Here is a 57,671-nt window from a genome sequence, read left to right as displayed (position 1 = left end):
GTTCTGCGAGGCCCAGTCTTCATCGGTGCGCAGTTCAAAGGCGAAACGCCCGTCTGTATCGGATGTTTCGGGTTTCTCGATCTTGATGTCCTCGTGGCGCCCGTTCATGTACCAGAGGGTGGCTTGCAAGGTTTTCACCGACGGATCGGCGAAGCGGATATCGACCTGATGGTTGGCGTTGCGCAGGTCTTTGTTCGCGCTGTTGACCATCAGTTCGTTTTTGCCCGGTTTGAGCGTGGTACTGGCCGACATCTGCGCGGTCTTGCCTTCGCAACCGTTGTCCAGCAGCGCCATCATCTGGCGGTAGATGGTTTCCTGGTCGAGGCGGTACAGCGGCGAGAATTCCCAGATCAGGATCTTCGGCGGGCTCTTCTGAAATTCATCGCTGCCCAGGTACTGCAGCATCGAACCTTCCAGGCCACCGCCGGGGAAGGCGACGTTGAGGATGTCGGCACCGATTTCCTCTTCCAGAAAACCTGCGAAGTTGTAGTTCTTGCCACTGTGGCTGGTGCCCACCAGGGTGATCTGCGGGTTGCCCGAATCGCCGAACAGGTCGCCGTCACCGGCTTCGCCCTTGGGCTCGGTGGTGAACTGGTCCATGTACTGGATCGCATAGCTGGTGCCACACAGTTGCCCGGCCATGTTGTGCAGGGTGCCGGTCTTGCCCATGCGGCCCGAGCGCTTGGTCTCGAACTCACGCTTGGGAATCTCGGCATATTCCGGCATCTGCTTGACCTTGGCCGCGACGATTTTCGCGGTGCGCTGGGCGCCGTAAGGGGTCCAGTGCTGGTCGCCACGGAAGTAAAAGTCGTGGGCCGGCAATTCATCCGGCAGTTGTTCGTTGGTCAGCGGCGACAGGTCTGGTACCACGTAGCCCATCTTGGCGAAGCGGCCGAGCATGGTTTTGTAGTTGCCCAGGGCTTTGTCGAAGTCGAACGAGGCTTTCTCCGCCGGGTTGAGCTTGTTGCGGTTCACCAGGCCACGGGTCGGCTGGTAGACCACCACCAGTTCCACGCCCTTGCTCTTGAACGCATCGTGCAACTGCTGCATGCGCTTGTAGCCGGCCGGGGTGGTGTCGAACTCGGTGCGCAGGTCTTCCTGGGTACGGAACAGCCAGTCGCCCTGGGCTTGCACCAGGGTGGTGAAGTTCTGCTGGTAGCGCGTGGTGTAGTTCTTCGCGTCATGGGCGGCGGGGCATAGGCTGCAGCAGGGTTCAGCGGTGAAGGTAGGAGCTTTGACTTCATCGGCGCGTACGCCCTGGCTGGCCGCCAGCAGGCCGAGGGTCAGACCCGAGAGGCTCAGCAGTTTGATCATGTGTGGGTGCATAAGGGTCATCCTCAGTCCTGCAATTCGGTCTGGCGTTCGACGGGGTCGATCAGCACGGCTTTCTGCTGGCGTACCAGCAGGTCGAGAATTTCTTCCTGGCGGTCACCCAGGATGCCGGAGAAGCTGATGCCGCTGGATTTGGTCGGCGCCAGCATCGACACGCGATACAGCTCGATACTCAACGGCGAGTCGATGGACAGCGGCCCGCTGCCGTTACCCGCCAGTTCACCGCCGACCACGATCAGCGAGACCTTGGCGTCGAACGGGTCGAGGGCGATGTCGCGGTCGGTGTCGGTCAAGTCCTTGATGTGGCCGTACACGCCGGTCAGCCCGTTGGCCATCGAGGTGTTTTCGTAGAGCTTGATGTTCACGCTGTTACGCACGCGGATCCCGTGGCGACGGTTGCTGATCACCTTGTTGCCCCACAGCAGGTTGTCGCCGCTCTCATAGAGGGTGATGCCGTCGGTGTGGTTGCGGTAGATCTCGTTGTCGGCGATCAGGTTGTTGACGCTGTTACGGTCGATCACCAGGCCCGACAGCTTGTTGTCATAGCTGCGGTTGTTGAAGATGAAGCTGTCGTTCACCTCCCGGGAAATGATGATGCCGTGCTTCTTCTTGGTGCCGTAGACGGTGTTGTCCGCGATGATCAGGCCGTGGGAACGGTCATGGGGGTCAATGCCGTAGACGATGTTGTCTTTGTAGGTATTGCCCTTGATCACAAAGCCTGTGGTCTCGTAGCAGTAGAAGCCGTACCACATGTCCGAGAACTCGGAATCGATGATCCAACCGGTCGGCTCGGGGCGCTTGAGCACCTTGGCCATGTTCGGCGTGTACTGGGAAATACTCACCCCGTACGACTTACTGTTGGCGTAACCGAAGCTGGCCATCTTCGTTTTGGAGATATAGGTCTCGGTGCCGCCCCAGGCCAGCAGGAACGGGCGGAACTCCTTGGCCGACTTGAACAGCGCCGGGCCGTTGGCTTTTTCATCCCAGCCGGTGACCTTGGTATCGCGCACGAACAGCTGGCCGTCGTTGATCAAAAACGAACCGGCTTGCTGGGACAGGCGCAGCTCCTGGGTGTTTTTGTCGATATCGAGGATACCTTTACGGCCCACCACGATCGGCAACTTGGCCAGGAACACCCCCTGCGAGGTTTCGCTGAAGTACTGCTTGGGCACTTTGCCCAGCAGGTCCTTGAGGTTCATGTAGCCGTCGTCGACGAAGATCGCCTGGGGAATGCCATGCTGGCGCACCACCCATTCGGCCATCTTGTTATCGCCGCCGATAAAGTCCTTGAGCGCGTCTTCCTGCATCATGCGGCGGATGCTGATTTTGCCCGCCTTGGTCTTGACGATTTTCTTTTCCATCGCCTGCGCGGTGTAGCCCGACAGGTCGGGCAGCGCCGGCTTGGCCATTTCCAGCGGCGCGGTGGGCGGGCTGGAAATGGTATAGGTCTTGGCCTGTTGCAGTTCCTTGGCGATGGTCGGCGCCTTGGCCGCCGTATCGGCGAACGCTGTGGCGCTGGCCATCAGCATTGCCGCGACGAGTAGGCTTTGAGCATTCATGGCGCAGGCTCCCATCAGAATTTCCAGACCACGTCGACAAACGCGCGGTGCATGTAGGAGTCGACCTGGCTGCCATAGGCATCGCCGGGCTTGAACACGCCGGCACGCAAACGCACCAGCGCCGATGGCTCGTCGATCGACTGGCTCAGCGCCGCAGGCAGCAAGCCTTTCTTGAAGTACTTGGTGACCACCAGGTCCATCTCTTGCCCGAGGTCTTTCTTGCCGTCTTCAAGAGGCAGGGAGGTGCTGGAGAGGATCGCGCCGGTGACGTCATCGGTGTTGTTCTGCACCGCGTCGATGCCGTTGCTGCCCACCGGCTTGTTGCCGTCCACGCGCCAGAACTTGTGGTACACCAGGCTGGCGTCGTAGTCCTCGCGCAGTTGCCAGGAGCCGAACAGGCTCATGGACTGCATGTTGTTCATCTCGCCGCGAAAGGCTTCACCGAAGCGATGCACACGCGACTGGGTGCCGGTCCAGTTCGAGCGGTTGCTTTGCAGGCCGTTCTGTTCGTACTCGGCACTGGCGCGCGAGTACGCGGCACCCACTTGCCACTGCGGATCCAGGCGCAGGCGCACGCCGATGTCGGTGGCCCAGCCGCTCAGGTCATCGCTGCGCTTGGCGCTGGTGGGGCGTGTGCCGTCGGCGTTCAAGGCGTTGACCTTGTCGCGGTCGCCGCGCATGCCGGTGATGCTTGCCCAGTAGTTGACGGTGTTGGTGTTGCGCCAGTTGTAGGCGTCGCTGTTGGCTTCGATGCCCAGCCAGGTCAGGTCGCCGTTTTCGCGCTTGTCCAGCGGGTCGCTGGCGACACCCGGTTCGGCGTAGTCGAGCTTGCCGTCGTCGTGGGTGTGGTGGCCGCGCACGCCGATCCACTGGCCCGGTGTCCACTGGTAGGCGGCGTCGGCGTAGAAGTGCTGGCGGTCTTTGTCGACCGGTGACAGTTCCTTGAGGTCGGTGCGGTATTCGCTGAAGCGTTCGGCGGCGCCGACATTGGCCTTGAGCAAGGTGGTGTCGAAGGTCCAGTTCAGCGCTTCGATGTTGGTGTCGCGCCATTGGCCGTCGTCATTGCGCAGGCGCTGGCGGCCGAACTTGAGGATCTCGCCGGGGTAGGGCGTGAAGCCGCTGTAGCCGACCCAGAACTCACGCAGGGCCAGGTAGTTTTTCTTGGCCTTGCGGTCGTCGTTGCTCGACTGCTGCTCGGTGGTGTCATCGGCCGACTGTTGCAGGGTGTCGGTCTCGATGATGTCGCTGGACACCACGGCCTGGCCCATGGCGTAGGCGCTCCACGCGCCGCTTTCGCCGTAGATCCAGGGGCGCAGGTCGAGGCCGATGCCGTTGACGTCGCCGCCTTTCTGGGTGCCGAGGTCGCGGTCATCTTCAGACTGCGCGGTGGCTTTGACTTCCAGGCCGAAGTTCTTGGCTTCGGTGAGCGCGGCCAGGGTCGGGCACGACCACAGCAGGGCGAAGGTCAGGCCGATGCCGGCCTTCACGAATGGGTTGAGCTTCATAGGGATTCCTCGCCGTCTTCTTCTTGCAGGGCGTGCAGTTGCAGCGTGCTTTGGGCCAGGGTGCCGCGGGCGGCCAGTTCTTGTTGCACCAGGCGTTGGCCTTCGGCGCGTTGCGCAGGCGTCAGCGGCGCTTCGAGCTGGGTGGCCAGGTCATTGGCTTCTGGCGTGTCCTGGGCCTTGGCCAACTGGCTGAAGACATAGGCGTTCAATGGGTCGGGCTTGGTGCCCTTGCCTTGGGAAAACAGTTGGGCAATGGCGAAGTCGGCGCTGTTCTGGCCGTTGCGCGCTGCGGTCAGCAGGTGGTCCAGGGCTTTTTGCGGGTAAACCTTGCCCAGGTAGCCACGGCGGTAGATCTGGCCGAGGTAGTAATCGGCGGCCACTTCACGGCCCACGGCTTTCTCGAAATGCGCCTCGGCGGCCTTGGCATCGGCGGGCACCCACTTGCCTTCGTAGTAGAGCTTGCCCAGCAACAATTCGGCGCGTGGCTGGTCGGCGGCGCGGCCGTTGTCGAGGTACTTCATCATCTGGTCGACATCGCCCAGTTCAGGGAAGTCGTAGAGCAGTTGCGCCAGGCTGACCCAGGACGCCGGGTAGCCGGGAGCGATTTTTTCCAGCAAAGCCTGGGCGGTTTTTTCGTCCGGGGTGCCGAGGGTGGCATCGCCGAGTACGCGGGCGACGCTGTCGACGCGCTGGGCGGTGACGGTGCCACGGCTCACGCCTGCTTCCATTTGCTTGAGCAGTTCGGCCTGTTGTTCCGGCTGCTGTTTTTTCTGATAGACCGTGGCCAGCTCGACGTAGCAGATATCGGTGGTGTTCAGCGCGGCTTTGCAGATGCGCTCCACATCATCCAGATGCTGGTCGTAGGTACCTTGGGTGCGATACAGCAGCACCTGGGCCAGGCCGGCCTCCGGGTAACCCGCCGCCTGCCATTGGCTGATCTGCTGTTGGGCATTCACATTGGGGAAGCTGTGCGGGTATTGCAGGTACAGCATCGCGAGCGGGATCAAGGTATTGCCTTCGCCATTGGCAAAGGCCTTTTTCAGCAGGCTTTCGGCTTCATGGTGCTCGGCCTCAGTGGCGCCCGGCTTGGCCGCCAACAGGCGACCCAGGCGTGCCTGGGCGCGGGGCGAGGTGTCTGCCGCCGCACGGTAGGTGGCTTCGGCCTGCTTGATTTGCGCCGGGTCGCGTGTGCCGACCTGGATATCGGCCAGGCCCACCTGGGCCTCGCTGTAGCCCAGTTCCGCCAGTTGCTGGTAATTCTGCTGTGCGGTGACGGTGTCGCCGCGCTTGAGGGCTTCGTTGGCCAGGCGCTGGTCGGGCAGGCCGGCGCAACCGGCCAGGCTCACGGCCAGTGCCAGCGCGCAGTACGCAGAGGCCAAGTGAAATCTGCTCTGTGTGGGAGCTGGCTTGCCTGCGATGGCATCGCTGCGGTGCAACTGATGCACCGAGTCGCCTGCATCGCGGGCAAGCCCGGCTCCCACATGGGTCAACGGTGTATTTGGAAGAGTCACAGGCATGTCCTCGCTTACAGACCGTGGGCCATGGCTTTGTCGATCAGCCAGTTCAGCGATGGGCCACGGTCGCTGGTGACTTCCACCGGGCGACCGGCGTAGGTGCTGTCCAGCGGTGCGTCAGGCTTGATCTGCACGCGGATGTCAGAAGACAGGTCGGCGCTGTTCAGGCTGGTGCTGCTGACGATGGTGCCGGTGCGCATCTGTTCTTCGTCGGCGACCTGGAAGTTCACCTGCGTACCTGGGCGCACGTCACCGAACTGGCGATAGCTGAAGCGCGCTTCTACATTGGCTTCGCTGCCGCGTGGTACCAGTTGGAAGATCACATCGCCTTTGCTGGCGTACTGGCCGTCGGCAACCAATTGCTGGGCTACCACGCAATCGCAGGGCGAGGTCAGGGTGCCGGTCATTTGCTTGCCGAACAGCTCTTCAACCTTGGCCGGTTGCAACTGGTCTTCGTCCAAGTGGCCCTTGAGCACATCGAGCATGCTGGTGCTGAAGGTCGCCAGTGGCGCGCCTTTGGCCGCTACCGAATCACCTTTGAGCAAGCTTTGCACGGTGCCGTCACGGGGCATGGTCACGTTCATGCCCGGTACGCTGACGAGGCCGGCCTGGGCGTGGCTGACGAAGTACATGCCGTAGAGCGACTTGACCACAAAGCCGAAGGCCGCCAGGCCGACCAAAAAGATCGCCAGGCTGAAGGTCACGGCGCGCAGGCGACCGAACGCGGTCATGCCGCTGCCGCCGTCCTTGACCTTGCGTGCCTTGGTGAAGTTGTCGCGTTGCAGGGTCGCGAGCACGTCGCCCATGGTCACGATGTCGCCGGACAGGTGCGAGGTGATCAGGTGGCGCAGGGTGGAAATATCCTGGGCATCGAGGTTCTGGAACTGGCAACCGGTGCGGCCGGTCTGGCGGTCGTAGGAGCGAATCTGCAGCTCCACGTCCATGGCCAGGCCGAGGTTATCGATCACGAATTGCAGGCGGCCTTTGTGCACTTGGCCGATGGTGAGCGGCTGGGTGGCGGTGAAGGCCAGGCCGCCGGCGGACAGGTCGATAACCTTCGCCTCAGTCGGCGTGCGGTCGCTGTTGAAGAAGCGCAGCTTGGCCGGGATTTTCACCCGGGCGTGTTGGCGCTGAGCTTCGGATTCGTGGACAACGTTGGCGTTTACTTGGCTATTCATCGGGTGTAATTCCTAGGTTAATTCAGGCTTGGCAGGGTCAGACCATCATCAGCAACACGGCAACGAAGATGCTGCCGGCGGAGAAGGTCATGGTCCGAGACGACCAGGTGTTGAACCAACGTTGAAAGCTGGCCAAATCGCGGGTCAGTTTGGTGTCCTGGCGGGTCCAGGACTGTTGATCAAGGCGGAAGAACACGTAGATCTTCACCAACGCGCCCATGATCTGGTTGTAATAGAGAATCAGCGGGTAGGCCGGGCCAATCTTGTGGCCGGAGCACGACAGCAGCAGGGTGAGGATCAGGCGGGTAATGCCGATCCATAGCAGGTAGGCGAGGATGAACGCGCCGCCGTACTTGAACGTGGCGATCATCGCGACGGTCAGGCCGAGCAGGGAGGTCCACATCGACACGCGCTGGTCGAACAGCACCACGCTGGTGAACAAGCCGAGGCGACGCACGCCCAGGCCCAGGGCACGGGAGTTCTGGCGCAGGTTGTTGCCGTACCAGCGGAACATTAGCTTGCGGCTGGCTTTGATAAAGCTCTTTTCCGGCGGGTGTTCCACGGTGTTGATCGCCGCATCCGGCACGTAAAAGGTGTCGTAGCCCAGGCGCATCAGGCTGAACCAGCTGGACTTGTCATCACCAGTGAGGAACTTGAAGCGGCCCAGGCGCCAGTGTTGCAGCGAGTCGCTTTCCACGTCGGCGATAAAGCCCGGGTCAGTCACTACGCTGGCACGGAACACCGACATGCGCCCGGTCATGGTCAATACGCGCTTGGACAGGGCCATGGAGCACATGTTGATGTGGCGTTGGGCGAAGCGCAGTTTGTGCCATTCGCTCATGATGTAGCCGCCGCGCACTTCGCAGAATTCGTTGGTGGTCAGGCCACCGACATTGCCGAACAGCTGGAACCACGGCACGGTCTTGCGCACCACGCCTTCGGCCAGCACGGTGTCGCCATCGATCACGGCAACCACGGCGCGGTCGTCCGGCAAGTGGCGGGAGATGGCACGGAAACCGAACGCCAGGCCGTCGCGCTTGCCGGTACCGGCGATGCGCACGAAGTCGAGCTTGACGTGAGCCGGCGGGTTGAGCTTTTCCCAGAGGCTCTTGACCAGCAGCTCATCGGACATTTCCACCAGCGAGCACACCACGGTGGTGGGAAAGCCGCAGTCGATGGCTTCGCGAATCACCGAGCTGTAGACCTGGGCGGTGGTCAGCGCGTCGATACGAAAACTGGTGACCATCAGGAACACATGGGACGGGTCGGCGGCTTTGCCCAGCTTGCGCACTTTGCGGCGTAGGTGCGGGTACACCACGTACAGGAACAGCATGCCGCGAAAGAAATGCGTCGCGCCCATCGAGTAGCGCCAGATACCCACGGCACCAATCAGGAAAATAAAATTCTTCGATTGCGAATCGAAGGTGCTCGCCGGCAACAGCAGGGCGAGGCCCATCAGCAGGCTGAGAAAGAACAGCCAGCCGGCCGATTGCAGAAATACATGTTTTAACTTGGACATAAGCGTCATCCGCAAGGTGAGGAGGCTTCAGGCTGCAAGCGCTGGGGATAAAGCCACTTGCAGCCTGAAACTTGCCGTTGCTGTTACCAGCAAATACCTTCGGTACGGCCGCTCACGCTGGTGGCCTTGGACATGAAGCCCACCAGGTCGACCACTTGTTTGCCTTCCGGAGCGTTATGCGCCAGGGCACGGAACTTCTCGTCACGGTTACCGAGGATGATCACGTCGGAGTTGTTGATCACATCATCGAAATCCGAGTTGAGCAGGGACGACACGTGGGGGATCTTGCCCTCGATGTAGTCCTTGTTCGCGCCGTGTACACGGGCGTACTCGACGTTGCTGTCGTAGATGCTCAGGTCGTAGCCCTTGCCGATCAGCATTTCTGCCAGCTCTACCAACGGGCTTTCGCGCAGGTCGTCGGTGCCGGCCTTGAAGCTCAGGCCCAGCAGCGCAACTTTGCGTTTGTCGTGGCTGGAGACGATGTCGAAGGCGTTCTGTACCTGGGACTCGTTGCTGCGCATCAGCGAGTTGAGCAGCGGTGCTTCCACGTCCAGGGAGCCGGCGCGGTAGGTGAGGGCGCGCACGTCTTTTGGCAGGCACGAGCCACCAAAAGCAAAACCTGGGCGCATGTAGTACTGGGACAGGTTGAGGGTCTTGTCCTGGCAGACCACTTCCATCACTTCACGACCGTCGACGCCGACAGCCTTGGCGATGTTGCCGATCTCGTTGGCGAAAGTGACTTTGGTGGCGTGCCACACGTTGCAGGTGTACTTGATCATTTCGGCGACGGCGATGTCCTTGCGGATGATCGGCGCATCGAGTTCTTCGTACAGCGACTGCAGGACGTCGCCGGAAGCGGTGTCGAACTCACCGATGACGGTCATCGGCGGCAGGTCGTAGTCAGCGATGGCGGTGGATTCACGCAGGAACTCCGGGTTGACCGCAACGCCGAAATCCACGCCGGCTTTCTTGCCGGAGCAGTCTTCGAGGATCGGGATCACCACGTTGGCCACGGTGCCTGGCAGTACGGTGCTGCGCACCACGATGGTGTGGCGAGTGGTCTTGTCGCGCAGCACAAAACCGATCTCACGGCATACCGATTCGATGTAGTTGAGCTCCAGGTCGCCGTTTTTCTTGCTCGGCGTACCGACGCAGATCATCGACAGGTCGGTGTCGCGGATGGCTTCGGCGAAGTTGGTGGTACCGCGCAGTCGACCGGTTGCGATGCCTTGGCTCAACAGTTCGCCCAGACCCGGTTCAACGATAGGGGATTTACCCGCATTGATCAGGTCGATCTTTTCCTTGGAGATGTCTACGCCGACCACTTCATGGCCACGGGCAGACAGGCAACCGGCACACACGGCGCCAACGTAACCCAAACCAAATATGCTGATGCGCATCGCAATTACCTCTATGTTTAAATCATGCCATTAGATGGCCGGAGTTCATGTTTGCAAGCGTCACTGATGCCGCGAAAGTTAGGCGAATAGACGCCGACTTACCGCGTGCAGGCATGTTAAATAGCGAGTGACTAACTATTGCACTCAAGTTGTGCGCAACGTGGCCTTGTTATTGGGGCTTGCCCTGAAATGCAGCCGGTTTTCCGTGGCGGAAGGGTCCGGCGCCAGTGCCGCTGGGCTTTGATACAGGCAAGAAGCCTTTTGATATCAATGCCTTGGGTGTTAACACTGGCTCATTTAGGTCAGCGCTGCCTTGGCCTTTAGGGGGTTGGCAATGAGTCCTTATCGCCGCCCTCAACTCAATCAGTTGATGATATGACCCTCGAGCCAAAGTGCTTTATGACAACTTGGCTACTTCCATTGGTCGGTATGTAAGTCATCTCTTACGTAAGCAGAGAATTTCGTTACCGGTGGTATGAGCGGTGCTTCAGGACGAAGTTCCGGGCCACTCATCCCCTTTCCGGAAATTTTTTGAAATATTAGAAAAGATGGCACTGGTACTATATTGATAGCACTTGCTATTTAGGCCAGTAGTTATGGGGAGTTGGTGCGAGAGGATAGTTTTGTGCCACTACCGTTAAAAAAAAGTGGTGCCACTACGAAAAAAACCGACGAGTGTCGAGTGAAGAAAATGTTAGGGATGTGTCAGGATGTTTTTTGACGCCAAATAAATGACGATTCCGAGGCTGAAACGCAGACAAAAATGTGGGAGCTGGCTTGCCTGCGATAGCGCTCTAGCAGAAACACATGAGTCGGCTGACCCACCGCTATTGCAGGCAAGCCAGCTCCCACAGTTGATGTTGGTGGCTGGCAGGCCTTATTCCGGTGCGTGATCGCGCAAAAACACCAGGTTGTCCGGCTTGGACTGCTCCGCATTGAAGCGGTAACCCTGCACATCGAACTGCTTGAGCTTCGCCGGATCGTTGATGCGTTCTTCAATCACAAACCGGCTCATCATGCCCCGGGCTTTTTTGGCGTAGAAGCTGATGATCTTGTACTGGCCGTTCTTCAGGTCCTTGAACTCGGTATTGATGATCCGCGCCTTCAACGCCGTGCGCTTGATCGCCGAAAAATACTCATTGGACGCCAGGTTGAGCAGCACATCGTCGCCTTGCTCGGCCAGTGCTTCATTCAACCACTCGCTGATGCGCGTACCCCAGAAAGCATAGAGGTCCTTGCCACGGGCATTGGCCAGCTTGGTGCCCATCTCCAGGCGGTACGGCATCATCAAATCCAACGGGCGCAGCAGGCCGTAGAGCCCCGAGAGCATGCGCAGGTGATCCTGGGCGTAGCTGAAATCGGCATCGCTGAACGTCTCGGCATTCAGGCCGGTATACACGTCGCCCTTGAACGCCAGCAGTGCCTGCTTGGCGTTGTCCGGAGTGAAGGCCGGCGTCCAGCTGCCGAAGCGCGCGGCGTTGAGGCCACCGATCTTGTCGGAGACGTGCATCAGCTCACTGATTTGCGCCGGGCTCAGTTCGCGCAGTTGCTCGATCAGTTCCTGAGAGTGGTCCAGGTACTGCGGCTGGGTGAAGCGCGCAGTGACCGGCTTGGACTCGAAGTCGAGGGTTTTGGCGGGGGAAATCACCATCAGCATGAAGTTGGCTCCTGGAATCGTGGCGTGTAGCGTGGGCGCGATTCTAGGGGGTTGGGCGTTTTGACTCCACCTATGATGGTGATAGGCACATGTTGGCGCTGATACGACAATTGGACGAGTGCTCTGGAAAACGGCTAGAGGCTGAGGATCCTCTCCAGAGACGCCAATACTTGCTGGGTGATGGTGTTCAAGCGAATTGAGTAGACTGTGTAGGCGACCGTCAGTACTACGGCAGCCATGGCCCACGGCGTCCACAATGGCCAGGCGCGTTTGATCCGGTAGTTGCGCGGCGCGACGTTGGTCAGTGGGTCGGTCAGGCGCTTGGGTGTTTCGCCGCGAAGAGGGCGCAGCAGACCATGCAACTGGTCGATGATTTTGTGTATTTCGTCATCGCCCTTGCTATGGGCGCCATATTTGCCTTTGAGGCCGGAGATCAGGCACTGGTACATGAACTCCAGCACATGCTGGTACTTGGCGGCTTCGGGAATCATGTTGTTCATGATGGTGAAAAATTTTTCGCCGCCTTGGGTCTCGCTGTGGAATTGGCTGAGCAATGAGCGGGCGCTCCAGGTAGAGAGCCTGCCCCAGGTGGTGCGCATGACCACTTCGTCCACCAACAGGCACAGGCTGTAGGAGTAGGCCTTGAGCATGCTGGCGTCGTAGTCGAGCTGGCGGACTTCTTCCATGATCGCGATGATCTGGTTGCTGACGCTTTGGTACAGCGCCGGTACGTCATCGTGGTGGTCCAGACGGCGCAGGCGGATGACCAGGCCGATCAGCGGCGTGGCGGCGTCGCACAGCGGGTTCCAGGCCACGCCGCGTATATCGTATTCAGGGTCTGCCAGCAGTACGGGCGGCTTCGGCTTGGCTTGCTCCACGGCGAGGGCGGCCGCTTCGTTACTGGCGTCCTGTGGCAAGTAGTTGAAGAGCTGATTGTTATGTCCTGTTGTAGGTATGTTTTTGCTGGGTGTGGGCTCACTCATTTTTTTCTCCAGTCGTGCACAACTGCTCCAATTCCGGCAACTAATACTGAGGTTGACGTCGACACCGTTGCCGATGATCAGGCTTTGCCAGTGAAGGCGATAGAGCCGGAAATAGCTGAAGCCAGAAGGGGTTGATTACAATTTGAATTTATCGTCAGGGGCTGGGCTGAAAAGGTCATCAAGCATCTGCCTGCTAGCGTTCAACTGCTGTTGCTCCGCTGCTGATATACGGCGATAAAGCGGTGAAGGCGGGGGCCTCGGGGAGTCGTTGGGAAGGTCAAAACGGCGCATCCATTGGTTGCTGGTGCGCTCGTTGAGGCGCACTTCACCGGCAATCGAGCCGTAGTGCAGCGAGCCAATATTGCTGACTCGCAAGGGTTTGAGCACTTCATTGACCATCACATATAGCTCGGGCCGAGGGTCGACATCCGCTTTGCCCAAGGCAGGCCAGTCTCCCGCACGAAAAATGGTGCCCCATTCGTAAGGCAAAATGCCTATGCGTATGTCGTTGAGTTGTTCGAGCAAATCCGCGGTTGTCCCTAATTTGCTTACCCAATGGTGGGCAAGGTAGGAATACCAGTTGAGGTTGCTGTAGCCGGTGCGCCATTTCTTATTGCCGCTGGGAATGCACAGGTCTGCACCTCGGTACTCTTGTACCAGTTCATATTCAACATGCTGATAATTTTCCCATTCATAACTGTGTTGAATACCTAATCCTGCGGCCCCGTGCAATGGGCGTAAAATGTTGCACATTTCGACTATCAGTTCGTCAAAATTCTTTTTACCTGAACCTTTGAGTTCTTCAATAGGAAGGTACAGTCTTACGGTTGTTATTGAGCTATGCACTTTTTCGTACCATCCGGCAGGCGAGTACGCGTCAAACATGTAGGTGCCAACGTTTTGAAAGCTTTTGTTAGAGGACCACATAAGTGCAGCTGACTCTGCGAAGCCATCCGATTGTATATATGAAATACAGTCTTGCATGGTTTGGGGGGTGAAATTTTGCTTAATCATATTTTCGCCTCCTGTGTAGCCCCATACCAACTTTTTACCAAAGTGCTTACAGAAGAGTTCAAAGGCTTCAGCAATATGCTTTCTGCGAACGGGGAGGTAAGCATCTATCAGGTAAAAAGTCGCTACCAGTCCCACTTGCAGAACCGGCTGCTCTTCATCTGTTTCATCGACAATGGTGAAGTCCCAGCGATGGGCATCGAAGTCTTTGAAAAACTGCTCTTCATTCATGGTTTGCCTGCGGTATATCTTCCAAAAAAATACATAGTTTTGAAGGGGGCATTAAATTTATAGACGTTGTTGGTTGTCTATGTGGACGAACTCGTCCCAGCGAACCCCATCAAAACGCAGTAATTTTTCAGATGAAAGTGCCCACATGACGCCGTCTTTTGATTCGATGGAGCTGACCTCTTTGGCTGTAACGTCGACCTTTTTGATTGTGTTGTCGATGACTTTGTAAATGCCGTTATTGGCTCCGATATAGATATTGTTTTGGAATTCAGTTACTGAATAAAAGTCAGCATCTGTTTTCTTTCGGGCGAGCACTTTAAAGCCTAATCGTGCGCTCCCATTAATTATTGTCCCCTGTGAACCAACGACCCAGACAATTCCAGAGGATGAAATATAGATACAGTGAAGGTCAGCGGCTGTTAGGCGAGGTAATTTGTGCCATTGGGCTCCATCGTGATTTGCTACAAAGCCATCAGTTCCGACAACGTAGATATCGCCCGTTGAACCGTCTATATCAAACAAGTCAAGGGTTTCGTCTATGGAAAGCTTTACGCTCTCCATAAAGCTCATGTCAGTGTTTGCTATGATTAACTTATTTTTTTGAAGTATGCCATCATCAAAATGCTCCCAGGTGGACTCGTTTCTTCTATAAATCTGTCCTCTGTGGCCGCAGCTATACAACTGACCATCTATATGCTTTATCTTGTTGACGTATCCATACATTTTACTGGATGGATCGAGGCCAGCATCTTGTATCTTCTCAACGCTGATTGCATCTCTGCTAAAGCACTCAACGTAGCCTTCTTCGCTGAGTGCGTAGATTTTACGTGTTGCTCCTGAGGTTGGCGGAGGGAAGCAGGTTGAGACCACATGTAAGTCTGGCAGGTCATGATAGAACCACTTGTCCTTATTTTTGTCTTGGTAGAAAAAAAGTCGGGAATAAGGTTCATCAAAAGTGCGGTCTGTGAATGAGCATGACATGTAGTACATGTCCCTGTTGATCGCTGATCCAGTATTCATAATCAGCGAAATGGATTGTTTTGAGGGCATTTTTCAACTTCCTTTAGAAATCACCAGCGCCGAATGTGCCAAGGGATCCTGGTGGGGTAGATCTTATAAGTTTTCCTGATTTATCAGCCCTGACTCTAAATTGTGAAGGTAAACCTTTGGTTTCATGGTATGTACGTAATTGAGCGGCCAACACGCCAGAGTTGCATCCGGTGACGCGTGCCGTTGCAAGTGCACCCATTATTTCAAGTTTTAGCAGGGTAGTGGTTCCGGGTGGGGTCTCAGATAATCCAAGTGCTGTTTCAAGAGGGTCATAAAACTTGTGTATTTTTCCATGTTGGTCCGTAAGTCCTTTTCCTCTTACACAGATCACTAATCCCTCTGACTCGGAAAGACCTCCAGGGATTTGTTTTCTGTTGGGGCCTTGGCGTGGACCTTGTCTGAACGCACGATCTGGTACGACATGGTGGCCTGTCAAACCTTGTGCTTTGCATGTGTCTGGTTTGTAAGGGCGCAATAAACACTTTTCATTACCTAAAAATTTTCCGCCATTTTTTCCTTTAGGCAAAGCCGGATCTACTGCCTTTGTTTCAACGGCACGTGCAGCTCTTTCGGATACCTCCCTGCCACCCTGAACTCCGGCTTTGTTGATGCCTTTTCCAATCAGTACACCGCCTTTTAGTGCATCGCCTGCAAAGGGAATCGCGGCAACTGCTGAGAGGCTAGCATTCACCGCATCGCCTTCAGCAGCATGGATGCCAGCGTTGATCAAGTCTGGGATTGCACCCAGTCCAGGTACGAAGCCTAGGACATCCAGGCCGCCGTGAACCCACGGGCTTGCACTAGTCCACCACCCTTTTTCTGCCTCTGTTTGCGTTTCTATGATTGGGTTTGCCTGCGAAGCCGAAACTGCCGCAGGCGCCGTCTCACCCACCACCCGCCCGATGGTATTGCCACTCTTGAACGAACTGAACGGCGGCATCGTCGCCAATTCGGCGCGCAAGTAGCGTTTGCGCATTTCCTCGTATTCATACTCCTGCATTTCCCGGCTTTCGTGCAGTTCATTACCTTGTGCATCCCGCCCAAACAGGTCGACTTGCACGCCGCCGTTCTCGCCGAGCTGTAGCATCATTTCGTCCGGGCCGGCGATGCTGTCGGCAGGACGTCGGACGGGTACACTGACCGCATGCACCCGCACCGGTGCCAAGTTGATTGGTTCGGCCATGCGCTAAGCCCCATTCATCCAGAACTTGTCGTCATGGCGCACTACCAACTTGCCTTCGGCGCGTACGCTGCTGCTCTTCTCCAACGGGTAGCATTTGCCGCCGACTGTGTTGCTCTTGATACCTTTGCCGGCGCCAGCTCCATCCCCCTTGGTGGTCGGTACCAGGCTCTTGTCGAACACCACCACTGGCCTGCCGTTGGCACGTACCGATTTGGCCACGCCGGTAGCGGTTTTCAGCTCGGCGGTGACCGGGTAGGGCACCGGCGGGACGGCACTGCCCATCGGCGTCTTGCACACGTCGGGGACGATGCTGACCACCTTCCATTTGCCTTGTTTGCGAGCGATGACGTTATCGGCCATGTCAGAGCGCCTCCTTTGCTGCGCGTTTGATCAGCGGTGCATTCGGATCCGTCTCGAAGCGCGCTTCCAATACGCGAATGCCCAGGTGATTGGGCAGGCTGATGCGGTGGGTCAGCGCCAAGGTCATGGCTTCGGTGTCTATGCGCAGGGTGTCGGTGAGCATGGGCAATGGCAGCATGGCGCCTTTGTGCAGGCGCATTAGGACAAACGGGCGATGGCCGGGCAGTTCGACGCACAATGTGCCGTCGGGCGTAAGGCCCGGGGCGGTCAGGTTGAACAGTTCAAGACGAAACGCGGGCGGCGGAAATTCGATCTGTTGATCAACCGGCGCACCGTTCCAGTAGGCAAAGTCGAAATCCCGTGGCAAGCCCGGCCAGCGTTCCCGCTGCCAAACCTCGTCATAGCTCCCGGCCAAGGGCAGGCGAGGCGCCCAGGCACGCCCAACCACGCCGAATCCAACCGGTTGGTTTTTGTAGCTGGCCGCGAGCTGTGCCATGCCACGGGCGTCCGGTTCATCCTCGGGGTGTTTGACCCGATCCAGACGCCACACCGGTTTGTCGATGGGCTCGATCTGTGGCGCGGGCAGTTCGCGCAGCGGCTTGTCCAGTTGATAGCCAAGGTCTTCTTGACGCTTGTCGATCCAGCCGCAGCCCAGTGGGTTGCTGTAGCAAACTTCGTTGAGCAGATAGGGCGGGGTGTTTTCATCAACCGCGTGCTCGGGATTAGGCACTACGCTGCTGCCACCGAAGGCATATTCCCAGCGCAGCGGAACACACGTTGCGGGCTGAGGCTCGGACAATTGCCAGCCGCCGAACAAGCTGTGACGGAATTGGCGAGGGCCGGTGAATTTGAGTTGCTTGTCCAGCAAGTAATGGCGCCTCGGCGCATCGGCCCGACGCTTAAAAGCTTCTTGCCGGGCGGCTTGCCATTCCATTAGCTGGTACTCGGTCAGTCGTTCGCCGGGACTCAGTGGCGTCGGCAGGTGCACCTCGATGCTGGGCGGCGGCGCCAGCGGCGCACTGATGCGCAGCCCGGCGGTCCACTGCGTTGCTGGTTGGCCTTGTGGCGTATGAGCATTGCCCACCACGATCACATCACAGCGCGGTTTGAATGGCGCCAGGTCACTTTCCTCGAAGACGCTGCTTGCCCCTTCCTCGCCGTAGTAGCGATCAGCGGTGCATAGGGCCAACGGATCCTCGTCCATCACTTCGGCGCGAAACTGCCCCGGTTGTTCGTCAATGGGTAACAACCGATAGCCCACCTTCAAAACCAGCACCGGGTACTCTTGGTCGTCCATGCCCAGCGCACTGAAACACAGCGCATCAAAAGGCGTCAGATTGCGAAATTCCATGACGCCCCCTAGTTGATATCCACGTCTTTGCCGTTGATCTGCACCGCGCCGCTGGCGCTGAAATCGAAGGTGCGGCCATTGATCAGTACGGTGCCGTCGGACTTCATCACCAAGGTGGATTTGCCCACCGTGACCTTGAATTCATCCCCCGCGTCGATGGTGAATTTCTTGCCCACCGCCACCGATTTGTGGATGCCGACCTGCTCGCTTTGGCTCAGGCCCACGGTAGTGTTCATGGCCGCGCCAACGCTGGTTTGGTAGGCCGCGCCAATGGTCAGCGCCTTGGCCAAACCGATGGTTTCGGCTTTGGCCAGCTTGATGGTCTCTGCCTTGTTGCCACCGATGGTTACGCTGCGGTTGGCACCGATGCTGATGGTTTCGTTCTGGCCGACGTCCTCGGTGCGGTGGTCGCCGATGGAGATGGTTTCGTTGTGCTCGACTCGCTCCTTGCGGTCGTTGCCGACGAAAATACCGTTGTTGTTTTTGATGTGGACGTTCTTGTCCTTTTCGGCATGGATAAACACTTCCTGATGCCCGAGTTCATCCTCAAAACGCAGCTCATTGAAGCCTTCGCCTTTATGAGTTCGGCTTTTGATGGTCATCCGTGTCTTGTGCTTGGGCAGCTCATACGGTGGCAGGTTGGTTTGCCGGTATGCCCGACCGATAGCGATAGGCTGATCGGCATCGCCATCAAGGTAGCCGATGATCAGTTCCTGACCCACACGTGGGATGGCCATAGCGCCCCAAAGCTCTCCCGCCCAGCCTTGAGCCACACGAATCCAGCATGAGCTGTGATCGTTGTTTTTGTCAGCGCGATCCCACGGAAACTGCACTTTCACCCGGCCCCATTCATCGCAGTAAATCTCTTCCCCTGGCGGCCCGACCACCGTGGCGATCTGCGGGCCGTCGATGCAGGGTTTGGCACGCAGCGGCGCCTTCCAATCTGAGGTCCAGCGGATGGCGCTGGCGGTCATTTCATAAGACGTGCCGCGGTCGCTGCCGAACGCCTCTTCCTGCAAGCTGGTGTGCTGTTTGCCTTCGTGGGTGATGGCGATGGTGCGCCAACGGTCGTTGAAGTCTTCGCGGGGATGCTCGTTGAGGTCGAACGCCAGCCCCGGTTGCAGGCGTGCGTCGTCACCGGCCAGGTGCGCCAGTTTGGCGTCATTGCGCAGGGCGGTCAGCCGGGTCTTGGTGAAGGGTTTGCCGGCGATGTCGCGTTTGTAGCGGCCAGGGTAGTCGTAGCGCTCGTAGTCCTTGTGCTGGTTCTTCAGGTCCTGGTCGCCGGTGGCGGTGTGCTGTTGGTCGTAGCGCGGGTGGGTGAAGGTGTAGTCGCGTTGTACCTGGCGGGCGGTGCGTACTTGTTCGGTGTAGTGAAAACGGGTCAAGGCCGGTTCCGTGGCATCGCCGCCGGCCATGGGTTGGTAGATCACGGGGCAATGTTTGTGCGTGCCGATGGTGCCCAGGCCGCCGACGCGGTCGGTGAGGACGAGGGTGTGGCCGTCGTCGCGGTGTTCGAAGGTGTAGAGAAGGCCTTCCTCGGCCGCGAGGCGGGCGATGAAATCGAGGTCGGTTTCGCCGGCCTGTACGCAGTATTCGCGGCGTTGGTGGTCGAAGCAGATTTCGCGGCGGATGTCGGTCAGTCGGTGCTCGGCGAGCACACTGGTGATGATGTCGGGCACGGTTTGGCCTTGGAAAATTCGCCAGTTGGAACGCAGGTCGAAACGTGCCAGGGTCGGTTCGATGACGGCGGTGTAGCGGGTGCGGTGAAAGCCGGTGTCGCCTTGGGTGAACAGGCTGACCAGGCCGTGTACGTAGCGCACCGGCATTTCGCCGCGCCAGATCGTGAACAGCCCCGCCAGGTCGAGCACGTTATTGAAGTCGATGGCGGCGTTGTGGCTGGCCAGTTCCAAATGCAGTTTGAACGGCTGGGACAGGCCTTCTTCAAGCGTGAAGGACACCACATCGAAGGCATCGCCTTTCAAGGGCTCGAACGTGAATCGCAGGTCGCTTTGGCGGGGCATGGAGCTTCCTTTTTTCCTGTTGCCCCGCCAATTGCAATTGCCGTCAGCCGGGACACGATGGGGAACATGCAGCTCGCAGAACCGCAGGTTGGGGCCGATCTTAGGAAGCCGTAAGCGAGCCCTTCAATAGGGTGGAGGGAATCAAGAGGTCTCTTACTTATTGGAGGGGCAATAGCTGTAGGATTTATCCGTGATGGCCAGCCAGAGGCCCGTCGAACCTGGCCAATGCGATCTGGGCGGACGTGATCAGCTATAGTGGCCGACGACTCTGCAGAGGGAGACCCCGCGTGCGATTAGCGCTTTTATTGTCCGCTTGCCTGCTGTGCCTGAATGCCCAGGCCGCGCCGGTGGATGTCGCCAGCCTGGACCGTGGTACCTGGCCGGAAAAACTCGTCAGCCCGGCGCTGTTCGATGTGGCTTCGCGTGCGGAGATCCTGATGTTTGCCCACGGCCTGCTCGCCAGCGAAGCCTTGGACGACGCCGCGCTCAAGCAACGCCTGGGGCTGAAGATCATCAACCTGGCTGCCATCGACGACCTGCGTCGCCAGCTCTGGCAACGGCTGTTGGAGAACTACATGTTCGCCCAGCAGAGCTGCGAAGAAGACGCCTCGTTCTGCTACCTGGTGGAGAACATGGACGACCTGCGTGAGCAGGCCGGCAAGTTCGAGGTCAGTGACAACTCGTTCTATATAGGCTGGGCCGCCCCCAGCCGGCACTTTCACGCACGCTATCTGGACGAGTTGTTGCGCAAGGCTGCACTGTTTCCGCAGATCAGCAGTGAAGTGGCGCGCTTTGGCGATCATGAGCGCAACGGTGATGAACTCAATGACCGGATGTTTTTACTGACCTTCGACGGTGGCCCTGCACCTGTCAGCGGCAATACCGACTGGCTCACCGATTACCTGCGCAAGCAAAAGATGAACGCGACGTTCTTTGTCCTTGGCAGCAGCTTGCAAACCCGCGTGGAGCGCAGTTCCGCCGCCGATGTGCAGGCGCTGTACCAAGGGCAGTGCGTGGGTGTGCAGGGCTGGCAGTACCGCTCCCATAGCCATTGGGTCGACTGGCAAAGCTCCATCACCCGCAGTGCCGGGCTGGTACAGAACCTGATGCCGGAAAACTATGTGCCCTTGTTCCGCCCACCGTATGGGCAGCGCCGTGCGGACAGCCAGGGCTTCTTCCAGCAACAGGGCCTGCAAGTGGCGTTATGGGACATCGATTCCCAGGACGAGCCGAGCAAGCTCAAGGCCGATGAGTCGGCGCAACGGGTGCTGACGTTGATGCTGCTGTGGCGCAAAGGCGTGATCGTGTTTCACGACACTCAGGACAAGGCGCGGGTGGCATTACCAATGGTATTGCAGGCGACGGCGCAGAGTGGCTTGGGTTGGCAGGAGTGTCGCGAGGCATTTCGATGAAGTGCCCGACTTTGCTGGGGATGGGGTGTTTTCGGGGCGATTTGCTGCGACATTTCGATGCAGGCGGACTTCCGACTTTAACGGGGTACATGGCACTCGGCTAGTGCTATTCGTCATCCTGAAAAATAAACTTCAAAAAAGCGTCAAAGTGCTTTTTCCTGTCATGGGTTTTGCGGTATTACGAAGTCAGATCGCCGAAACCTGCAGCACAGGTGGCGTCTTCCAAGACTCCTCCTGTGGGCACTGCACTTGACCTTGTTCAAGGTGCAATCGGTGGTCGAATCGAGGCGCAGCACCGCCCAGGTATTGCGTCGAATGGCTCCCACAAAGGTGACCGAGTATGGATGATCATGGACGTAACCCTTCTTCCGACCAGCCAATCCTTTATGTGCTTGATACCAACGTATTGATCCACGATCCAAACGCACTGCTGAACTTCGAAGAACACCACGTCGCCATCCCGATGATCGTGCTTGAGGAGCTCGACAAACTCAAAAGCGGCCACCACAGCGTTGCCGCCGAATGCCGCCAGGCCATCCGCCTGATCGACAAGACCCTGGGTGAAGCCTCGCCCGAGGACGTTGAAGTCGGCGTACCGATCCAGCGTGGCAAGGGCGGGCCCAAGGGCTTGCTGTCGATCCTGATGAGCAAGCGCAGCGAGCCCAACAGCCTGCTGCCGGAAAACCTGAACGACAACAAAATCATCAACCAATTGATCGACCTGCATGCGCGCGACAAGGACCTGCGCGTGGTGCTGGTGACCAAAGACATCAATATGCGCCTCAAGGCTCGAGCGTGTGGGATCGCTGCCGAGGACTACAGCACCGACCAACTGGTCGACGACGTGTCGATGCTGTCCCGTGGTTATCACATGATGACCGGCTCGTTCTGGGACCGTGTGAGCAAGGTCGAAACCCGTCAGGACCACGGCCGCACCTGGCACCAGGTACAACTGATCGACAACCTGCCGGCCGTGCATATCAATGAGTTCATCGTCGATGAACAGGGCTTCGTGGGCTGGATCAAAGAGATCCAGGTCGACAAGCTGCTGATTCTCGACCTGCATCAGGAACCCCTGTTGCACCAGGAAGCCTGGGGCCTGAAACCGCGTGATATCTACCAGAGCCTGGCGCTCTACGCGCTGCTCGACCCGGACATCCACCTGGTCAACCTGACCGGCGCCGCAGGTTCGGGCAAAACCATCCTGGCCCTGGCCGCCGCCATCGAACAGACCATGGTCACCAAACGCTATCGCCGTATCATCGCCACCCGCAGCGTGCAGGGCCTGGACCAGGAAATCGGCTTTCTGCCCGGTACCGAGGCGGAAAAAATGGAGCCGTGGCTGGGGGCGATTACCGACAACCTCGAAGCCTTGCACATGGATGACGAAAACACCCATGGCAGCGTCGACTACATCCTCAGCAAAGTGCCGTTGCAGTTCAAATCCCTCAACTACATTCGAGGTCGCAGCTTCCAGCAAAGCCTGATTCTGATCGATGAATGCCAGAACCTTACGCCGCACCAGATGAAAACCATCATCACCCGTGCGGGCGCCGGTTCCAAAGTGGTGTGCCTGGGCAACCTGGCGCAGATCGACACCCCTTACCTGTCCGCGACCAGCTCCGGGCTGACTTACCTGACGGAACGCTTCAAAGACTTCCCGAACGGCGTGCACATTGCGCTGCAAGGGGTACCGCGTTCGATTCTGGCTGAATACGCCGAGTCCCATCTGTAACTACAGCGAACCTGCGACGAAAAGCCCCGGCTTTTTCACGAAGTCCGGGGTTTTTGTTTTGTGCGACATTTGCCTGCGTTAACGCGTCCTGGGTGCTTGTGATCTCTGTAATTATTTTGTTACATTTTTTCTCGCGGTAAAAACTATAAGAACACTGCAAGACCCCGTCGGAACACCACCTCCTTGATTCGACGAACGCTTGGAAAACCTGTCCAGGGTTTTCACCGTGACCCTGCCTATTACAAAAGCCCGAAACACCGCTCATTGATGACGCACATATCCAAAGGGAAAGGAAAATGGACGTAGCAGGTAATGGCTTCACTGTGTCGCAACGCAATCGCACCCCCCGTTTCAAGACCACACCCCTTTCACCCATAGCACTCGGCCTGGCCTTATGGCTGGGCCACGGTTCCATGGCCAGGGCAGACGACAACCCTTACACCCCGCAGGTACTGGAATCGGCGTTCAGGGCAGCCGTCGCCTCATTCGGCCCTGAGACTGCCGTGTATAAAAACCTCAGGTTTGCCTACGCGGATATTGTCGATCTTGCGGCCAAGGACTTCGCGGCCCAGTCCGGCAAGTTCGATTCGGCCCTCAAGCAAAACTATGAGCTGCAACCCGAGAACCTGACCATCGGCGCCATGCTCGGCGACACCCGTCGGCCACTGGACTACGCCTCGCGCCTGGATTACTACCGCAGCCGGCTGTTCAGCAACAGCGGCCGCTACACCACCAATATCCTGGACTTTTCCAAGGCCATTATCGCCAACTTGCCGGCCGCCAAGCCTTACACCTACGTCGAGCCAGGCGTTAGCAGCAACCTCAATGGGCAGTTGAACGCCGGCCAGTCCTGGGCTGGCGCAACCCGTGACTGGAGCGCCAACGCGCAAACCTGGAAGACCCCGGAAGCTCAGGTCAACTCTGGCCTGGACCGCACCAACGCGTACTACGCCTATGCCTTGGGCATCACCGGTAAGGGGGTGAATGTCGGCGTGCTGGACTCGGGCATCCTCACCGAACACTCCGAGTTCCAGGGCAAGAATGCCCAGGGCCAAGACCGGGTGCAGGCGGTGACCTCCACGGGCGAGTACTACGCCACCCATCCGCGCTACCGCCTTGAAGTGCCCAGTGGTGAGTTCAAGCAGGGTGAGCATTTCAGTATCCCAGGGGAATACGACCCGGCGTTCAACGACGGGCATGGCACGGAGATGTCCGGGGTGCTGGCCGCCAACCGCAACGGCACGGGTATGCACGGCATTGCCTTCGACGCCAACCTGTTTGTCGCCAACACTGGCGGCAGCGACAACGACCGCTACCAAGGCTCCAACGACCTCGACTACAACGCATTCATGGCCAGCTACAACGCCCTGGCGGCGAAGAACGTGGCGATCGTCAACCAGAGTTGGGGGCAGAGTTCGCGCGATGACGTGGAGAACCACTTCGGCAACGTCGGCGACAGCGCCGCGCAAAACCTGCGCGACATGACCGCCGCCTATCGCCCGTTCTGGGACAAGGCCCATGCCGGGCACAAAACCTGGATGGACGCCATGGCCGATGCGGCCCGGCAAAACACGTTCATCCAGATCATCTCGGCGGGCAACGACAGCCACGGTGCCAACCCGGACACCAATGCGAACCTGCCGTTCTTCAAACCGGATATCGAAGCTAAGTTCCTCTCCATCACTGGCTACGACGAAACTAGCGCCCAGGTCTACAACCGCTGCGGTACGTCCAAGTGGTGGTGCGTGATGGGCGTATCGGGCATTCCATCTGCCGGCCCCGAGGGCGAAATCATCCCGAATGCCAACGGCACCTCGGCCGCCGCGCCGAGCGTTTCCGGGGCCTTGGCGCTAGTGATGCAACGCTTCCCCTACATGACCGCCAGCCAGGCGCGGGACGTGTTGCTGACCACCTCCAGCCTGCAAGCGCCGGATGGCCCGGACACGCCGGTTGGCACGCTGACCGGTGGCCGCACCTACGACAACCTGCAACCGGTGCATGATGCCGCGCCGGGTTTGCCGCAAGTGCCGGGTGTGGTCAGTGGCTGGGGCTTGCCCAACCTGCAAAAAGCCATGCAAGGGCCGGGGCAGTTCCTCGGTGCGGTGGCAGTGGCTTTGCCCACCGGTACCCGCGATATCTGGGCCAACCCGATTTCCGATGAAGCCATTCGCGCCCGTCGCGTAGAGGACGCTGCCGAACAGGCGAGCTGGGCCGCCACTAAAGCGCAGAAAGGCTGGCTCAATGGTCTGCCCGCCAATGCCTCGGCCGATGATCAGTTCGAATACGACATCGGTCATGCCCGCGAGCAGGCAACACTCACCCGCGGCCAGGACGCGCTCACTGGCAGCACCTACGTGGGTAGCCTGGTCAAGTCGGGGGATGGCGAGTTGGTGCTGGAAGGCCAGAACAGCTATTCGGGCAGCACTTGGGTACGCGGTGGCAAATTGTCGGTGGACGGCGCGTTGATCTCTGCCGTGACGGTAGATGGCAGCGCCGTGGGCACGCGCAATGCCGATAACGGCGTGATGACCACATTGGGCGGCACCCTGGCTGGCAACGGCACGGTGGGCGCCTTGACCGTCAACAACGGTGGGCGAGTGGCCCCTGGGCATTCGATAGGCACACTGCGCACCGGCGATGTCACGTTCAACCCGGGTTCGGTGTATGCCGTCGAAGTCGGGGCCGATGGCCGCAGCGACCAGTTGCAGAGCAGCGGGGTGGCGACCCTCAATGGCGGTGTGGTGAGCGTGTCCCTAGAGAACAGCCCCAACCTGTTGACCGCCACCGAGGCGCGCAGCTTGCTGGGCCAGCAGTTCAATATCCTCAGCGCCAGCCAAGGTATCCAGGGGCAGTTTGCAGCGTTCGCCCCCAACTACCTGTTCATTGGCACTGCGCTGAACTATCAACCGAACCAGTTGACCCTGGCGATAGCCCGCAACCAGACCACCTTCGCCAGCGTCGCGCAAACCCGCAATGAGCGGTCGGTGGCGACGGTAGCCGAGACATTGGGCGCTGGCAGCCCGGTCTACGAAAGCCTGCTGGCGTCGGATTCCGCTGCCCAGGCGCGGGAGGGCTTCAAACAACTTTCAGGGCAACTGCATTCGGACGTGGCTGCAGCGCAAATGGCTGACAGCCGCTACCTGCGTGAAGCGGTCAACGCTCGCCTGCAACAGGCGCAGGCACTGGACTCCAGCGCGCAGATCGACAGCCGTGACAACGGCGGCTGGGTACAGCTGCTTGGTGGACGCAACAACGTCAGTGGTGACAACAACGCCAGCGGCTACTCCTCGTCCACCAGCGGCGTACTGCTGGGCCTGGACACCGAGGTGAACGACGGCTGGCGCGTGGGCGCGGCGACCGGTTATACCCAAAGCCACCTCAACGGCCAGTCGGCGTCGGCGGACAGCGACAACTATCACCTGTCGGTCTATGGCGGCAAACGCTTCGAGGCGATTGCCCTGCGCCTGGGCGGTGCCAGCACTTGGCACCGTCTGGACACTTCGCGACGGGTGGCCTATGCCAATCAGTCGGACCATGCCAAGGCCGACTACAACGCGCGTACCGACCAAGTGTTTGCCGAGATCGGTTACACCCAGTGGACCGTGTTTGAACCCTTCGCCAACCTCACGTACCTGAACTATCAAAGCGACTCGTTCAAGGAAAAAGGCGGTGCCGCAGCCTTGCATGCCAGCCAGCAAAGCCAGGACGCGACACTCTCCACCCTGGGCGTGCGTGGCCATACCCAGCTGCCGCTCACGTCCACCTCGGCGGTGACCCTGCGCGGTGAGCTGGGTTGGGAGCACCAGTTTGGTGATACCGATCGTGAAGCTTCTCTGAAGTTTTCCGGCAGTGACACGGCCTTCGCCGTAAACAGCGTGCCTGTGGCCAGGGATGGTGCGGTGATCAAAGCCAGTGCGGAGATGGCCTTGACCAAGGACACCCTTGTGTCGTTGAACTACAGCGGCTTGCTCTCCAACCGGGGTAACAACAACGGGATCAATGCCGGGTTTACCTTCCTGTTCTAGCCTTGAATGTAGGAGCGAGCTTGCTCGCGAAAAACGTCAACGATAACGCGTGCACCCTGGGTAAACGCGGCGCCTGTGAGTTTTTCGCGAGCAAGCTCGCTCCTACAGGGTGGGATAAACAGCCCTGCGCAAATTTTGACCCACAGGTTTACAATCCCTGCTCCTGATCAGGAGTATCCCTGTGCTGACTCATCTCGATTCCCAAGGTCGCGCCCATATGGTCGACGTCACCGACAAAGCCGTGACGTTCCGTGAGGCGGTGGCGCAAGCGCGGGTGCGCATGTTGCCCGCCACCCTGCAAATGATTGTCGACGGCGCCCACCCCAAGGGCGACGTGTTTGCCGTGGCCCGCATTGCCGGGATCCAGGCAGCGAAAAAAACCAGTGACTTGATCCCCCTGTGCCATCCGTTGATGCTCACCGGCGTCAAGGTCGAGCTGAGTGCCGACGGTGCAGACGCGGTTCGTATCGTGGCGCGCTGCAAGCTCTCCGGCCAGACCGGCGTGGAGATGGAAGCCCTGACCGCCGCCAGCGTCGCCGCGCTGACGATCTACGACATGTGCAAGGCGGTGGATCGCGGCATGACCATCGAAAGTATTCGCCTGCTGGAAAAGCTGGGCGGTAAGAGCGGGCATTTCAAGGCGGATGAACAATGAGTATCAACGTACTGTTTTTTGCGCGCTACGCCGAAGCGGTGGGCTTCGATTCGCTGGAGATGGAAGGTGAGTTTGCCACTGTTGACGGCGTGCGCCTCGCGCTGGCTGCTGACCCGGAATTCGCGGTGCTCAACGAAGAGAGCCTGATGTGTGCGCGCAACGAGGAGTTGTGCAGCCTGGACGAGCCGGTGCAAGCCGGCGATGAAATCGCCTTCTTCCCCCCCGTGACCGGAGGCTGAACATGGCCATTCGTGTGCAGGTCGAGGCCTTTGATCCCGGTGCCGAAGTCAACGCCATGCACGCGGCCAATGTGGGCGTGGGCGCGGTGGTGAGTTTTGTCGGCTATGTACGCGACTTCAATGACGGGCGCGACGTGTCGGGGATGTTCCTGGAACACTACCCCGGCATGACCGAAAAGGCCCTGGCCAAGATTGCCGTGGAAGCCGAGCAGCGCTGGCCGTTGCTCAAGCTGGAGGTGCTGCATCGTATTGGCGAGCTGGAGCCGGGCGAGCCGATTGTGTTTGTCGGCACGGCCAGTGCGCATCGCCAGGCGGCATTTGATGCCTGTGCGTTTGTGATGGATTACCTGAAGACGCGGGCGCCGTTCTGGAAGAAGGAAAACACACCGGAGGGGCCGCGGTGGGTGGAAGGGCGTGATAGTGATCATGCGGCGGCTGACCGCTGGAAGCCCTGAGCAGATGCAAGTGCCGGCTTTCAATAGTTTGTCTTTGATCCATTGTTTTTTGACTGGGTATTGTTAGGTTTATTCGAAATTAGTATATAAGACTGTCAGATCTGACAGTTGTTGCTGGCTACCGTTATAGGCTTTGATGGTGTTAGGGCGCCAATGTGCTTTTCAAGTGAGATAACTTCGCTGAGACATTGGCCACATCACCAACAAGCAATAGCGGAAGGTAGGGTATGGTCGCGCACGAGCATGCAAGCAGATTATTGAGTTTCAGTATCAGGCGCCCAAATAGAACGAATAGGGCCAATGGCTTGTATGCCAATGGTAACCATCAATGTGAAGTTATCATTGATATTGTCAAGCAGCTCCGCGCCGCAGATGGTACGTGGGCCGTTGCCCTCTTGACTGATGAAGAGCGTAGCAGTGTGGCCGTCGTTGAATGGTCTGAGCAGCATAATGAAAAACTTCCGCGCGGGTGGAGTTGTGATACGCAGAAAAATCGATATGACATTGGGCTCTGGGCGAAAGATTCGGTCAATGAATATTCAAAAAATACCGTAACTGAATTCGCCAGCCATCCACAGGCCGAGTCTGTAATCCGTTATTTGCGTTGTGATTTAGATGTCGCGGTGGGGCCGGTGCGCTTTATGGCGCGGATAGTTATTGATGGGAAAATTTATACAACGCATTTTTCCCAAGGCGGAGCGGCCTTTGAGTCATCGGTTACCCTCGTGCCCGAGCAACCGTTTTATTTGGATGTTCGAGATCTTGAAGTCTATGAAGATCCTGGCGCGTATTTCGCTTCTAGTTCGAATGCGATAGTGATGGCTGCGGTCTACTATTGGCAACCTCCAGCAGGGGTGTGTTTTGTCGAAAATAGAGGTATTGCGGAACCGATTAATTTACCGGGTGATGGAGCAGCTTTCGACTCTTCATTGTCGCGAACGGTAGAGGGCTGGGTAGGGTTGTCCTATAAAGCAGGAACGCTTACCAATAAAAATGAAGTGGGACAAACGCTGGAGATAGGAGAACTCCATCAGGGTTTGGGTGTGCCTGATGAACATGCGCTGGTGAGATTTAATGAGCGACCTACCATCATGCGTGCGATCAGAGTTGTCAGTAATCGCTTTGTTTTTCCTGAACACCATGAACGTAGGTCTTGGCGGTTGTTGGACAACTTTGGAACAGAGCATACGTTTACGTTGGAGGGTGACAGTAAAGGGAATCTGTACTTGCGGAACGCATCGGAAGTTGGGTCGTACTACTTGGAACATTTCGAGATTGTGCTCCCTAATGGTCAGACATTGACCGACGCTCTTTATTCCAATGGCCGTCATCAGTGCCAGGTAGAAGTGGAGGTCATCATGATGCAGCGGCGCCCTGATGGAAGTACGGTGCAAGCTAAATTGACGGATGCACAGCGCAACAGTCTGACGTTAACACGCTTTTCGCTGGATGATCATGAACCGCTTCCTAGCGGTTGGAGTTGCGATAAAGGAAAAAACATATATGACCTCGGTTTGAGAAGCATGGGTGCTGAAGCTGTGCGTGAGACGGCAACCTCAAAACGACAAAACGCAATGGGCCCGCCAAAGGAAGTGATCAATCGATACCTGCGGGTTAACGCAGGAACCTCTCATGAAAGGGTTCGGTTCATGGCCGTTATTGACGTAGATGGGACTCGATATACGACTAACTATGTCCATGATGATATTAGCTTTATTTCGTACGTAACGATTGGCTTCGTTCCCCCGTATAGGTTGTGGGTCAGTGATCTCATACAATACGAGGATCACGATGCATATCAAGATTATTTTTGCGACGTTGATGTATATTATTGGACCCCTAGGTCGGGGGAGAGGTTTCTTGTTAATCAGGGTCTTGATTCGCCGCTTTTTCTCCATCAGGAAGGGAAAAGTTCCACCTCGTCCTACTGCACAGGGTATATACCCGATCGAACTTATAAAGGCGGCATCGTATACGGTAAGGATGTCGCCAATCCCAAGGTGGTGATGTCCGATATTTCTAAAACCCATCCAGATGGAGACCAGAAGGTTGTCAGGTTCGACAGGCGCTCTACCATTATGCGCGCGGTCAGGTATCGTGATAATCAATTTTGGGGAGTGCAATTAGATCACCAAAGCAAATGGCGCTTGTGGGATAACTATGGGTGTGAGCAGGTTTATGTTATCGACTACTCAGATGGTGGGAATTTTCTGGGGTTAAAGGATGGTTGAAGTCATTGGGGGGTCGATACCTAATGATATTGCTCAATGAGTGGTGATTAATATGGATGTCTATTCTCAAGCTTTCAATTTTAATACTTATTTAAGTGGTGCGGTCGACACGCGTACGGGGCACTACAATGTCCGAATTAATCTGGTGACGTTATATCCTATGGGGCCGCTAGAGGTAAGTCGTGATATTGCGTTATCGTTCTCCATGCTCAATACGGCGTCAGACGTGTACGGTACCGGATGGCGAATAAGCAATACCGAGTTCGACAGTGCACGCTTGCGACTGACGCTGCTTACCGGGGAGCAATTCAAGACCCAAAGTCTACCCGCTGTTGGCGGCACGTTAATTATTAAGGATAACAAACTAAAAAATCTGGTCGTTCGGCGGCCTGATACGAGTACGCTGCATGTAATTTACAAAGACGGCACTGTTGAGGTGTTGCAGCGTACCAGCAGTTCCATGCCTTATCGGATCGTGGCGATTGAGTTTGAGAACGGCGAGCGCATGAAGTGGGAGTATACGCTGGGCGGATCGCTCGAGCGGGTCCTGGGGCAGAATCAGGAAGTGTTGTTGCAGCTGTCCTACTCCAGCGGGCGCCTTGCAGCGGTTGATTCACGAGTAGACGGCGGTCGATATGCCCGTACTCGTTTCACTTATACCAGTGGTAAGTTGACCGCTATCACGGCGCCTTACGATCGGGATGAGCCGTTTCAGAGTGTGGGGTTCGTTTTTGGCTATACACCCGCGTTTCGCAATGGATTGATTGCCATCGACCATGTGAAGTCGCCGATGGGAGGCGAGGAGCAAATCAGGTACGTCGAGAACGGTCATCAGTATGGCAATGGTCAATATATTCCACGGGTTTACAGTTGGGTTCAGACACCCGCGAACAGTCAGTTGCCTATTACCCGAACTTACACCTATAGCACGGGCAATAATTTTACGGGTTATCCCTATTCTGGCGGCTTTCGTGAAGGCGAAGACAACCTGTACGTGATTGGTGGGGACTATAACTATTGGGTTGAAGAGAGATCTATCGACTCGCAAGACAGTACCGTACTGAGCAGTACCCGCAGCACGTTCAACAAATTCCACTTGCTGATTGAAGAACAAACCTTGCGCGAAGGCGCGCGAGCCACCACGACCATTGCTTACAACACCGCTCCAGGGCTCTTTCCGGCGCAGCCCGCCAATCTCCAACTGCCCAGGCTTATCACCACTCGTTATGAGTTGGTGGCTGGCGGTACGACGAGAGAAGTGCAGGTTGCGATCGAAACCGATGAATACGGCAACGAGTTGAGTCGCACCGAGGCTTCCGGCGTACGCACCGAGTTCAGCTATTACCCTATCAATGGTGAAAGCGGAAAATGTCCAGCCGACCCTCATGGGCTTTTTCAGCGTTACTTAAAGCAAGAGCGCTTGATCCCCGTAGCAGGCAACCCCACAGACCGACTTACCGAGTACACCCACACTCGAATACCTGCGACAGGCAGCAGTTACTGTGTTCTTCTGTCGAGTTCTCAGGAAGCCAGGGTCAGTCAGCAGCAAAGCTATTACGACGCCCCCTTGGAACTGGCTGGGCGATTGAAAAGCAGCACTTCTGCCATCGACGGACAATCGTTAGTCAACCATTTCAGTTACACCCTCAGCGGCGATACGCTCAGTGAAACTCATCGGCTGTTGGGCCGTGAAGGCCACTGGCTGGAATCGGTACGCACGCTCTCTCTGGTCAACCGGCGCCTGCTGTCGATGAGCCGCGACGGGGAGGCAACGCTGGTCATGACGTATGATGTTGCTGGGCGTTTGACGGCGGAAACGGCTTCGCCAGGTAAACCGCAGGAAGCTGGGCGTCATTTTGTCTATCACTATGCAACGCCCACGAAGCGCGCCCATTTGGTGACCACGGATGCGCAAGGCCGCAACACCGTCACTTACTACGATGGGATGGGACGGCAGGTTGCGCGAGCGCTGTTGCTGGAGGGCGGAACTAGCGAGCAGCCCCTAGGTACCTGGCGTTATGACGCCCTTGGGCAAACGGTAGAAAAGACGCGTATTGATTATCTGCCCGATGGCGAACACGTCTTGACCACGCGCTACGCCTATAACCCTTGGGGTAACGCCAGTCGTGTGACACGCGCCGATGGCAGCGTGACGATCGATGACTATGACCCTCGGCTGCATCTGCGTGTAACCGGAGTCGAGGGTGGCGAGCGTCTGGAAACTCATCTGAATGCTCATCATCAGCCGTTCCAGGTGAATCGGGTAGACGCTCTCGGGCAGCTCACTGAGGTGGAGTCACGTACCTATGACGGCCTGGGGCGTTGCCTGTCACGTCTGGACATGGATAAGCATCGCACCGATTACTTTTATGACCTGTTCGACCGCGTGGTGATGACCGTCCAAACGCCTTCGGATGGCAGCCCTTCGCGGCAGCGCACCGTGGCCTACGCGCCAGGCAGCAGTGAGCCGCACACAAGTTCAATCAGCATTGATGGCAGGCTGGTGGGATCGCGCACCTACGACAGTCTGGGCCGATTGACAGCGCAGTCCAGGGGGACGGCGTCCGCCACTACTTGGGATTATGAGACCGATTGGACTGAACCTGTGGCCGTGGTGTCCGGCGCCGGGACGCGCCAGCAATGGGCTTATGACAAAGAGTTGGGCACGCTGAGCACGGTCAAGATGGCGGGGCATCCGGACAGGCTCTACCGGCATGACCCGGTCAGTGGTCAACCCACCTATTCAGAGAGTGGCGCGCTCAAACATGAGTTATTCCACGATGTGAACGGTTACCCGGAAAAAGAAGTGCAAACGGTGCTCGGCATGCCATTGACCGCCCACTATGGCCACTCTATGGGCGGGCGCCTGCTGCACTACACGTCCCCTGAGGGGCAGCGAAGCGACTTTGAATATGACGCCAACGGCAGGTTCCGCAAGATGGTGGCCGGAGAGGTGGCGGTTGAACAGCACTATGATCGGTTTGCGCGGCCTGAGGTGCTGACCACCCGCTATGCCAATACCGAGGTGGTCACCCGCGTGGGCTATGACGCTCTGGGGCGCGAGGCTGAGCGGCGCTTTGAGCAAAACGGTGCGCTGCTGCAAGTGATGAGCAGCACTTATCATCCCAATAGCTTGCTGGCCAGCCGATTTGTGCGTGATGCAGCTGCGCAATTGGTGATTGGCGAGACGTTTACCTATGACGCCTTCTTGCGACTTACCTCTTATCGTTGCGAGGGGCGTGAATACCCCCAGGATTCCCTGGGACGAAACATCGCAGGGCAACAATTCAGTTTCGACAGCCTGGATAACATCACCCGCGTCGTGACCTCTTTCGCCGACGGCACGCAGGACATCAGCATGCGGTTTTTCACCGACGCAGACCCCACCCGCCTGACCCGTGTAACCCACTCCAACCCGGCGCAAGATGATGCCTTGACCTATGATGCGGCGGGTAATTTGACCGGTGGGCCGGCCGGGCGCATCTATACCTACAATGGCTTTGACCAGTTGACCCACGTGCAGGAGGGCTCGCTGCAATGCAGTTACCAGTACGATGCTCAATCTCGCCAAGTCGTGGCGGCCCGGGGTAACGAGACACCGGTGGTCATGGCTTACGCGGGGGATCGCCTGGATACGTTGGTGGAGGGCAGCAGGAAACTGCGTTACTTCAATGCAGCTGGCCACGTGCAGGTGCGTACTGGCGGGGTAGACGGGCCGCAATTGCATCTGAATGACGGGGCGGGCACCGTGCGCGGCATCGTGGCGCCGGGGCAGACTACGGTGCAGCGCCATTACGCTCCGTATGGCGAAGGCAACGTGGTTGCGCGGGACGGCAATGTGCGCTCGATGGCGGACCTGCAATTGCCGGCGTTTACCGGCGAGCGTCTGGATGCAGCGGTCGGTCTGTACCATTTAGGGCCGCGTGCTTACGACCCGCGCTTGATAGTGTTTCTTTCGGCTGACCCGTTGGCGCCTTTTGATGAGGGTGGGATTAACAGCTACGCCTACTGTGCCGGGAATCCGGTCAATCTCATCGACCCTAGCGGGTTGTTGCCGAAGTGGTTGGCTTGGACGCTTACCGGCGTTGCGTTGGCCTTGTCGTTGGTGGCGTTCAAGGTTGCAGTGGTGGGGCTGGCGGCCGGGATTGGCAAACTTACAGGGCTGGCGCTGGCGGGCAAGGTGCTGGCTACGGTTGCTACCTCAGCGAGCAGCATAGGCGGTACATTGGGGATTACAGGGCTGAGTATCGAAGCGGTCGACAAGCAGATGGGCTGGGATCGTTCGCAGCACATCAAGAATCTGGGATGGGCGTCGCTAGGGTTTTCCACCGTTGGTGTCGTTGCCAGTGTCAGCCTTTCCGCCACGTTGGGTGTTAAAGCCTTTAGAGAGGCCTCAATGCTCAGAGCCTCTGAACATACAACAGGCTTCCTCTCAAGTTCCCTTGGCAAAGGCCTCGTTGCGGCAGGCAAGAACGCGACAGGGAGATCCTACTCGTTCGCCGGCCCAAAAGAGATTACCCCCGCCAGCCAACTATTCGGGGGCGCGCGCTCGGTGCTCAGATGGACCAACTTCAGCCGTGGCCTGGATGCTCGACTCAACAGCACACAAGCGCAGCCAGTGGCTGAGGACGAGCAGCCCCAGTGGCAGCAGCAACCACACCCACGACCAATGAGCCTGGGACTGGTGGACATGTCAGGGAGTAGTTTTCAGTTCTATGGGGAGTTTCGACGGGAGGCAACGCGTATTCGTCAGTCTGTTCTGAGTGACTCGGATCGCGATGACTGATCAGCAATAGTGGCCGAGCCCGTAAAAATGCCAGTCAGGTTCGCTGACTGGCATTGAGTCGCGCTTAAGGCCGCTTGCGCTCCACCGCCCGCAACAAATGCGTCGGCGGCGTCTCACAGCTGATCTTGCGCCCCAGCAACGCCTCGATGGACGGCAACTGGTACGAGTCATCTTCGCCCGCAAAGCTGATCGACACACCCGCAGCCCCAGCACGCCCGGTACGGCCGATGCGGTGCACGTAGTCGTCCGGCACTTCCGGCAGGGTGAAGTTGATCACGTGGCTGATGCCGTCGATGTGAATACCGCGACCGGCCACGTCGGTGGCCACGAGCACGCGGATCTTTCCTTCGCGGAAGCCTTCCAGGGTCTTGATGCGTTTGTGCTGCGGCACATCACCCGACAGTTGCGCAGCGTTGACGCCGTCACGTACCAGGCGTTCTTCGATGCGGCGCACTTCGTCCTTGCGGTTGGCGAACACCATCACGCGCTCCCAACCGTTGTCGTTGACCAGGTTGTAGAGCAGTTTGTACTTGTCGGCACCGGCGACGGCATAGATATGCTGCTCGACGTTTTCGCTGGCAACGTTGAGTGCTTCGATCTCGACGATGGACGGGTCAGTGGTCCACTGCTTGGCGAGGTTCATCACGTCTTCGGTGAAGGTCGCGGAGAACAGCAGGGTCTGGCGCTCGGTTTTCGGCGGGGTCTGGCGAATGATCTGGCGTACTTGTGGGATAAAGCCCATGTCGAGCATGCGGTCGGCTTCGTCCAGCACCATCACTTCGACCATGTCCAGGTGCACGTCGCCGCGCTGGTTGAAGTCGAGCAGGCGGCCCGGGGTGGCGACGAGGATGTCGCAATGGCGGGCTTCAAGGTGCTTGAGCTGCTTGTCGAAGTCCATGCCGCCCACGAACGTCATGACGTTGAGGCCGGTGTACTTGGTCAGGTCGGCGGCGTCCTTGGCGATCTGCACCACCAGCTCACGGGTTGGGGCGATGATCAGCGCACGCGGTTCGCCCATGTAGCGTTCTTTGGGCGGCGGCGTTTGCAGCAGTTGGGTGATGATCGAGATCAGGAACGCGGCGGTCTTGCCGGTGCCGGTCTGTGCGCGGCCGATGGCGTCTTTGCCTGCGAGGGTGAAGCCCAGCACTTGCGCCTGGATCGGTGTGCAGTACGGGAAACCCAGGTCCTGGATGGCGTGCATCAGTTCCGGGGCCAGTTTGAAATCGTGGAAGCGGGTCTTGCCTTCCTGGGGTTCGACGACGAAGTCTTCGAGTTTCCAGGGGGTCACGGGCGGCTTGGGCGCACGTTCGCGACGGGGCTTGGCCACAGGCGTCGGGGCGGGCTCGGCAGGCTTTACCTGTTCAGGCGGCGTCACCGTGGTTTTGTTCGGTGAGGCGGCGGGCGCGTTCCGGCCGGGCTGTTGACCGTCATTGCGGTTGCCGGGCTTGGGGGCAGGTGCACTGGGAACAGGCGCGAGCGGCTCAGCCTCGCTTTTGCCGAACATCTTCTTGAGTGCTTTGAGCACGGTCATCTCATTAATTGATTAAGGAATGTACGCCGTCCAGTGTAATGCAAGAATCGGGCGCGGCGTAGTGCGTCTGTCATACGGCTACATAAACACGGGGTTCAGCGCAGCCGTTCAGCCAGCCAGGCGCCGATATCGTGTATCTCTTGGGGTAACACTTCGTGGCCCATTGGGTATTCCTGCCATGTCACGGTGACACCACGGCCTTTCAAATGCTCGTAGGCGCTGCGGCCCATGGCGTTCTGAACCACTTCGTCGTACTGGCCGTGCAGGCAGAGCGTAGGGATGCGTTGCTGGCTGGCGGATAATTGCAGGTCATTATCGAAGGTGGGCGCATAGGTGGAGAGGGCGATCACACCGCCCAAGGGCCCCTCCCATTTCTTGAACGCGGTGTGAAAAACCACGGCGCCGCCTTGAGAAAAACCAGCGAGGAAAATTCGCGAAGTGTCTATTCCGGTTCTCTGTTGTGTCTCGATCAGGTCCGTAACCATTTTTGCCGACGTTTCCAGTTCTTCCAGGCTGATCGAACGGGCCGGGCTCATGGCCTTGATGTCGTACCAGCTCGGCATCTCGTAGCCGCCATTAATCGTCACCGGGCGCGTGGGGGCCTGGGGCAAAACAAAGCGGGTGCTCAGCAAGGTTTCCTGCAGCGCTTCGGCCACCGGCAGGAAGTCGTAGCGATCGGCGCCCAGGCCATGCAGCCAGATAACGCAGGCGTCTGCTGGCTTGGCGGGCTGAAGAATCAAGGGTTCGGTCATGTCTGCTCCATAGATGTGCGGGCGCTCCGATTAGGTGCGTCGGAACGGTGCGCGACAGGTTGATCTGTTAAGAGAATGTCGCAAGGCTGAATCTTTTGCCATTGAAGCGCAGTTGCAGCCACTCGGCCAAGACTCTGGTACGCGCCTTGCTATGTGTATCTCGATGTCAGAACTCTCCTAGGACGGTAACACTATCAGTGAGTGCCGCTCGTGGGAAAGCAACTGCAATTACCGCAAAAACCTCATGCTGCTTGGCCCCAAAAAAAACCAACACGGGTCGATATCGCCTCATAAGGGTGCGCTGAGGTTGGAGCTCCGACACAACAAGAGCAATTGGAGGTTTGTAATGAAGGTATTGAAATCCACCCTGGCCATCTTCACTGCGGCGGCTGTACTGGGTGTCAGTGGTTTTGCCCAGGCGGGTGCCACCCTGGACGCCGTGCAGAAAAAAGGCTTTGTGCAGTGCGGTGTGAGTGACGGCCTGCCGGGTTTCTCGGTGCCGGATGCCAGCGGCAAGATCCTCGGGATCGACGCTGACTATTGCCGCGCTGTGGCGGCTGCCGTGTTTGGCGATGCCACCAAGGTCAAGTTCAGCCAGTTGAACGCCAAGGAGCGTTTCACCGCGCTTCAGTCAGGCGAAGTCGACATCCTGTCGCGCAACACCACCATGACCAGCTCCCGCGACGCGGGCATGGGCCTGAAATTCCCGGGCTTCATTACCTACTATGACGGCATCGGCTTTCTGGTGAACAACAAGCTGGGCGTCAAGAGCGCGAAGGAACTGGACGGTGCAACCATCTGCATCCAGGCCGGTACCACCACCGAGCTGAACGTTTCCGACTACTTCCGCGCCAACAACCTCAAATACACCCCGATCACCTTCGACACTTCCGATGAAAGCGCCAAGTCGCTGGAATCCGGGCGTTGCGACGTACTGACGTCCGACAAATCCCAGCTGTTCGCCCAGCGCAGCAAGCTGGCTTCGCCGAAAGACTACGTGGTGCTGCCGGAAACCATTTCCAAGGAACCCCTGGGCCCGGTCGTGCGTAATGGCGACGACGAGTGGCTGGCCATCGTACGCTGGGTGGGCTACGCCATGCTCAACGCTGAAGAGGCCGGTGTGACCTCCAAGAACGTCGAAGCTGAAGCCAAGGCCACCAAGAACCCGGACGTTGCGCGTCTGCTCGGTGCTGACGGCGAATACGGCAAAGACCTGAAAGTGAAGAAGGACTGGGTGGTACAGATCGTCAAGCAAGTGGGTAACTACGGCGAGATGTTCGAGCGCAACCTGGGCAAGAGCACGCCGCTGGAAATCGACCGTGGCCTGAACGCCCTGTGGAACAACGGCGGCATTCAATACGCACCCCCTGTGCGCTGATCGCTGATGGTTCTGTCACCCGGTAGGCCAACTGCCGGGTGATGTTCTGTTCCATTATTTTCGGGGCACTTCATGCAAAATCAAATCGGCGCACCCAAGCAGAAGCTCAGCTTCAGCGACCCCAAAGTGCGTGCGTGGCTGTTCCAGATCATCACGATCGTGGCGGTGGTCTCGCTGGGCTGGTACCTGTTCCATAACACCCAGACCAACCTGCAACACCGGGGCATCACCTCGGGTTTCGACTTTCTTGAGCGCAGTGCCGGCTTCGGCATCGCGCAGCACTTGATCGACTACACCGAATCGGACAGCTATGCCCGGGTGTTTGTCATCGGTCTGCTCAACACTTTGCTGGTGACCGTCATCGGTGTGGTGCTGGCAACCCTGCTCGGCTTCATCATCGGCGTGGCGCGCTTGTCGCCTAACTGGATGATCAACAAGCTGGCCACGGTGTACGTGGAGGTATTTCGCAACATTCCGCCGCTGCTGCAAATCCTGTTCTGGTACTTCGCGGTTTTCCTGACCATGCCAGGGCCGCGCAACAGCCATAACTTCGGTGACACCTTCTTTGTCAGCAGCCGTGGCCTGAACATGCCAGCAGCGCTGGCGGCCGATGGGTTCTGGCCGTTTGTGGCCAGCCTGGTGGTCGCCATCGTTGCCATCGTGCTGATGACCCGCTGGGCCAACAAACGCTTTGAAGCGACCGGGGTTCCTTTCCATAAATTCTGGGCGGGCCTGGCGCTGCTGGTGGTGATCCCGACGCTGTGCGTGTTGGTCTTCGGCACGCCGCTGCATTGGGAAATGCCCAAGCTTGCTGGCTTCAACTTCGTCGGCGGCTGGGTGCTGATCCCGGAACTGCTGGCGTTGACCTTGGCGTTGACGGTGTACACCGCGGCGTTCATTGCCGAGATCGTGCGCTCGGGCATCAAGTCCGTCAGCCATGGCCAGACCGAAGCGGCACGCTCACTGGGCCTGCGCCCAGGGCCGACGCTGCGCAAGGTCATCATCCCGCAAGCGTTGCGCGTGATCATTCCGCCGCTGACCAGCCAATACCTGAACCTGGCGAAAAACTCGTCGTTGGCCGCCGGTATCGGTTATCCGGAAATGGTTTCGCTGTTTGCCGGCACGGTGCTCAACCAGACCGGCCAGGCCATTGAAGTCATTGCCATCACCATGAGCGTGTACCTGGCGATCAGCATCAGCATTTCTTTGCTGATGAACTGGTACAACAAGCGCATTGCGCTGATCGAGCGGTGAGGACACACCCATGACTACGCATACGTTCAAACCTGACATGCCACCGCCGAGCAAAGTCTTCGGGCCGGTGGCCTGGATGCGCGCCAACTTGTTCTCGAGCTGGCTCAATACACTGCTGACCTTGCTGGCGATCTACCTGGTGTACCTGGTGGTGCCGCCGATCCTGCACTGGGCCATCCTCGATGCCAACTGGGTGGGCACCACCCGCGCCGACTGCACCAAGGAGGGCGCCTGCTGGGTGTTTATCCAACAGCGCTTCGGGCAGTTCATGTATGGCTATTACCCCGTCGACCTGCGCTGGCGCGTGGACATGACGGTATGGCTGGCCATCGTGGGCGTGGCGCCGTTGTTCATCTCGCGTTTCCCTCGCAAGGCGATCTACGGCCTGGGCTTTCTGGTGTTGTACCCGATCATCGCCTACTGCTTGCTGCACGGCGGCGTGTTCGGCCTGAGCAATGTGGCGACCAGCCAATGGGGCGGCCTGATGCTGACCCTGGTGATCGCCACTGTCGGCATCGCTGGCGCCTTGCCGCTGGGCATTGTGCTGGCGCTGGGGCGGCGTTCGAACATGCCGGCCATTCGGGTGGTCTGCGTGACCTTCATCGAGTTCTGGCGCGGCGTGCCGTTGATCACCGTGCTGTTCATGTCGTCGGTGATGCTGCCGCTGTTCCTGCCCGAGGGCATGAACTTCGACAAGCTGCTGCGGGCGCTGATCGGTGTGATCCTGTTCCAGTCGGCCTATGTAGCCGAAGTGGTGCGCGGTGGTTTGCAGGCGATTCCCAAGGGGCAATACGAAGCCGCTGCGGCGATGGGCCTGGGCTACTGGCGCAGCATGGGCCTGGTGATTTTGCCGCAGGCCTTGAAGTTGGTGATCCCTGGGATCGTCAACACCTTCATTGCCCTGTTCAAGGACACCAGCCTTGTGATCATCATCGGCCTGTTCGACCTGCTCAACAGCGTCAAGCAAGCCGCCGCCGACCCCAAATGGTTGGGCATGGCCACTGAAGGCTACGTGTTCGCCGCTTTGGTGTTCTGGATTTTCTGTTTTGGTATGTCGCGCTATTCCATGCACCTGGAACGCAAGCTCGACACTGGCCACAAGCGTTAGGAGTTTTTTGATGAGCGAAGCAATCAAACAGCCTGTGAGCCCTGAAGGCATTATCCAGATGCAGGGCGTCAACAAGTGGTACGGCCAGTTCCACGTGTTGAAAGACATCAATCTCAACGTCAAGCAGGGCGAGCGCATCGTGCTGTGCGGCCCGTCGGGCTCGGGCAAGTCCACCACCATCCGCTGCCTCAACCGTCTGGAAGAGCACCAGCAAGGCCGCATCGTGGTCGATGGCGTGGAGCTGACCAATGACCTCAAGCAGATCGAAGCGATCCGCCGTGAAGTGGGCATGGTGTTCCAGCACTTCAACCTGTTCCCGCATTTGACCATCTTGCAAAACTGCACGCTGGCGCCGATGTGGGTGCGCAAGATGCCCAAGCGCAAGGCCGAGGAAATTGCCATGCACTACCTGGAGCGTGTGCGCATTCCGGAGCAGGCCCACAAGTTTCCGGGGCAACTGTCCGGCGGCCAGCAACAGCGTGTGGCCATCGCCCGTGCCTTGTGCATGAAACCGAAAATCATGCTGTTCGACGAGCCGACCTCGGCACTCGACCCGGAAATGGTGAAAGAGGTTCTGGACACCATGATTGGCCTGGCCGAAGACGGCATGACCATGTTGTGCGTGACTCACGAAATGGGCTTTGCGCGCACCGTGGCCAACCGCGTGATCTTCATGGACAAGGGTGAGATCGTTGAACAGGCGGCACCGAATGACTTCTTTGATAACCCGCAGAATGAGCGGACCCGGTTGTTCTTGAGCCAGATACTGCATTGATGGAAGGTTAAAAAAAACCCGGCCTGGTGCCGGGTTTGTTTTTGCCTGTTGATCTGCTCAGGAGGCTTGGGCCGCAAGTTGTTGCTCATCTTTTTCTATGAGCAGGCGATTGAGGTCATCGCCGACATTGAGCGCCTCGATCTCGGCTAGTAGATGCGGATGCTTATCCAGTAGGCGCATGAGTGTAAACAATGGTTCAGGAGGGAAAACCTCAGCCCTTTCGTAGCGAGAAAATGAATTTTGCCCACGCACAGTCAAAAGCTTCACTGCGTCCTTCTGAGTGAGATGCAGTTTGCGACGGATTCGCTTCATTTCGGCAGCGATGATTTTTCTGCCATCAATCAATAATTGGTCACTGGCGTCGGAATAACGCTCTGCGCTGTCATCGTCATGATCGAATTCGATTTCCTTACAGACCTGGCATTCCCAGCCCGCGATGTTTGGAATGTCGCGCATCATGCCGCGCGTGTTGATGGTGAAGGTGCGACCTTCGAAATGCTGCATTCCCTCATGGGCTCCGCAATTCACGCATTGTTGGGTTTTCATAAGGTTTTCTCCTTGAAGGAGATTACGGGAGCTCCACCGCTTGAGCGGTAAGTCACCTTGATGTAAATCTCCGTACCGTACATTTTGATGAGATAGACGTCCTGCCATACCCGATGGTCTGAATAGGTTGTCATTGATTTGTACAACATTCGCTTTTCAAGGGCGCAGACCGCCAACCGCATCTGGCCGATACTCAATTCAAGTTGTCGAGCGCTCTCCCGCGCACTTGCCGTAAATGCTCCGTTGCCCAGCTGGATGACTTGCGCCTTGATCAGGGCCAAATCGTAATGAGGTGTGTACTTTTCCATAAGACACCTGAGTCCAATAATTACCCTCTAAGGGTAATTTTACCAATCGAAAATACTGCTCCTTTTCCTGCCTAAGAACCCTAGTGCGTTGCCTTTGTAGGTAACTCCGAATAGCCTGTAGGAAAATTCATCCTATGATTGGACGAAAGCGCTAAACCCATGACAGACATCGCCCCGCTGATCAAACGCTCCCTGGTCGACCAGGCGCTGGAGCAACTGCGCCTGCGCATCTCCCAAGGCGTATGGGCCATCGGCGAGCGCCTGCCCACCGAGCCCGAGTTGTCCGCCGAGCTGGGGATCAGCCGGAACACCGTGCGTGAAGCCATGCGGGTATTGGCCTTTTCGGGCTTGATCGAAATTCGCCAGGGCGATGGCAGTTACCTGCGCTCGATGACCGACCCACTGGGCACAATGCGGGCGTTGTCCCATTGCACGCTGGAGCAGGCGCAGGAGACGCGCCAGATTCTGGAAGTGGAGGCCATCGGCCTGGCTGCATTGCGTCGTACCGAAGCGGACCTTGAGGCATTGCGCAAGGCGCTCGCTCTCAGCGCCGAGCTTTATCACGGCGACCTGGAGGCCTATATCAGCGCCGACCTGAAGTTCCACCAGCACGTGGTGGATGCGGCGCACAACCCGGCCTTGAGCGAGCTGTACCACTACTTCTCGGCCATTGTCGGCGCGCAGCTGCGCCAGACCCTGAACCGCTCACCGCGACGCCAGGCGGTGTTCGACCTGCATGGAGCGCTGCTCGATGCGGTGGAACAACAAGACCCGGACCGCGCCAAATCCCTCTGCCGGCAGTTGATCAATGAACCCTGAAGCCCCACGCAAGACCGAACTCGAAGAACTGTTGATCGACGCCGAAGCTGACGACGACAGCGTGCAGCAGGCGCCGCCGAGCGTGGTTCGGCCATGGCTGCTGTTGCTGGGCCTGGTGTTGGTGGCCTTGAACCTGCGCCCGGCCTTGTCGAGCTTGTCGCCGTTACTGGCAGAGGTTTCGAGCAGTTTGGGCTTGTCCGCCGCCAAGGCCGGGTTGCTGACCACCTTGCCGGTGCTGTGCCTGGGCCTGTTCGCGCCCACCGCGCCGATGCTGGCACGGCGTTTTGGCGCCGAGCGCGTTGTGCTTGGCATCCTGTTGACCCTGGCCGCCGGGATCATCCTGCGCAGTTCGTTGGGTGAGGTGGGGTTGTTCCTCGGTAGCCTGGTTGCAGGGGCCAGCATCGGCATCATCGGTGTGTTGCTGCCGGGTATCGTCAAGCGCGACTTCGCCAGGCAGGCCGGTGCCATGACCGGTGTCTACACCATGGCGTTGTGCTTGGGCGCCGCCATGGCGGCCGGTGCCTCTGTGCCGCTGAGCCACGCCTTTGGCGACAGCTGGAAGATCGGCCTGGGCTTCTGGATCCTGCCGGCGCTGGTGGCGGCCCTGGTCTGGTTACCCCAGATTGGGCAGAAGCACGGCGCCCATCGTGTGGCCTATCGTGTGAAAGGGTTATTGCGTGATCCGTTGGCCTGGCAGGTCACCCTGTACATGGGCCTGCAATCGTCACTGGCCTACATCGTGTTCGGCTGGTTGCCGTCGATCCTGATCGGCCGTGGCCTGAGCGCGACCGAAGCCGGGTTGGCGCTGTCGGGCTCGATCATCGTGCAACTGCTCAGCTCCCTGGCCGCACCGTGGCTGGCCACGCGCGGCAAGGACCAGCGCCTGGCGATTGTGGTGGTGATGCTGCTGACCCTCGCCGGGCTGTTCGGTTGCCTGTATGCACCGCTGGAGGGCCTATGGGGTTGGGCGATTTTGCTCGGCCTGGGGCAGGGCGGCACCTTCAGCCTGGCGCTGACCCTGATCGTGTTGCGCTCGCGCGATTCCCATGTGGCGGCCAACCTGTCGAGCATGGCCCAGGGCATCGGCTACACCCTGGCGTCGATGGGGCCGTTCGCGGTCGGCCTGGTGCATGACTGGACCGGCGGCTGGGCAGCCATTGGCTGGATCTTCGCTGTGATCGGCCTGGGGGCCATCATTGCCGGGCTGGGCGCCGGGCGTGCGCGCTATGTGCAGGTCACCAGCGAGAAGGTTTAGAGATACACCACTTCCAGCGTGGCCGAGCCATCGAGCGGGGTTTCCACACTCAAATCCAGATTCTGGCGGGCATTGATCACGGTCTGCACCGTGACGTTGCCCCCCAGGGTACCGATGGCCGTGGGCCCGCTGACGCTGCCCTCCACGTCGGTAAACCCCAGGTAGCTTCGCGAGCCAATATCGATGGGGTTGAGATTGGAGGTGCGCCACGCCAGGCCACCGGTGGTGGACTCGGTGCCGTATACCTGCGCGGTGTTGCTGGCCTGGGTTTGCCGCGGGTCGAAGGTCATGGAGTAAACCCCCAGGCGGTTGCCGCTGCTATCAAACCCCAGCCCGTAGTAAATCTCGCTGTTGACCATGGCCGAGCCGTCGCGGTTGTCGCGCATGCGAAGGGCGTAGCGGACGGGGCCATTGCAGGCGATGCCGATATGCAGCGTCTTCAGGGGCAGGCGCGTGGCGGTCTCCAGGTTCAGCTCTTGTTGGGCAATCTTGCCGTAGTCGATCAGGCCACCGCTGGAAAGCTGCGGCAAGCAGGCGGCGGGGACGATCAGTCCGTGGACGCTCAGGTCCACTGTCGAGGCGGCCAGCACCGAGGGCGCGCAGGCCAGTAACGCCAGGCTGGAAAGGATGCGGGTTTTCATGGGGCGGACTCCTTACAGGGGGGCTCAGGGGTAGACGATTTCGAGCGTGCCGGAACCGTTGATGTGCACCACGTCATGCAAGTCCAGGCTTTGCATCGGCGCCAGGTAAGTCTTGATGCGCATCGTGCCAGTCAGGGTTTGCAGGGCGACTGGCCCTGTGGTAACGCCGGTTTTGTCGGTAAAGCCCATGATGCTGTTGGCCGCCATGGGGATCTGCCGCGCGGTGGAACTGCTCCATGCCACGCCATTGCTGGTGGAGTCGGTGCGGTACAAGGTGGGGAAGGCATCGGCGCTGAATTCGGCCGGGTCGATGGTCAGGTAAAAGCGCCCGATCTTGTTGCGGCTGGCATCCAGGTCCAGGCCATAGGCCGTTTCATCGGTGCCGCCCGTGGCCGAGCCGTCGCGGTTGTCCTTCATGCGCAGGGCGAAGCGGATGGGCGCGTCGCAGGTCACGCTCAGGTGCAGTGTGCGGGTGGGCAGCGGTGTTTCAGTGCTGGCGTTGAGGTCTTTGGCGTACAGAGTGCCGTAGTCCACCACGCCTTGGTCGGACAAGCTCGGCAGGCAGGCGATAGGCGCGAAGTGCGCGCGCAGTGTCAGCTCCCGGTAGCGTCCATGGTGTGCGCCGTACAGCATGCCGGAGACTTCCCAGGTGGTGGCATCGCGCACCTGGGTGGCGGCAGGGTCGGCCCAGGCACGCAGGCTCATTTGCAGTGCCAGGGTTTTACCGGTGAGCACCGTGCCCCGTTCGACCGGTGCGATGCCGTGGTCGGGTCGCCATTGCAGGACGCTGCCAGTGGCGACGGGCGCCTGCCCCACGGCGGGCAGCACCCCCAACTCGACCGCGCGGCCGTCGAGCAGGGCATTACTGACTTCAATGGCATAGCTGCCGTGCTCGGTAAACTGCCAGCGCTGCGGGCTGGCGGCTTGCGCACGGTAGAACAGGCTGAGGTCTTCGGCCTGGGGGCAACTGACGGTCACACTCAGTCGACGCTCGCCGAGCAGGCGTTGCGGTGCGCTGTCGCTTTGCGCCAAGCGGCTCATCAGGCCGAAATCCAGCAACGGCTCACTGACGTTCAGTTGGCATTCTTCAAAAGCCTGGGCTGTGCCGGCGGCGCCGATCAACAGCCCCAGGCACAGTTGACGCAAACAGCTTGCAAGGGGCATGGCGGGAATCCTCAAGGTGCGTGACAGCGTGCGGGGGCTGTTTCGAAGTACACCGAGGGGTCGGCTTTTTCCGGCAGCGAGTAACGCAACTGGCAACGGCGCCCTTGGGGCGTGGTTATCCACAGCGTCGATTGGCCCAGCACATTGGGTAGAAACACCTGGCTGCCGTCCTGCACCAGGGTGATGAATTCACCATTGGCACTGCTGACGGAGGCACCCGCCGGCAACGGCGCGCCCTGGTCGGTGCTGACGGTGAGCAGCAGGCGGCGGGTCAGGCCGACGCCAAATTTGACGCGCTCCACGGCGCCACGGCCGGCCGAAACCATGGCCAGGCCATTGTTGATATCGGCATTGCGCGGCAATGAACGGGTTTGCACTTCCACCGGGCTGCGCCCGTAGGCGGCGACTTGCGGCACCACGGCCTGGCCTTGCCAGTCAGTCCACACCGGGCCGCTGGGGGTGGTGAGTTTGATGCCGCTCATATCGCCAACCGACACCAGCGCGAAGGTGTCGCGCACCGGGTAGGGAGAAAAGGTCACGCCGTCGCCATGCAGCACCACACCGCCGCGAGCACCGCCTTGATAGCTGGAACGCTCGGCGTCGGAGCGGCTGTAACTGACATCCAGCTGGCTGTAGCGCGGCAGCGCGGAGATGCCCAGGGTGGTTTCCACTTGATGGTCGCTGCTGTCGTGCTCGGCGCTGACGCGGTAGCTGAGTTGGTCGTCGATCTGTTCGGTGATGCCCAGGCCGGTGCGGTTCTCGCCACCGGAGTTGCGCACCCAGCTGCGCAGCCGGCGACTCTCGCCCAGCGGCACGCTGATATTGAGGTACACCGCGTTGTCCTGCTGCTGGCGGCCGCCCATTTGCCACTCGGCACTGGCCGACAACGACACCGCACCGATGCTCGTGCCCCAGGAGGCCAGCGCCCGGCTGCTGCTGTCGCCGGCAAAATTGGCCGAGCGTGAAACCCCTGCACTGAATGCACCCAGTTGGGGGTGCGACCAGCCGAGGTTGAGGCTTTGCTGGTCGCGGTAGCGCGAATCACGGTTGCTGTCGTCGCGCGTGTAAGTGCTTTCTTCGAGTTCGCGGTAGCCGATGCTGCGCCAGGAATTGGCGGCGCTGATCGACCATTGTTCGCCCAGGCGCTGGGACCAGGACAGATCAGTCTGCACACCGGAGACCTTCTCTCGGGCCTGGCTGTTGGACACTTGCGTGGACAGTTGGATCTGGCTGTCCAGCCACGGTAACCAGCCCAGGCTGGCGCCCACCGAACGGTATTGACTGGCCGCCAGCACGCCCGTGCCGAGGGTCAATTGCGGGTGCAGGGCGCCGGTCCAGCCGCCACTGATTACCCACGGATCCTCGCCTTCGGCATCGCCCACATTACGCACTCGGCCCGCTGCCACGGAGTAACCCGGGGCTGGCAACCCGAGCCCGAGCATGGCCGCTGGCACGGTGAAGCGCCGTTCACCGCCGACGCTCTCCTTGACCGTGACTTCGACGTCCGAGCGCGTGTTCAAGCGACGCACATCGGTCAGGGCAAAGGGCCCGGCGGGCACCACGGTGGAATGAATCAACGCGCCGTTCTGGCGCACCTCCACCTGAGCCGGGCTATTGGCGATGCCCTGGATCAGCGCGCCCTGGCCTTGTTCTTGAAGGGCGTGCTCGGTGAGCACCTGCACGCCGGTGATCTGCGCGCCGGACAGCACCGGGTTGTACAGGTTGATCTGCCCGGCTTGCAGCACCGCCTGGTGGCTGGCGAAGGTGCGTTGGGCATAGGCTTGCAGGTGGGTGCTGCGTGACAGGCCATCCTGCCAGGTCTGCACCTGGCGGCTGCGCACGATCCAGTCGCCGGCATTGAACCCCACCTCGGTATTGGCCGAGCCAAACCGGCTGGCGTCATCGCCGAAGCGGTTGTAGAAGCCACTGAGGTCGTAGTTGAGCAGGCCGGCAAACCCGCCGGTTTCGTAGCCGGAGATATCCTGCTGCACGGGGCGCAGGGCGTCGGTGGGCACCACCAGCGACACCGTCAGTGTCGCCGGGTCTGGTTCCACAAGGGTTTGCGGGTACCGCGCAAGAAAATCATGGCAGCCCTCGGTTTTACCAGGCGGCACCAGATTGGCCGCGTCCAGCAAAGCGCGGTCAAAGCACAGGTTGCCCTGCTGATCGAAGTTCACCGCCAGCCGGCCACGGCGCTGACCGTTGACGCGCAGGCTGACGGTGTGTTGCCCGGCTGCGTAACGCGGTGCGGCCAGCAACAGGCTGGCCAGTTGTGGGTCGATACCACGTTGTTGCAAGGTCTGGGCATCGAAGCCGGACGAGCTGGAATCTTCGGCGCACACTTTGGCCGGTATGAGCGCGCACAGCAGCAATACCAGCGCCAGGGCAGGGCTGGCAAAGGGATCGGGCACGGCTTCGCCGTCACGGTAACTCAATACTGTTTTCACGCAAGGTACTCGAATAGTGAACGCGCAGGCCTTGTGGGCCGGGCGTTCTGGTGACGATCAACAAGCCGTCACTTCGTTACTCAGGCGGCGCAGGGTGGTACGCCGCCTGGGGTGTTCCGTCAGAAGCTGATTGGTGCGTCGTAAGCCTTGACCGCGAACCCGTACACCGTGGCCGGCTGCAGCCTGACCGTCTTGGCCTGGCTGCTGCTGGCCGGCACGCTCAAGGCTTCGCCGGGCAGCACATAGGTCCGAGGCAGCAACGCCTTGCCGTCACCGGGCAGCAGTTGCAGCTCCTGCGCCAGACGCACCACGTACGGCGTGTCGTTGCGCACCTGTAACTGGCCTTCGCGCAGTGTCCAGGTCAGGTCGGTCCAGGGCGTGCGGTTGGGGGCCAGGCCCTTGGGGTGCACGATCACCGGCAGGTTCTGGCGCACGGTCACACCTACGCGGGCATGCCCGACGGCGGTGGCGGCGCGTCCCTGGGGCATGCCTTCGAACACTGCGCGTTTAAGCCTTTGGGTGAGCAACGGCTGCCGGTTTTGCAGAATGAAACGCACCAGCTGGGACTTGGAGGCTTCGACCCGCGACAGCGGCGGTGTCACCACTAACAGCGGTTCGGTGTCTTCCGGAATGTCCTGCAAGGTCACATGCAGCAGGGCCAGCTGGCTGTCGGTGTTGGTCACCGACACGGACGCTTCGCCTTCGGCCTCGTTCACGATCACCACGGAGGTGTCCGGGACCATACCGTCGGCTTTTACCTGATCGCCGAGCATCAAGAGCAAGGCAATCAGGCCGACAGCGGTGTTTGAGAATGTCGTCGTCATGACGGGTTTCCATTAGCCAAAAAAGGGGGCGGTCAGAGGTAGCGCAGGTCCAGGACGATGGCGCCGTCGAGCGGAACTTCCTGGTCCAGGGTCAGGTACTGGGAAAAATTGATCGCAGTGCTCACCTGAACCTGGACGGTCAGCTGGCCGATGAAGTCCGGTTGTCGGTCACCGACTGGCGCGAAGGCCATGTAGGTGCGGGGGTAGGCATTGGGCTCCTGGGACCAGGTTTCGCCGTTGTCGCTGGAAGCCAATGCTTGCAGGGGCTGCGCATCGCCCACTGCGTTGCGATAGGCCAATGCCACGGAGCCCAGGCGTTCTTCGGGCACATGGATGTTCCTGCCCAGCCCGTAGAAATAATCGGGGGCCGACGAGGAGTCGGCGCGATTATCGAGGCCCACCAGCGCAAACAGCATCGGCCTGGCGCACTGCACACGCAGGTCGAGCGTCTGGATCGGCAGTACGGTGAACTCGTCGGCATTGAGGCTGTGAGAAGGAATCTTGCCGTGATCGACGGTGCCTTCATTCGTCAGCTCGATATGGCAGGCGTCCGGGGTTACCCGGCCGGTCACCGTGAGGTCGACGGCCGACGCACCGTGGGCTTGGGTCATCGCTGTCAGGCCAAGCACGATGGCAACGCTACGCCCCCATGCCGTGAGCACGGGCAGTGCCAGACGCCGCCCATGCCTGTCGGTGTTCAAGGGATGAGCGGCCATGGGTTAGAGGTACTTCACTTCAAGGGTGGCGGAGCCGTCGAGGGTCACCTCATTGCTGAGGTCCATGCCGGCGGTGGCCAGAATGAAGGTCTGCACCTGTAAATCGACCACCAGGTCTTTGACCGCCAGTGGCTGGCTATCGTCATCCATCGAGGCAACCGACATGTACAGGCCCGGATCCCAGAACTTTTCTTTGAACCAGGTATTGCCTTGGTCGGACGATGCGATGGGTTGCACCACCACGCCATCTTCGGCAAGCGGATTGGCTAGCGTGAGGTTGTACCCGCCCAGCTTCTGGGTTTCGTTGATAAAGCCCAAACCGTAACTCGAAGAGATACCCGAGGAGGCACGGTTATCGACCGAGTGCAGGGCGAACTGGATCGCAGCGTCGCAATTGACCGCCATGACCAGGGTGTGGTTGCCGATGACTGTCGGGTTGTCCGGGTTCAGGTCCTTGGCGGAGATCTTGCCATGGTCGATCACGCCACCACCGGACAGGCTCGGTGTGCAGGCGCTGGGCACGATCAGGCCTTTGACGGTCAGGTCCACGCTGGATGCGGCGAAGGTGGTGGCCGAGTGGAGCAGCAGCACGCTGGCGGCCAGGGTGGTCAATCGGGTTTTCATCGGGAGGCTCCTTAGAGGTAATTGACTTGCACAGTGGCGTGGCCGTCGATGGGCACTTCGTCGGTCAGCGTCAGGTTGCTGGCGGGGGCGATGTGGGTGATCAGGCGGATTTCCGCGTCCAATGCCTGGATCGCGATCGGTGCAAGGCCGTCGCCGTCGGCGACGGCCGTCAACAAGCTATGGCTGAGCATCACCGAGGGGATCCAGGTCACGCCGCCGTCCCGGGAGGTGATGGTGCGTACCGGTACGCCATCGGCCACCGGGCTATACAGGCCAAGCCCGGCGTCGCCGACTTTTTCATCGTTGGGTGTCATGCCCAGGCCATGCCAACTGAAGTGGCTGGCGGCAGTGCCCGCACGGTTGTCGATGGTGTTCAGGGTAAAAATGGTTGGCCCTTCGCAACGCACACTCAACAACATGGTTTCCCTGGGCAAGTCGGTGTAGGTGTCGGCGTTGAGGTCTCTGACCGACACCTTGCCGAAGTCGACGGTACCGCCGCCGGAGACCACGGGGGCGCAGGCACTGGGGGTGATGACCCCTTTGACCGTCAGGTCCTGGCTACTGGCGGCCCATACCGGGCCGGCGCCGATCAGCAACAGTGTGGCGGTGAGGGTAGTGAGGGGGCTAACCATGGGGCACGTCCTGTGGGTGAGGGGCGGTTAAAGGTATTTCACTTCAAGGGTGGCGGAGCCGTTGATCGGAACTTCTGTGCTCAGGTCCATGCCGGCTGTGGGGGCGATAAGGGTTTGCACCATCAGGTCTGCCGTGACCTGCTGGACCGGGGAGGGTGCCCAACTGCCGGAGGAACGGTCGCCAAACGAGGCGTGGTAGGTAATGGGCCAGACGTCGCCCGGGAAGCTTTCCCGCCAGGTGAGGCCGTTATCGGACGACTCGATCAGGGTGATTGCCGCGCCGTCAGCCACCGGATTGCCGAGCACCAGTGTGTACCCGCCCAATTTTTTGCCGCTGACCAGGCCCAGGCCATAGCGGTTCATGGGGTCGGGGGCGTCACCCTTGTTGTCCGTGCCCTTCAGGGCCAGCAGGGTTGGCGCATCGCAGACGATCGACAGTTGCAGGGTGTGGTTGCCGAGCAACGTCCAGTTGTCCTGTTTCAAATCCTTGGCCGCGACTTTGCCGTGGTCGATGATGCCGCCGCTGGAAAGGCCAGGGGCACAGGCGCTGGGTGTAATCAGGCCCTTGACGGTCAAATCGACGCTACTGGCGGCGAACAAAGACGTGGACATGGCGAGCAGCAGGGCACTGCTGAGCAGGGGCATGCAGGTTTTCATGTGAGAGGCGTCCATTTACAGGTATTTGACTTCAAACGTCGCGGAACCATCGATCGCGACTTCGTCGGTCAATGTCAGCCCTTTTGCGGGGGCGATCACTGTGTAGAGCGTGACGTCCATGATCGCGTCCTTGATCGGGTGCGGCGCCCAGCCGCTATCGCCACGACTGCCCAGTGCCACCAACTCGTTGGGCGCGATGCCGTCGTCAGGCAGCAGCGTTACCCAGTGGCCGTCGGCGTTGTACATGGCCAGCAGCGTGGAGGGGGTTTCGGCGACGGGGTTGCTGAAACCCAACTGATACATGCCCAGCTTCTGGTTTTCGTTGATCATGCCCAGGCCAAAGGAGTAGCCATAAATCGCAGAGCCAGCTCGATTGTCGATAGGCTGGATGGCAAACAGCGTTGCCGCATCGCAGTTGACGCTCAGTGGCAGGGTCTTGCGCTCAAGCGGGGTGCTGGTGTCGATATTCAGGTCTTTTGCCGCGATTTTTCCGAAGTCGACGTCACCCGGCAGGCTCGGTGTACAAGCGCTGGGCGTGATCAACCCTTTGACGCTCAGGTCGACACTGCTGGCGGCGAACACTGAAGATGTCATGGCGAGCAGCAGGGCACTGCTCAACAGGGATACAGGGTTCTTCATTTCCAATTGTTCCATTGCAGTCTGGCAGATAGAAACGCGTACAGGTCAGCGCTCGGCCCTGTGTGGGCGAGTGGTTGGCGTGGCGGCGGTCTCAGTGTTTTTTTGCGGTGCCGGGGAGTGGCCATCCGTCCCTCTTTTGGGGTGGGCACAATTTAGCGAGGGGGCTGCGAGGGGGAAATACAACTAATACGACATTGGCGGGTTGTGGTGTAAGCGCAGTGCGGGACGGTAGATTTTCGCGGCGTTTTTCGTAGTTGTTGTATCGGCTTGAAGCCATTCAAAAGGATATAGGTTGAAAGTCGATAACGATCAAAAGGGTGTGCCTGGCATTGCTGTATCAGTGCCGCGGATGGCTGCCGAATTAATCACCACGAAGAGGTACTGATGGGTTCGCCAGGAGGTTCAATCGCAGGAGCGAGCCGGACAGTCAAACCGCCTTTTTGTCCCCCGCCCCATTGGCAGTACTTGAATGTTCTGGTCGTGGAGGATCATTCAGCCTATCGCCTGTTGCTGGGTTGGCTGTTGCAAAAACTGGGGCTCGGACACGCGCTGGTCACCGATGGCTTCATGGGATTGGACACCTTTACCAACCGGCCCTTCGACCTGGTGATCAGTGATTGCCGGATGCCCTTCATGGACGGTTACAGCATGACTCGTGCGATTCGCCAGCATGAGCGTGAGCAGGGATTGAAGCGCGTGCCCATCATTGCCTTGACCGCCAACCTGCAAAACGACAGCCCCCAACATTGCCGCAACGCCGGCATGGATGCCTGGCTGCTCAAACCCCTGACCCTTGAACAACTGCACGCCGTGCTGGTGCGCTGGTTGCCGGGCGGCGATGGCAGTTATGTCGAGCCATACGCTGCTGCGGCGGGGGCGAGCTGGCCCACCCGTGCCACGCTTGTGACCACGTTTGGCAGCGACCTGGTCGTCGACCAGTTGCTGGAAACCCTGTTGATGGAGGCCTGGGAAGACCAGCGGGTGTTGCGTCATGCCCGTGTGACGTTGAACGCGCCATTGACCGCCGAGCGTCTGCATCGGCTGGTGGGCAGCCTGGTGTTCCTGGGCGGCACGGGGTTGGAAACCAGTGCCGTGAGCTTGATCGAGCAGGTCCAGGCCGAGGGTGTCGCTACGCACACGGCGCAACTGGAAGTGTTTGAAGCACGGCTGTGCGCTTATCTGGAGTATCTGTCTGAGTTGTGAAGAATGTTGTTGCAGAGCGTTTTACCTGGTCGTTGGTCTAAGTTTGGCTGTAGGTATTTTCCTATTGTGCTGTAGTCCAAAAATCAGCCACTACTGAACATTGGGTTCGGCCGCAAGTGCCTCTTTGTTAGCAGTTGTTGATGATCGCAGGCAGAGGTATTTTGCGCGGATTCAAGTTGCCATCATTCGTGGGTGCCTATGCTTCGAGTAATTATTGCTGACGATCACCCTATTGTCCGGGTCGGGCAGAAAGTCGTGATCGAGGCGAATGGCAAGTGCAAAGTGGTCGGTGAAGCCGATGGTCCTGATCAGTTACTCGGCGTGCTCAGTCGCACGCCGTGCGACGTACTGGTCACGGACTTCGCCATGCCAGGCGGCCAGCAGGCCGATGGCTACTGCTTGTTGGGCCTGTTGCAGCGCCAGTATCCGCAGTTGCCGGTGATACTGGTCACCATGTTCGCCAACGTCGCCACGTTACGCGCAGCCTTTGCCCACGGCGCCAGGGCAGTGGTCGCCAAAAGTGCTTCGGCCAAGGAGTTGCCCTTGGCGATCAAGGCGGTGTGTGCTGGCCAGACCTTCGCCAGTGAATGCCTGCGGGTACAACTGGTGGAAGCCGGCACTGGCGATCAATCCCAGGAGCCGCAGTTGTCTGGCAAGGAACGCGAGGTGGTGCGCATGCTGGCCAGCGGCATGACCGTCAGCCAGATTGCCGCCCAGGTCAACCGCAGCATCTCCACCATCAGCAAGCAGAAAAGCACGGCGATGCAGCGCTTGAGTATTTCCACCGACGTTGACTTGTTCGCCTACGCCCGCAGTACGGGGATAGCGCCGTAGCGCGCTTATTTGCGTGGCGAATGACAGTAGCCATGACGGCTTGGGCGGCTTATCGTGCGCCTACTCTTTTGACGTCCGCGGAGCCTGCCCATGAGTGATACCCATAACGCCCTGATCAGCCAATTCTATAGCGCCTTCCAGCGCCTGGATGCCGAGGCCATGGTTGCCTGCTACAGCGATGACGTGGTGTTCAGCGACCCGGCCTTTGGTGAACTGCGAGGCCGTGACGCAGGGGACATGTGGCGCATGCTCACCACCCGTGCCAAGGATTTTTCGTTGACCTTCGACCAGGTGCACAGCGACGAGCGCACCGGCAGTGCGCATTGGGTGGCCACCTACCTGTTCAGTGCAACCGGCAATACGGTGGTCAACGATATCCAGGCGCGCTTTGTATTGCGCGACGGCAAGATCTGCGAGCACCACGATCACTTCGACCTGTGGCGCTGGTCGCGCCAGGCGTTGGGCACCAAGGGCCTGCTGTTGGGCTGGACGCCGCTGGTACGCAACGCCGTACGCGCCCAGGCGAACAAAGGCCTGAAGGCATTCCAGGCCAGTCGTTGATAAACTGCGCGCCCCTTTTGCCTTGCCGAACCTGTCCGTGAGTACGCCTGAACCCAAGCCTTGGTATGTCTACCTGGTGCGCGCCGCCAATGGTGCGCTGTATTGCGGCATCAGCAACGACCCGGTGCGCCGGTTTGCCTCGCACCAAAGCGGCAAGGGCGCGCGGTTTTTTCTGTCCAGCCCGGCAGTGGCGCTGGTGTACACCGAGCAATGCGCGAACAAGGGTGAGGCGCTGCGTCAGGAACGCCTGATCAAAAAGTTGAAGAAGAGCGCCAAGGAATGCCTGGCCGCAAATGGCTCATCACTCTGACTGATAGGTTCCCATCACGCAGCCAGGACCGTTTGCGCGGTAATCTGCTCGCTCACTCGCCAAGCGGAAACCCGTATGTCTGAGCTCATCCTGCACCATTATCCGACCTCACCCTTTGCGGAAAAAGCGCGGCTGTTGCTGGGCTTCAAAGGCCTGTCCTGGCATTCGGTGAACATTTCGCCGGTGATGCCCAAGCCCGACCTGACGGCCTTGACCGGCGGCTACCGCAAAACTCCGGTGCTGCAGGTGGGGGCGGATATCTATTGCGACACCGCCCTGATCGCTCGCCGCCTGGAGCAGGAAAAGTCCTCACCGGCCCTGTTTCCGCTGGGCCAGGAAATGATCACCCAGACCTTCGCCACCTGGGCCGACAGCGTGGTATTCGCCCATGCCGTCAGCCTGGTGTTCCAGCCCGAATCGGTGGCGGTGCGCTTTGGCAAGTTACCGCCCGAGGCCATCAAGGCCTTTATCGCTGACCGCGCTGCGCTGTTCAGTGGCGGCACGGCGAGCAAGCTGCCGGCTGAGCTGGCCAAGCATCAATGGCCGGCGATCATGACGCGGTTGGAGCAACAGTTGCAGCGTGAGAGCGGCGACTTCCTGTTCGGCGCGCCGTCGATTGCCGACTTTGCCCTGGCCCACTCGCTTTGGTTCCTCAAGGCCACGCCGGTCACCGCGCCTTTGGTGGATGCTTATCCGGCCGTGCTGGCCTGGCTGGGACGGGTGTTGGGTTTTGGTCATGGGACCGCCAGTCAGATGACCGCGGAGCAGGCTTTGGATATCGCCCGCAATGCTACACCGGCACCTTTGCCGGATGAGGTGTTCGAGGATTTGAACGGCTTTAAGGTGGGTCAGGAGGTGACCATTGCGGCTATCGACTATGGCGTTGATCCGGTGGCTGGCGAGTTGCTGTTCGCTGGGCGTGAAGAGCTGATCCTGCGTCGCACGGATGAACGCGGTGGTACCGTGCATGTGCATTTTCCGCGCTGGGGTTTTCGCATCCAGGGCATAGCTGCCTGAAGGACGAACGACTCATCCCTGTGGGCACTACATGGCCAGTGTGGGAGCTGGCTTGCCTGCGATGGCGGCCTGACAGCCGACACCTATCTACCTGATACCCCACGATCCAACTGTGCGGGCTTGCTCGCGAAGGCGGCCTGACAGTCAACACAGCTGGATTGTGTACATATCCATTCCTTCGGTAACGGCCACTTAGGGTTCCGCCTGACGGCGGGTCACTTTGGAAAAGAGCCGGAATGCCGGCCCAGCCCAAAGTAACCAAAGGGCTCTTGCCCCACCACTCG

The 57,671-nt window shown here is 59.2% G+C and carries 47 protein-coding genes (1 of these 47 running past the window's edge); 19 read left to right on the top strand and 28 right to left on the bottom strand.

Annotation, left to right across the window (positions count from 1 at the left end; genetic code table 11):
- From QK296_RS21240 to tssI, 15 genes are all read right to left on the bottom strand, one after another.
- Positions 1-1,326: the 5' portion of an alginate O-acetyltransferase gene (locus tag QK296_RS21240; RefSeq protein ID WP_282391279.1), read on the bottom strand. Its footprint begins 123 nt before the window's first position; only the first 1,326 of its 1,449 coding nucleotides appear in the window; its start codon is at positions 1,324-1,326; its stop codon lies beyond the left edge, outside the window.
- An 11-nt stretch (positions 1,327-1,337) separates the two neighbouring features.
- Positions 1,338-2,906, bottom strand: a complete 1,569-nt coding sequence (algG, locus tag QK296_RS21235) for a mannuronan 5-epimerase AlgG (protein WP_282391278.1) — start codon at positions 2,904-2,906, stop codon at positions 1,338-1,340.
- Positions 2,906-4,396: an alginate export family protein gene (locus QK296_RS21230; protein ID WP_054921029.1), complete on the bottom strand. Its 1,491-nt coding sequence runs from the start codon at positions 4,394-4,396 to the stop codon at positions 2,906-2,908. Before QK296_RS21230 ends, algG begins: the two co-directional genes overlap by 1 nt.
- Positions 4,393-5,841, bottom strand: a complete 1,449-nt coding sequence (algK, locus tag QK296_RS21225) for an alginate biosynthesis TPR repeat lipoprotein AlgK (RefSeq protein ID WP_034134564.1) — start codon at positions 5,839-5,841, stop codon at positions 4,393-4,395. The genes QK296_RS21230 and algK overlap by 4 nt, the downstream gene beginning before the upstream one ends.
- A gap of 80 nt (positions 5,842-5,921) precedes the next feature.
- A complete protein-coding gene (locus QK296_RS21220; RefSeq protein WP_282391277.1) occupies positions 5,922-7,088 on the bottom strand; it encodes an alginate biosynthesis protein Alg44 in 1,167 nt (388 codons plus the stop codon).
- A gap of 37 nt (positions 7,089-7,125) precedes the next feature.
- Positions 7,126-8,607, bottom strand: coding sequence for a mannuronan synthase (gene alg8, locus QK296_RS21215; RefSeq protein ID WP_003188740.1), 1,482 nt, complete (start codon positions 8,605-8,607; stop codon positions 7,126-7,128).
- 83 nt (positions 8,608-8,690) lie between these two features.
- A complete protein-coding gene (locus QK296_RS21210; protein ID WP_003188741.1) occupies positions 8,691-10,007 on the bottom strand; it encodes a nucleotide sugar dehydrogenase in 1,317 nt (438 codons plus the stop codon).
- A gap of 877 nt (positions 10,008-10,884) precedes the next feature.
- Positions 10,885-11,664, bottom strand: a complete 780-nt coding sequence (gene yaaA / locus QK296_RS21205) for a peroxide stress protein YaaA (RefSeq protein WP_282391276.1) — start codon at positions 11,662-11,664, stop codon at positions 10,885-10,887.
- A gap of 134 nt (positions 11,665-11,798) precedes the next feature.
- On the bottom strand, positions 11,799-12,647 hold the full coding sequence (gene icmH / locus QK296_RS21200) for a type IVB secretion system protein IcmH/DotU (protein WP_120248685.1): 849 nt from the start codon (positions 12,645-12,647) through the stop codon (positions 11,799-11,801).
- 135 nt (positions 12,648-12,782) lie between these two features.
- Entirely contained in the window at positions 12,783-13,889 is a 1,107-nt protein-coding gene (locus QK296_RS21195) for a type VI immunity family protein (RefSeq protein WP_282391275.1), read from the bottom strand.
- Between the two features lie 57 nt (positions 13,890-13,946).
- On the bottom strand, positions 13,947-14,939 hold the full coding sequence (locus QK296_RS21190; protein WP_282391274.1) for a hypothetical protein: 993 nt from the start codon (positions 14,937-14,939) through the stop codon (positions 13,947-13,949).
- Between the two features lie 13 nt (positions 14,940-14,952).
- Complete coding sequence (locus QK296_RS21185) at positions 14,953-16,122, bottom strand: hypothetical protein (protein WP_156995552.1); 1,170 nt, start codon at positions 16,120-16,122, stop codon at positions 14,953-14,955.
- Positions 16,123-16,125: 3 nt separating this feature from the next.
- A complete protein-coding gene (locus QK296_RS21180; protein ID WP_282391273.1) occupies positions 16,126-16,482 on the bottom strand; it encodes a DUF4150 domain-containing protein in 357 nt (118 codons plus the stop codon).
- Between the two features lies 1 nt (position 16,483).
- On the bottom strand, positions 16,484-17,833 hold the full coding sequence (locus QK296_RS21175; RefSeq protein ID WP_282391272.1) for a DUF2169 domain-containing protein: 1,350 nt from the start codon (positions 17,831-17,833) through the stop codon (positions 16,484-16,486).
- An 8-nt stretch (positions 17,834-17,841) separates the two neighbouring features.
- On the bottom strand, positions 17,842-19,854 hold the full coding sequence (tssI, locus tag QK296_RS21170; RefSeq protein WP_282391271.1) for a type VI secretion system tip protein TssI/VgrG: 2,013 nt from the start codon (positions 19,852-19,854) through the stop codon (positions 17,842-17,844).
- Positions 19,855-20,141: 287 nt separating this feature from the next.
- Here tssI and QK296_RS21165 point away from each other — a divergent pair, with 287 nt between their 5' ends.
- The 8 genes from QK296_RS21165 (at position 20,142) to QK296_RS21130 (ending at position 35,392) form a co-directional block, all read left to right on the top strand.
- Positions 20,142-21,266, top strand: a complete 1,125-nt coding sequence (locus tag QK296_RS21165) for a polysaccharide deacetylase family protein (protein ID WP_282391270.1) — start codon at positions 20,142-20,144, stop codon at positions 21,264-21,266.
- 340 nt (positions 21,267-21,606) lie between these two features.
- On the top strand, positions 21,607-23,001 hold the full coding sequence (locus QK296_RS21160) for a PhoH family protein (protein WP_003188745.1): 1,395 nt from the start codon (positions 21,607-21,609) through the stop codon (positions 22,999-23,001).
- A 296-nt stretch (positions 23,002-23,297) separates the two neighbouring features.
- Entirely contained in the window at positions 23,298-27,026 is a 3,729-nt protein-coding gene (locus tag QK296_RS21155) for an autotransporter serine protease (RefSeq protein WP_282391269.1), read from the top strand.
- 181 nt (positions 27,027-27,207) lie between these two features.
- Positions 27,208-27,681, top strand: coding sequence for a cyclic pyranopterin monophosphate synthase MoaC (gene moaC / locus QK296_RS21150; protein WP_003188747.1), 474 nt, complete (start codon positions 27,208-27,210; stop codon positions 27,679-27,681).
- A complete protein-coding gene (gene moaD / locus QK296_RS21145; RefSeq protein ID WP_003188748.1) occupies positions 27,678-27,920 on the top strand; it encodes a molybdopterin converting factor subunit 1 in 243 nt (80 codons plus the stop codon). Before moaC ends, moaD begins: the two co-directional genes overlap by 4 nt.
- 2 nt (positions 27,921-27,922) lie before the next feature.
- On the top strand, positions 27,923-28,375 hold the full coding sequence (moaE, locus tag QK296_RS21140; protein WP_003188749.1) for a molybdopterin synthase catalytic subunit MoaE: 453 nt from the start codon (positions 27,923-27,925) through the stop codon (positions 28,373-28,375).
- A gap of 305 nt (positions 28,376-28,680) precedes the next feature.
- On the top strand, positions 28,681-30,606 hold the full coding sequence (locus QK296_RS21135; protein WP_282391268.1) for a hypothetical protein: 1,926 nt from the start codon (positions 28,681-28,683) through the stop codon (positions 30,604-30,606).
- 52 nt (positions 30,607-30,658) lie between these two features.
- A complete protein-coding gene (locus QK296_RS21130; protein ID WP_282391267.1) occupies positions 30,659-35,392 on the top strand; it encodes an RHS repeat-associated core domain-containing protein in 4,734 nt (1,577 codons plus the stop codon).
- Between the two features lie 64 nt (positions 35,393-35,456).
- Here the strand turns inward: QK296_RS21130 and rhlB are convergent, their stop codons facing one another.
- Together rhlB and QK296_RS21120 are read right to left on the bottom strand one after the other, a co-directional pair.
- A complete protein-coding gene (gene rhlB / locus QK296_RS21125) occupies positions 35,457-36,923 on the bottom strand; it encodes an ATP-dependent RNA helicase RhlB (protein WP_003188753.1) in 1,467 nt (488 codons plus the stop codon).
- A 95-nt stretch (positions 36,924-37,018) separates the two neighbouring features.
- Positions 37,019-37,675: an alpha/beta hydrolase gene (locus QK296_RS21120; RefSeq protein WP_003188754.1), complete on the bottom strand. Its 657-nt coding sequence runs from the start codon at positions 37,673-37,675 to the stop codon at positions 37,019-37,021.
- Positions 37,676-38,021: 346 nt separating this feature from the next.
- On the opposite strand from QK296_RS21120, the gene QK296_RS21115 reads away from it, so the two are divergent.
- From QK296_RS21115 to QK296_RS21100, 4 genes are all read left to right on the top strand, one after another.
- Entirely contained in the window at positions 38,022-39,053 is a 1,032-nt protein-coding gene (locus tag QK296_RS21115) for an amino acid ABC transporter substrate-binding protein (protein ID WP_003188756.1), read from the top strand.
- Between the two features lie 72 nt (positions 39,054-39,125).
- Entirely contained in the window at positions 39,126-40,307 is a 1,182-nt protein-coding gene (locus QK296_RS21110) for an amino acid ABC transporter permease (protein ID WP_003188757.1), read from the top strand.
- A gap of 10 nt (positions 40,308-40,317) precedes the next feature.
- Positions 40,318-41,415: an amino acid ABC transporter permease gene (locus QK296_RS21105; RefSeq protein ID WP_003188758.1), complete on the top strand. Its 1,098-nt coding sequence runs from the start codon at positions 40,318-40,320 to the stop codon at positions 41,413-41,415.
- Between the two features lie 10 nt (positions 41,416-41,425).
- Positions 41,426-42,190: an amino acid ABC transporter ATP-binding protein gene (locus QK296_RS21100; protein ID WP_003188759.1), complete on the top strand. Its 765-nt coding sequence runs from the start codon at positions 41,426-41,428 to the stop codon at positions 42,188-42,190.
- 57 nt (positions 42,191-42,247) lie between these two features.
- Here the strand turns inward: QK296_RS21100 and QK296_RS21095 are convergent, their stop codons facing one another.
- Together QK296_RS21095 and QK296_RS21090 are read right to left on the bottom strand one after the other, a co-directional pair.
- A complete protein-coding gene (locus QK296_RS21095) occupies positions 42,248-42,736 on the bottom strand; it encodes a type II toxin-antitoxin system MqsA family antitoxin (protein ID WP_034135880.1) in 489 nt (162 codons plus the stop codon).
- Positions 42,733-43,044 (bottom strand): type II toxin-antitoxin system MqsR family toxin, encoded by a 312-nt coding sequence (locus QK296_RS21090; RefSeq protein WP_003188762.1) that lies wholly within the window; start codon positions 43,042-43,044, stop codon positions 42,733-42,735. The genes QK296_RS21095 and QK296_RS21090 overlap by 4 nt, the downstream gene beginning before the upstream one ends.
- A gap of 159 nt (positions 43,045-43,203) precedes the next feature.
- Here QK296_RS21090 and QK296_RS21085 point away from each other — a divergent pair, with 159 nt between their 5' ends.
- A complete protein-coding gene (locus tag QK296_RS21085; RefSeq protein WP_212613868.1) occupies positions 43,204-43,863 on the top strand; it encodes a FadR/GntR family transcriptional regulator in 660 nt (219 codons plus the stop codon).
- Positions 43,853-45,118 carry a CynX/NimT family MFS transporter gene (locus QK296_RS21080; RefSeq protein WP_282391266.1) on the top strand — a complete coding sequence of 422 codons (1,266 nt, stop codon included), beginning with the start codon at positions 43,853-43,855 and terminating at the stop codon, positions 45,116-45,118. The genes QK296_RS21085 and QK296_RS21080 overlap by 11 nt, the downstream gene beginning before the upstream one ends.
- On the opposite strand, the gene QK296_RS21075 is transcribed toward QK296_RS21080, so the two are convergent.
- The 9 genes from QK296_RS21075 to QK296_RS21035 all read right to left on the bottom strand — a co-directional run bounded on the left by QK296_RS21075 (position 45,115) and on the right by QK296_RS21035 (position 53,462).
- Entirely contained in the window at positions 45,115-45,759 is a 645-nt protein-coding gene (locus tag QK296_RS21075; RefSeq protein ID WP_282391265.1) for a DUF1120 domain-containing protein, read from the bottom strand. The genes QK296_RS21080 and QK296_RS21075 overlap by 4 nt on opposite strands.
- A gap of 24 nt (positions 45,760-45,783) precedes the next feature.
- Complete coding sequence (locus QK296_RS21070; protein WP_282391264.1) at positions 45,784-46,923, bottom strand: DUF1120 domain-containing protein; 1,140 nt, start codon at positions 46,921-46,923, stop codon at positions 45,784-45,786.
- A gap of 11 nt (positions 46,924-46,934) precedes the next feature.
- Positions 46,935-49,370, bottom strand: coding sequence for a fimbria/pilus outer membrane usher protein (locus QK296_RS21065; protein WP_003188769.1), 2,436 nt, complete (start codon positions 49,368-49,370; stop codon positions 46,935-46,937).
- Positions 49,371-49,489: 119 nt separating this feature from the next.
- The gene (locus QK296_RS21060) at positions 49,490-50,194 is read right to left on the bottom strand and encodes a fimbria/pilus chaperone family protein (protein ID WP_003188770.1); all 705 of its coding nucleotides are present in this window, start codon (positions 50,192-50,194) and stop codon (positions 49,490-49,492) included.
- Positions 50,195-50,226: 32 nt separating this feature from the next.
- Positions 50,227-50,910 (bottom strand): DUF1120 domain-containing protein, encoded by a 684-nt coding sequence (locus QK296_RS21055; RefSeq protein ID WP_057710974.1) that lies wholly within the window; start codon positions 50,908-50,910, stop codon positions 50,227-50,229.
- A 3-nt stretch (positions 50,911-50,913) separates the two neighbouring features.
- Positions 50,914-51,534 (bottom strand): DUF1120 domain-containing protein, encoded by a 621-nt coding sequence (locus tag QK296_RS21050; protein WP_003188774.1) that lies wholly within the window; start codon positions 51,532-51,534, stop codon positions 50,914-50,916.
- A gap of 11 nt (positions 51,535-51,545) precedes the next feature.
- Positions 51,546-52,166, bottom strand: a complete 621-nt coding sequence (locus tag QK296_RS21045; protein ID WP_034135874.1) for a DUF1120 domain-containing protein — start codon at positions 52,164-52,166, stop codon at positions 51,546-51,548.
- A gap of 27 nt (positions 52,167-52,193) precedes the next feature.
- On the bottom strand, positions 52,194-52,823 hold the full coding sequence (locus QK296_RS21040; RefSeq protein WP_057710975.1) for a DUF1120 domain-containing protein: 630 nt from the start codon (positions 52,821-52,823) through the stop codon (positions 52,194-52,196).
- 15 nt (positions 52,824-52,838) lie between these two features.
- Positions 52,839-53,462, bottom strand: a complete 624-nt coding sequence (locus tag QK296_RS21035) for a DUF1120 domain-containing protein (RefSeq protein WP_003188778.1) — start codon at positions 53,460-53,462, stop codon at positions 52,839-52,841.
- Positions 53,463-53,846: 384 nt separating this feature from the next.
- On the opposite strand from QK296_RS21035, the gene QK296_RS21030 reads away from it, so the two are divergent.
- The 5 genes from QK296_RS21030 to QK296_RS21010 all read left to right on the top strand — a co-directional run bounded on the left by QK296_RS21030 (position 53,847) and on the right by QK296_RS21010 (position 57,387).
- Positions 53,847-54,665: a response regulator gene (locus QK296_RS21030; RefSeq protein ID WP_282391263.1), complete on the top strand. Its 819-nt coding sequence runs from the start codon at positions 53,847-53,849 to the stop codon at positions 54,663-54,665.
- A gap of 198 nt (positions 54,666-54,863) precedes the next feature.
- The gene (locus tag QK296_RS21025) at positions 54,864-55,499 is read left to right on the top strand and encodes a response regulator transcription factor (RefSeq protein WP_034135870.1); all 636 of its coding nucleotides are present in this window, start codon (positions 54,864-54,866) and stop codon (positions 55,497-55,499) included.
- Positions 55,500-55,589: 90 nt separating this feature from the next.
- Positions 55,590-56,060, top strand: a complete 471-nt coding sequence (locus QK296_RS21020) for a nuclear transport factor 2 family protein (protein ID WP_282391262.1) — start codon at positions 55,590-55,592, stop codon at positions 56,058-56,060.
- A gap of 37 nt (positions 56,061-56,097) precedes the next feature.
- On the top strand, positions 56,098-56,370 hold the full coding sequence (locus QK296_RS21015) for a GIY-YIG nuclease family protein (protein ID WP_003188786.1): 273 nt from the start codon (positions 56,098-56,100) through the stop codon (positions 56,368-56,370).
- Between the two features lie 75 nt (positions 56,371-56,445).
- Positions 56,446-57,387, top strand: coding sequence for a glutathione S-transferase family protein (locus QK296_RS21010; protein WP_057710978.1), 942 nt, complete (start codon positions 56,446-56,448; stop codon positions 57,385-57,387).
- The last annotated feature ends 284 nt before the right edge of the window (positions 57,388-57,671 follow it).

Source organism: Pseudomonas sp. AL10, assembly GCF_029960685.1.
Classification (GTDB): Bacteria; Pseudomonadota; Gammaproteobacteria; order Pseudomonadales; family Pseudomonadaceae; genus Aquipseudomonas; species Aquipseudomonas lactis.
Note: the sequence above shows the minus strand (reverse complement) of the source record. Positions and strands in the feature narration are given on the sequence as shown.

Coding starts and splice junctions, on each gene's coding strand:
- algG (WP_282391278.1), bottom strand. CDS start 2,906: ATGGGAGCCTGCGCCATGAATGCTCAAAGCCTACTCGTCGCGGCAATG.
- QK296_RS21230 (WP_054921029.1), bottom strand. CDS start 4,396: ATGAAGCTCAACCCATTCGTGAAGGCCGGCATCGGCCTGACCTTCGCC.
- QK296_RS21220 (WP_282391277.1), bottom strand. CDS start 7,088: ATGAATAGCCAAGTAAACGCCAACGTTGTCCACGAATCCGAAGCTCAG.
- alg8 (WP_003188740.1), bottom strand. CDS start 8,607: ATGTCCAAGTTAAAACATGTATTTCTGCAATCGGCCGGCTGGCTGTTC.
- QK296_RS21210 (WP_003188741.1), bottom strand. CDS start 10,007: ATGCGCATCAGCATATTTGGTTTGGGTTACGTTGGCGCCGTGTGTGCC.
- yaaA (WP_282391276.1), bottom strand. CDS start 11,664: ATGCTGATGGTGATTTCCCCCGCCAAAACCCTCGACTTCGAGTCCAAG.
- icmH (WP_120248685.1), bottom strand. CDS start 12,647: ATGAGTGAGCCCACACCCAGCAAAAACATACCTACAACAGGACATAAC.
- QK296_RS21195 (WP_282391275.1), bottom strand. CDS start 13,889: ATGAATGAAGAGCAGTTTTTCAAAGACTTCGATGCCCATCGCTGGGAC.
- QK296_RS21190 (WP_282391274.1), bottom strand. CDS start 14,939: ATGCCCTCAAAACAATCCATTTCGCTGATTATGAATACTGGATCAGCG.
- QK296_RS21185 (WP_156995552.1), bottom strand. CDS start 16,122: ATGGCCGAACCAATCAACTTGGCACCGGTGCGGGTGCATGCGGTCAGT.
- QK296_RS21180 (WP_282391273.1), bottom strand. CDS start 16,482: ATGGCCGATAACGTCATCGCTCGCAAACAAGGCAAATGGAAGGTGGTC.
- QK296_RS21175 (WP_282391272.1), bottom strand. CDS start 17,833: ATGGAATTTCGCAATCTGACGCCTTTTGATGCGCTGTGTTTCAGTGCG.
- tssI (WP_282391271.1), bottom strand. CDS start 19,854: ATGCCCCGCCAAAGCGACCTGCGATTCACGTTCGAGCCCTTGAAAGGC.
- QK296_RS21160 (WP_003188745.1), top strand. CDS start 21,607: ATGGATGATCATGGACGTAACCCTTCTTCCGACCAGCCAATCCTTTAT.
- QK296_RS21155 (WP_282391269.1), top strand. CDS start 23,298: ATGGACGTAGCAGGTAATGGCTTCACTGTGTCGCAACGCAATCGCACC.
- moaD (WP_003188748.1), top strand. CDS start 27,678: ATGAGTATCAACGTACTGTTTTTTGCGCGCTACGCCGAAGCGGTGGGC.
- moaE (WP_003188749.1), top strand. CDS start 27,923: ATGGCCATTCGTGTGCAGGTCGAGGCCTTTGATCCCGGTGCCGAAGTC.
- QK296_RS21130 (WP_282391267.1), top strand. CDS start 30,659: ATGGATGTCTATTCTCAAGCTTTCAATTTTAATACTTATTTAAGTGGT.
- rhlB (WP_003188753.1), bottom strand. CDS start 36,923: ATGACCGTGCTCAAAGCACTCAAGAAGATGTTCGGCAAAAGCGAGGCT.
- QK296_RS21120 (WP_003188754.1), bottom strand. CDS start 37,675: ATGACCGAACCCTTGATTCTTCAGCCCGCCAAGCCAGCAGACGCCTGC.
- QK296_RS21115 (WP_003188756.1), top strand. CDS start 38,022: ATGAAGGTATTGAAATCCACCCTGGCCATCTTCACTGCGGCGGCTGTA.
- QK296_RS21110 (WP_003188757.1), top strand. CDS start 39,126: ATGCAAAATCAAATCGGCGCACCCAAGCAGAAGCTCAGCTTCAGCGAC.
- QK296_RS21105 (WP_003188758.1), top strand. CDS start 40,318: ATGACTACGCATACGTTCAAACCTGACATGCCACCGCCGAGCAAAGTC.
- QK296_RS21100 (WP_003188759.1), top strand. CDS start 41,426: ATGAGCGAAGCAATCAAACAGCCTGTGAGCCCTGAAGGCATTATCCAG.
- QK296_RS21095 (WP_034135880.1), bottom strand. CDS start 42,736: ATGAAAACCCAACAATGCGTGAATTGCGGAGCCCATGAGGGAATGCAG.
- QK296_RS21090 (WP_003188762.1), bottom strand. CDS start 43,044: ATGGAAAAGTACACACCTCATTACGATTTGGCCCTGATCAAGGCGCAA.
- QK296_RS21085 (WP_212613868.1), top strand. CDS start 43,204: ATGACAGACATCGCCCCGCTGATCAAACGCTCCCTGGTCGACCAGGCG.
- QK296_RS21080 (WP_282391266.1), top strand. CDS start 43,853: ATGAACCCTGAAGCCCCACGCAAGACCGAACTCGAAGAACTGTTGATC.
- QK296_RS21075 (WP_282391265.1), bottom strand. CDS start 45,759: ATGAAAACCCGCATCCTTTCCAGCCTGGCGTTACTGGCCTGCGCGCCC.
- QK296_RS21070 (WP_282391264.1), bottom strand. CDS start 46,923: ATGCCCCTTGCAAGCTGTTTGCGTCAACTGTGCCTGGGGCTGTTGATC.
- QK296_RS21060 (WP_003188770.1), bottom strand. CDS start 50,194: ATGACGACGACATTCTCAAACACCGCTGTCGGCCTGATTGCCTTGCTC.
- QK296_RS21055 (WP_057710974.1), bottom strand. CDS start 50,910: ATGGCCGCTCATCCCTTGAACACCGACAGGCATGGGCGGCGTCTGGCA.
- QK296_RS21050 (WP_003188774.1), bottom strand. CDS start 51,534: ATGAAAACCCGATTGACCACCCTGGCCGCCAGCGTGCTGCTGCTCCAC.
- QK296_RS21045 (WP_034135874.1), bottom strand. CDS start 52,166: ATGGTTAGCCCCCTCACTACCCTCACCGCCACACTGTTGCTGATCGGC.
- QK296_RS21040 (WP_057710975.1), bottom strand. CDS start 52,823: ATGAAAACCTGCATGCCCCTGCTCAGCAGTGCCCTGCTGCTCGCCATG.
- QK296_RS21035 (WP_003188778.1), bottom strand. CDS start 53,462: ATGAAGAACCCTGTATCCCTGTTGAGCAGTGCCCTGCTGCTCGCCATG.
- QK296_RS21030 (WP_282391263.1), top strand. CDS start 53,847: ATGGGTTCGCCAGGAGGTTCAATCGCAGGAGCGAGCCGGACAGTCAAA.
- QK296_RS21025 (WP_034135870.1), top strand. CDS start 54,864: ATGCTTCGAGTAATTATTGCTGACGATCACCCTATTGTCCGGGTCGGG.
- QK296_RS21020 (WP_282391262.1), top strand. CDS start 55,590: ATGAGTGATACCCATAACGCCCTGATCAGCCAATTCTATAGCGCCTTC.
- QK296_RS21010 (WP_057710978.1), top strand. CDS start 56,446: ATGTCTGAGCTCATCCTGCACCATTATCCGACCTCACCCTTTGCGGAA.